55 protein-coding genes and 3 pseudogenes (2 of these 58 only partly in view) are annotated in these 57029 nt (G+C 70.5%); 32 read left to right on the top strand and 26 right to left on the bottom strand.

Features of this window, described 5'->3' with window-relative positions; genetic code table 11:
* The 10 genes from OG252_RS04755 to OG252_RS04710 form a co-directional block, all read left to right on the top strand.
* Nucleotides 1-1315: the 3' portion of an NAD(P)/FAD-dependent oxidoreductase gene (locus OG252_RS04755; protein WP_329333951.1), read on the top strand. 20 nt of this gene lie to the left of the window's left edge; only the last 1315 of its 1335 coding nucleotides appear in the window; the start codon falls outside the window, past its left edge; it ends in the stop codon at nt 1313-1315.
* Nucleotides 1316-1396: 81 nt separating this feature from the next.
* On the top strand, nt 1397-1756 hold the full coding sequence (locus tag OG252_RS04750) for a cupin domain-containing protein (protein ID WP_266451729.1): 360 nt from the start codon (nt 1397-1399) through the stop codon (nt 1754-1756).
* Between the two features lie 4 nt (nt 1757-1760).
* Nucleotides 1761-2276 (top strand): dimethylamine monooxygenase subunit DmmA family protein, encoded by a 516-nt coding sequence (locus OG252_RS04745; protein WP_329333947.1) that lies wholly within the window; start codon nt 1761-1763, stop codon nt 2274-2276.
* A 34-nt stretch (nt 2277-2310) separates the two neighbouring features.
* The gene (locus tag OG252_RS04740) at nt 2311-3243 is read left to right on the top strand and encodes a PDR/VanB family oxidoreductase (RefSeq protein WP_329333945.1); all 933 of its coding nucleotides are present in this window, start codon (nt 2311-2313) and stop codon (nt 3241-3243) included.
* Nucleotides 3240-4229 (top strand): heme-dependent oxidative N-demethylase family protein, encoded by a 990-nt coding sequence (locus OG252_RS04735; RefSeq protein WP_329333943.1) that lies wholly within the window; start codon nt 3240-3242, stop codon nt 4227-4229. The genes OG252_RS04740 and OG252_RS04735 overlap by 4 nt, the downstream gene beginning before the upstream one ends.
* Before the next feature lie 45 nt (nt 4230-4274).
* A complete protein-coding gene (gene glnT, locus OG252_RS04730) occupies nt 4275-5633 on the top strand; it encodes a type III glutamate--ammonia ligase (RefSeq protein ID WP_329333941.1) in 1359 nt (452 codons plus the stop codon).
* A gap of 83 nt (nt 5634-5716) precedes the next feature.
* A complete protein-coding gene (locus OG252_RS04725; protein WP_329333939.1) occupies nt 5717-6610 on the top strand; it encodes a glutamine amidotransferase in 894 nt (297 codons plus the stop codon).
* On the top strand, nt 6598-7299 hold the full coding sequence (locus OG252_RS04720) for a glutamate synthase (RefSeq protein WP_266451735.1): 702 nt from the start codon (nt 6598-6600) through the stop codon (nt 7297-7299). Before OG252_RS04725 ends, OG252_RS04720 begins: the two co-directional genes overlap by 13 nt.
* Nucleotides 7300-7311: 12 nt before the next feature.
* Nucleotides 7312-8625 (top strand): FMN-binding glutamate synthase family protein, encoded by a 1314-nt coding sequence (locus OG252_RS04715; RefSeq protein WP_266451736.1) that lies wholly within the window; start codon nt 7312-7314, stop codon nt 8623-8625.
* Nucleotides 8622-9845, top strand: a complete 1224-nt coding sequence (locus tag OG252_RS04710) for an NAD(P)/FAD-dependent oxidoreductase (protein ID WP_329333935.1) — start codon at nt 8622-8624, stop codon at nt 9843-9845. The genes OG252_RS04715 and OG252_RS04710 overlap by 4 nt, the downstream gene beginning before the upstream one ends.
* Nucleotides 9846-9875: 30 nt before the next feature.
* On the opposite strand, the gene OG252_RS04705 is transcribed toward OG252_RS04710, so the two are convergent.
* From OG252_RS04705 to OG252_RS04695, 3 genes are read right to left on the bottom strand one after another with little or no spacing between them, the layout of a single operon-like run.
* Nucleotides 9876-10922: an ABC transporter ATP-binding protein gene (locus tag OG252_RS04705; protein WP_329333933.1), complete on the bottom strand. Its 1047-nt coding sequence runs from the start codon at nt 10920-10922 to the stop codon at nt 9876-9878.
* Complete coding sequence (locus OG252_RS04700; protein WP_329333931.1) at nt 10919-12520, bottom strand: ABC transporter permease; 1602 nt, start codon at nt 12518-12520, stop codon at nt 10919-10921. The genes OG252_RS04705 and OG252_RS04700 overlap by 4 nt, the downstream gene beginning before the upstream one ends.
* A 32-nt stretch (nt 12521-12552) precedes the next feature.
* Nucleotides 12553-13599 (bottom strand): iron ABC transporter substrate-binding protein, encoded by a 1047-nt coding sequence (locus OG252_RS04695; protein WP_266451740.1) that lies wholly within the window; start codon nt 13597-13599, stop codon nt 12553-12555.
* 190 nt (nt 13600-13789) lie between these two features.
* Here OG252_RS04695 and OG252_RS04690 point away from each other — a divergent pair, with 190 nt between their 5' ends.
* From OG252_RS04690 to OG252_RS04665, 6 genes are all read left to right on the top strand, one after another.
* Nucleotides 13790-16375 carry an AMP-binding protein gene (locus OG252_RS04690; protein WP_329333929.1) on the top strand — a complete coding sequence of 862 codons (2586 nt, stop codon included), beginning with the start codon at nt 13790-13792 and terminating at the stop codon, nt 16373-16375.
* A gap of 72 nt (nt 16376-16447) precedes the next feature.
* On the top strand, nt 16448-16891 hold the full coding sequence (locus tag OG252_RS04685; RefSeq protein WP_329333927.1) for a hypothetical protein: 444 nt from the start codon (nt 16448-16450) through the stop codon (nt 16889-16891).
* A 429-nt stretch (nt 16892-17320) separates the two neighbouring features.
* The gene (locus tag OG252_RS04680; RefSeq protein ID WP_329333925.1) at nt 17321-18316 is read left to right on the top strand and encodes an NAD(P)H-dependent flavin oxidoreductase; all 996 of its coding nucleotides are present in this window, start codon (nt 17321-17323) and stop codon (nt 18314-18316) included.
* A gap of 93 nt (nt 18317-18409) precedes the next feature.
* The gene (locus OG252_RS04675) at nt 18410-20164 is read left to right on the top strand and encodes a tetratricopeptide repeat protein (protein WP_266451746.1); all 1755 of its coding nucleotides are present in this window, start codon (nt 18410-18412) and stop codon (nt 20162-20164) included.
* 248 nt (nt 20165-20412) lie between these two features.
* Nucleotides 20413-20802 (top strand): hypothetical protein, encoded by a 390-nt coding sequence (locus tag OG252_RS04670; RefSeq protein WP_329333922.1) that lies wholly within the window; start codon nt 20413-20415, stop codon nt 20800-20802.
* 382 nt (nt 20803-21184) lie between these two features.
* Nucleotides 21185-21451 carry a hypothetical protein gene (locus OG252_RS04665; RefSeq protein ID WP_266451749.1) on the top strand — a complete coding sequence of 89 codons (267 nt, stop codon included), beginning with the start codon at nt 21185-21187 and terminating at the stop codon, nt 21449-21451.
* Nucleotides 21452-21651: 200 nt separating this feature from the next.
* Here OG252_RS04665 and OG252_RS04660 read toward each other — a convergent pair whose 3' ends face one another.
* On the bottom strand, nt 21652-22587 hold the full coding sequence (locus OG252_RS04660; protein ID WP_329333920.1) for an alpha/beta fold hydrolase: 936 nt from the start codon (nt 22585-22587) through the stop codon (nt 21652-21654).
* A 122-nt stretch (nt 22588-22709) separates the two neighbouring features.
* On the opposite strand from OG252_RS04660, the gene OG252_RS04655 reads away from it, so the two are divergent.
* Together OG252_RS04655 and OG252_RS04650 are read left to right on the top strand one after the other, a co-directional pair.
* A complete protein-coding gene (locus OG252_RS04655) occupies nt 22710-23315 on the top strand; it encodes a TetR/AcrR family transcriptional regulator (protein ID WP_329333918.1) in 606 nt (201 codons plus the stop codon).
* 362 nt (nt 23316-23677) lie between these two features.
* Nucleotides 23678-24335: pseudogene (locus tag OG252_RS04650) on the top strand (hypothetical protein).
* On the opposite strand, the gene OG252_RS04645 reads toward OG252_RS04650, so the two are convergent.
* Nucleotides 24316-24483, bottom strand: coding sequence for a hypothetical protein (locus OG252_RS04645; RefSeq protein ID WP_329345441.1), 168 nt, complete (start codon nt 24481-24483; stop codon nt 24316-24318). The pseudogene OG252_RS04650 and the gene OG252_RS04645 overlap by 20 nt on opposite strands.
* Here OG252_RS04645 and OG252_RS04640 point away from each other — a divergent pair.
* Complete coding sequence (locus OG252_RS04640) at nt 24418-24633, top strand: hypothetical protein (RefSeq protein ID WP_266453164.1); 216 nt, start codon at nt 24418-24420, stop codon at nt 24631-24633. The two genes, OG252_RS04645 and OG252_RS04640, sit on opposite strands and share 66 nt — an antisense overlap.
* 90 nt (nt 24634-24723) lie before the next feature.
* On the opposite strand, the gene OG252_RS04635 is transcribed toward OG252_RS04640, so the two are convergent.
* Nucleotides 24724-25431 carry a DNA alkylation repair protein gene (locus OG252_RS04635; protein ID WP_329333917.1) on the bottom strand — a complete coding sequence of 236 codons (708 nt, stop codon included), beginning with the start codon at nt 25429-25431 and terminating at the stop codon, nt 24724-24726.
* Between the two features lie 201 nt (nt 25432-25632).
* Here OG252_RS04635 and OG252_RS04630 point away from each other — a divergent pair, with 201 nt between their 5' ends.
* A complete protein-coding gene (locus OG252_RS04630) occupies nt 25633-25935 on the top strand; it encodes an ArsR/SmtB family transcription factor (protein WP_266451753.1) in 303 nt (100 codons plus the stop codon).
* The gene (locus tag OG252_RS04625; RefSeq protein WP_266451754.1) at nt 25932-26324 is read left to right on the top strand and encodes a VOC family protein; all 393 of its coding nucleotides are present in this window, start codon (nt 25932-25934) and stop codon (nt 26322-26324) included. Before OG252_RS04630 ends, OG252_RS04625 begins: the two co-directional genes overlap by 4 nt.
* Nucleotides 26325-26402: 78 nt before the next feature.
* Here OG252_RS04625 and OG252_RS04620 read toward each other — a convergent pair whose 3' ends face one another.
* On the bottom strand, nt 26403-27011 hold the full coding sequence (locus OG252_RS04620) for a hypothetical protein (RefSeq protein ID WP_329333913.1): 609 nt from the start codon (nt 27009-27011) through the stop codon (nt 26403-26405).
* Between the two features lie 245 nt (nt 27012-27256).
* On the opposite strand from OG252_RS04620, the gene OG252_RS04615 reads away from it, so the two are divergent.
* Together OG252_RS04615 and OG252_RS04610 are read left to right on the top strand one after the other, a co-directional pair.
* A complete protein-coding gene (locus OG252_RS04615) occupies nt 27257-28417 on the top strand; it encodes a sensor histidine kinase (RefSeq protein ID WP_329333911.1) in 1161 nt (386 codons plus the stop codon).
* Nucleotide 28418: 1 nt separating this feature from the next.
* Nucleotides 28419-29108: a response regulator gene (locus OG252_RS04610; protein ID WP_266453166.1), complete on the top strand. Its 690-nt coding sequence runs from the start codon at nt 28419-28421 to the stop codon at nt 29106-29108.
* Between the two features lie 7 nt (nt 29109-29115).
* Here the strand turns inward: OG252_RS04610 and OG252_RS04605 are convergent.
* Nucleotides 29116-29307, bottom strand: a pseudogene (locus OG252_RS04605) (VOC family protein); the annotation flags it as partial.
* 218 nt (nt 29308-29525) lie between these two features.
* Nucleotides 29526-29651: a hypothetical protein gene (locus OG252_RS04595; RefSeq protein WP_329345074.1), complete on the bottom strand. Its 126-nt coding sequence runs from the start codon at nt 29649-29651 to the stop codon at nt 29526-29528.
* Nucleotides 29652-29822: 171 nt separating this feature from the next.
* Here OG252_RS04595 and OG252_RS04590 point away from each other — a divergent pair, with 171 nt between their 5' ends.
* The 6 genes from OG252_RS04590 (at nt 29823) to OG252_RS04565 (ending at nt 36364) form a co-directional block, all read left to right on the top strand.
* Entirely contained in the window at nt 29823-30482 is a 660-nt protein-coding gene (locus tag OG252_RS04590) for a dihydrofolate reductase family protein (RefSeq protein ID WP_329333908.1), read from the top strand.
* 456 nt (nt 30483-30938) lie between these two features.
* Nucleotides 30939-32624, top strand: a complete 1686-nt coding sequence (locus OG252_RS04585; RefSeq protein ID WP_266451758.1) for a ribonuclease J — start codon at nt 30939-30941, stop codon at nt 32622-32624.
* A 110-nt stretch (nt 32625-32734) separates the two neighbouring features.
* On the top strand, nt 32735-33463 hold the full coding sequence (locus OG252_RS04580; protein WP_266451759.1) for a spermidine synthase: 729 nt from the start codon (nt 32735-32737) through the stop codon (nt 33461-33463).
* Between the two features lie 204 nt (nt 33464-33667).
* Nucleotides 33668-34426 (top strand): hypothetical protein, encoded by a 759-nt coding sequence (locus OG252_RS04575; protein ID WP_329333906.1) that lies wholly within the window; start codon nt 33668-33670, stop codon nt 34424-34426.
* Nucleotides 34427-34804: 378 nt separating this feature from the next.
* Complete coding sequence (locus OG252_RS04570; protein WP_266453168.1) at nt 34805-35212, top strand: YciI family protein; 408 nt, start codon at nt 34805-34807, stop codon at nt 35210-35212.
* A 6-nt stretch (nt 35213-35218) separates the two neighbouring features.
* The gene (locus OG252_RS04565; RefSeq protein WP_266453170.1) at nt 35219-36364 is read left to right on the top strand and encodes an RNA polymerase sigma factor; all 1146 of its coding nucleotides are present in this window, start codon (nt 35219-35221) and stop codon (nt 36362-36364) included.
* A gap of 43 nt (nt 36365-36407) precedes the next feature.
* On the opposite strand, the gene OG252_RS04560 is transcribed toward OG252_RS04565, so the two are convergent.
* The 10 genes from OG252_RS04560 to OG252_RS04515 form a co-directional block, all read right to left on the bottom strand.
* Complete coding sequence (locus OG252_RS04560; protein WP_329333904.1) at nt 36408-36545, bottom strand: hypothetical protein; 138 nt, start codon at nt 36543-36545, stop codon at nt 36408-36410.
* Between the two features lie 11 nt (nt 36546-36556).
* Nucleotides 36557-37213, bottom strand: coding sequence for a DUF3105 domain-containing protein (locus tag OG252_RS04555; RefSeq protein WP_329333902.1), 657 nt, complete (start codon nt 37211-37213; stop codon nt 36557-36559).
* Nucleotides 37214-37327: 114 nt separating this feature from the next.
* Nucleotides 37328-37753 carry a hypothetical protein gene (locus tag OG252_RS04550; RefSeq protein ID WP_329333901.1) on the bottom strand — a complete coding sequence of 142 codons (426 nt, stop codon included), beginning with the start codon at nt 37751-37753 and terminating at the stop codon, nt 37328-37330.
* A gap of 112 nt (nt 37754-37865) precedes the next feature.
* Entirely contained in the window at nt 37866-38537 is a 672-nt protein-coding gene (locus OG252_RS04545; RefSeq protein ID WP_329333899.1) for a formylglycine-generating enzyme family protein, read from the bottom strand.
* Nucleotides 38538-38606: 69 nt separating this feature from the next.
* On the bottom strand, nt 38607-39158 hold the full coding sequence (locus OG252_RS04540; protein WP_329333897.1) for a hypothetical protein: 552 nt from the start codon (nt 39156-39158) through the stop codon (nt 38607-38609).
* Complete coding sequence (locus OG252_RS04535; protein WP_329333895.1) at nt 39143-39667, bottom strand: DUF6584 family protein; 525 nt, start codon at nt 39665-39667, stop codon at nt 39143-39145. The genes OG252_RS04540 and OG252_RS04535 overlap by 16 nt, the downstream gene beginning before the upstream one ends.
* Nucleotides 39668-40304: 637 nt before the next feature.
* Nucleotides 40305-41687: an alkaline phosphatase family protein gene (locus OG252_RS04530; RefSeq protein ID WP_329333893.1), complete on the bottom strand. Its 1383-nt coding sequence runs from the start codon at nt 41685-41687 to the stop codon at nt 40305-40307.
* A gap of 258 nt (nt 41688-41945) precedes the next feature.
* Nucleotides 41946-42227 (bottom strand): hypothetical protein, encoded by a 282-nt coding sequence (locus OG252_RS04525; protein WP_329333891.1) that lies wholly within the window; start codon nt 42225-42227, stop codon nt 41946-41948.
* 204 nt (nt 42228-42431) lie between these two features.
* On the bottom strand, nt 42432-42641 hold the full coding sequence (locus tag OG252_RS04520) for a DUF4177 domain-containing protein (RefSeq protein ID WP_329333890.1): 210 nt from the start codon (nt 42639-42641) through the stop codon (nt 42432-42434).
* A gap of 121 nt (nt 42642-42762) precedes the next feature.
* The gene (locus OG252_RS04515) at nt 42763-43953 is read right to left on the bottom strand and encodes an acyl-CoA dehydrogenase family protein (RefSeq protein ID WP_329333888.1); all 1191 of its coding nucleotides are present in this window, start codon (nt 43951-43953) and stop codon (nt 42763-42765) included.
* Nucleotides 43954-44296: 343 nt separating this feature from the next.
* Between OG252_RS04515 and OG252_RS04510 the strand changes: the two genes are divergently transcribed.
* Genes OG252_RS04510 through OG252_RS04500 form a run of 3 tightly spaced genes read left to right on the top strand, consistent with a single transcriptional unit; the run spans nt 44297 to nt 49839 of the window.
* A complete protein-coding gene (locus OG252_RS04510) occupies nt 44297-46615 on the top strand; it encodes a glycosyl hydrolase family 95 catalytic domain-containing protein (RefSeq protein ID WP_329333886.1) in 2319 nt (772 codons plus the stop codon).
* 53 nt (nt 46616-46668) lie between these two features.
* Nucleotides 46669-48570: a glycoside hydrolase family 97 protein gene (locus tag OG252_RS04505; RefSeq protein ID WP_329333883.1), complete on the top strand. Its 1902-nt coding sequence runs from the start codon at nt 46669-46671 to the stop codon at nt 48568-48570.
* Nucleotides 48571-48612: 42 nt separating this feature from the next.
* Nucleotides 48613-49839: a glycoside hydrolase family 88 protein gene (locus OG252_RS04500; RefSeq protein WP_329333881.1), complete on the top strand. Its 1227-nt coding sequence runs from the start codon at nt 48613-48615 to the stop codon at nt 49837-49839.
* 51 nt (nt 49840-49890) lie between these two features.
* Here the strand turns inward: OG252_RS04500 and OG252_RS04495 are convergent, their stop codons facing one another.
* The 7 genes and pseudogenes from OG252_RS04495 to OG252_RS04465 form a co-directional block, all read right to left on the bottom strand.
* On the bottom strand, nt 49891-51168 hold the full coding sequence (locus tag OG252_RS04495) for an alginate lyase family protein (RefSeq protein ID WP_329333879.1): 1278 nt from the start codon (nt 51166-51168) through the stop codon (nt 49891-49893).
* Nucleotides 51169-51278: 110 nt separating this feature from the next.
* Nucleotides 51279-51704: pseudogene (locus OG252_RS04490) on the bottom strand (hypothetical protein); the annotation flags it as partial.
* A 77-nt stretch (nt 51705-51781) separates the two neighbouring features.
* Complete coding sequence (locus tag OG252_RS04485) at nt 51782-52420, bottom strand: hypothetical protein (RefSeq protein WP_329333876.1); 639 nt, start codon at nt 52418-52420, stop codon at nt 51782-51784.
* A 102-nt stretch (nt 52421-52522) separates the two neighbouring features.
* The gene (locus OG252_RS04480) at nt 52523-53548 is read right to left on the bottom strand and encodes an ABC transporter ATP-binding protein (protein ID WP_329333874.1); all 1026 of its coding nucleotides are present in this window, start codon (nt 53546-53548) and stop codon (nt 52523-52525) included.
* Nucleotides 53541-55691: a dipeptide/oligopeptide/nickel ABC transporter permease/ATP-binding protein gene (locus OG252_RS04475; protein WP_329333872.1), complete on the bottom strand. Its 2151-nt coding sequence runs from the start codon at nt 55689-55691 to the stop codon at nt 53541-53543. The genes OG252_RS04480 and OG252_RS04475 overlap by 8 nt, the downstream gene beginning before the upstream one ends.
* Before the next feature lie 14 nt (nt 55692-55705).
* A complete protein-coding gene (locus tag OG252_RS04470; protein WP_266451776.1) occupies nt 55706-56632 on the bottom strand; it encodes an ABC transporter permease in 927 nt (308 codons plus the stop codon).
* Nucleotides 56633-56647: 15 nt separating this feature from the next.
* Nucleotides 56648-57029 carry the 3' end of an ABC transporter substrate-binding protein gene (locus OG252_RS04465; RefSeq protein WP_329333870.1) on the bottom strand. Its footprint extends 1172 nt past the window's final position, so the window shows 382 of its 1554 coding nt (coding positions 1173-1554); its start codon lies beyond the right edge, outside the window; the stop codon is at nt 56648-56650.

Here is a 57029-nt window from a genome sequence, read left to right as displayed (position 1 = left end):
CGGTGCCGGCCCCAGCGGGCTGGCCCAGCTCCACGCCTTCGAGGAAGCCCGGCGGGCCGGTGCCGACGTGCCCGAGGTCGTCTGCTTCGAGAAGCAGAGCGACTGGGGCGGCCTGTGGAACTACACGTGGCGCACCGGGCTCGACGCGTACGGCGAGCCCGTCCACGGCAGCATGTACCGGTATCTGTGGTCCAACGGGCCCAAGGAATGCCTGGAGTTCGCCGACTACACCTTCGACGAGCACTTCGGCGGGCCGATTCCGTCCTTCCCGCCGCGCGAGGTGCTCTACGACTACATCACCGGCCGGGCCAAGAAGAGCAACGTGCGGCAGTACGTCCAGTTCGACTCGGCCGTGCGCTGGATCGCGTACGACGCCTCCTCGGAAACCATCACGGTCACGGTGGAGAACCGCGCCGACTCCTCGACGCGCACCGAGGAGTTCGACTGGGTGATCGTGGGCACCGGGCACTTCTCGACCCCCAACTTCCCCGAGTATCCCGGCTTTTCGACCTTCCCGGGGCGGGTGCTGCACTCGCACGACTTCCGCGACGCCGGTGAGTTCGCGGGCAAGGACATGCTCATCGTGGGCAGCAGTTACTCCGCGGAGGACATCGCGCTGCAGTCGCTCAAGTACGGCGCCAGGTCGGTCACCATCTCCTACCGCACCAGCCCGATGGGCTTCGGATGGCCGGAGGGAATCCGCGAGGTGCCCGCGCTCGACCGGGTCGAGGGGCGCACCGCGCACTTCGCCGACGGCAGCACGCAGGACATCGACGCGATCGTGATGTGCACCGGCTACCAGCACCACTTCCCGTTCCTCGAAGAGGACCTGCGGCTGCGGACGAGCAACAACCTCTACCCGGCCGGTCTCTACAAGGGCGTCGTGTGGACGCCCGCTCCCCGGCTCATGTACCTGGCGATGCAGGACCAGTACTACACGTTCAGCATGTTCGACGCGCAGGCCTTCTTCGCCCGCGATGTGGTCCTCGGGCGGATTCCGCTGCCGGAGGCGGCCGCGATGGAGACCGACATCGCGGTGTGGCGTGCCCGCCTGGGCACCCTGGCAGGGCCGATGGACGACATCGACTTCCAGACCGACTACCTGCGCGACCTGCTCGACTCCACCGACTACGCCGACTTCGACCTCGACCTGGCGCGCGAGCACTTCGCGACCTGGGAGCACCACAAGGAGGAGTCGATCACCGGGTACCGGAACCGCTCCTTCGACTCGCCGTGCACCGGCACCGTGGCTCCGGTCCACCACACGCCGTGGTGGGACGAGCTCGACGACTCCCTGGCCACGTTTCTCCGGTGAGGGTTCACAGGGCCGTAACCCATCGGCGGTTTCACTGTATGACACTAGGTCTCATAGCAGGAGACGGACGGAGGCGTGACGATGACCACGACCGAGGGCGCGATCCTGAAAGTGGGGGACGGGGCGAAAGACCTCCCCAGCATGAACGTCGAGGGCTCGAAGGCCTTCATCGGCGACGCGTTCGCCAACCCCGGCGGCGCGGTGATCTGTTCGGGGTTCTTCGAGCTCTTCCACTCCGAGCCACTGATCTACGAGTACACGTACGACGAGACGAAGTTCGTCGTCCAGGGCGAGTTCGTGCTGACCGACATGGCGACCGGCCAGGTCGTCCACGCGGCTCAGGGCGACGTCCTCTTCTTTCCCAAGGGGACGACCGTCAAGTTCGAGACGCCGGACCATGCCATCGGCTTCTACGCCGGCCACCGCACCTTCGCTCCCTGACGTCATGGGAATCCAGCACACGAGTGTCCCGCGCTGGCCGACGGCCGACCCCGGCGTGGACCGGACCGGCCGGACGTACGCGGTGATGTCCTTCGGTACGGCGGCGGACACGCTGGCGGCGGACTGGCGGCGCGCGCTGGCCGGCCTGCGTCGGCCGGTGTGGACGTGGCACGGCGAGTCGGCCGACGGCGACGCCCTCGCCCTGCTGCGCGGGCAGATCGACGACGCCACCGTGGGGTGGCGGCTGATGCTCGCCGGCCCGCAGGCGGATGTGCTGCGGGCGCACGCCGAGGCGCTGCGCGGTGGCGTGCTGGAGTCCGAGATCACCGTCGTCGTCACCGAGGACGCGCGGCGCCGGGTGTGGTGCGCGCACTGCGGGGCGACGACCGTCGCCGAGGCCGACCTCGGCGATGTCGTCTCCTGTACCGGCTGCGGGTGTTCGCTGTTCGTGTACCACCACGTGTCCCGGCTGTCCGCCGCCCACCTCGGGTTCATGGCCGACGCGGAGGAGCGTCCATGACGGCGGAACTCACAGCGGCGGGAGGGGAGTGTCCATGACGATGAAACTGGTCGTCCGGCGCAGCTCCGAGATCGCCGACGGCATCCGTGAACTCGCCCTGGCCCGCCCCGACGACGGACCGCTGCCGGCCCACCCGCCGGGCAGCCATGTCGTGGTCGAGTGCGGGAGTCGGCGCAACGCCTACTCCCTGACCAACTGCGGCATCGAGCCGTACGCCTACACGGTTGCCGTCCTGCACCGCCCCGACGGCGACGGCGGCTCCGAGCAGATGCACCGGTTCCGGGTGGGCGACCGGGTCGCCGTCTCGACGCCGCGCAGCGCCTTCCCGCCCGTCAGCACCGCGCGTCGGCAGCTGCTCGTCGCGGGCGGCATCGGTATCACCCCGATGCTCGGCCACGCCCGGCACGCCGTGCGCTGGGGCAGCGACGTACGGCTGCTCTACGTACACCGTCCCGGGGCAGGGGCGTACGCGGGAGAACTGGCCGAGCTCCTGGGCGGGCGCATGCAACGCGCCACCGGCGCGGCCGAGTTCGGTGCCCTTCTGCACGAGGCGCTCACCACCCAGCCGATCGGCACCCACCTCTACGTCTGCGGGCCGCAGCCCCTGATGGACCGGGTGCTCGACGAGGCGACCGCGGCCGGCTGGCCGCCGCAGCGGCTGCACCTGGAGCGGTTCACGCCCGCCGAACTGGATCCCGGGCAGCCGTTCACCGCGCGGCTCGCCCGGTCGGGACGCAGGGTTCCCGTCCCGGCGGGGACAAGCCTGCTGGAGGCGCTCGAACAGGTCGGCGTCGCCGTCCCGAACATGTGCCGGCAGGGAGTCTGCGGGGAGTGCCGGGTCCCCGTGCTCGCCGGCCGCCCGCTGCACCGTGACGAGTTCCTCTCCGAGGACGAGAGGGCGGAGGCGGACAGCGTCATGTGCTGTGTGTCCCGCAGCGAGACCGAGACCCTGGAGGTGGACCTGTGACGAGCACCGTCCTGTCCCCGCTTTCCCCGAGGATCACGGGGTTCCCGTTCCCGTTCCGCACCGACACCTACCGCTACTCCACGAACGTCGAACCCGCCCGGGCCCCGGTCGTCACCGAGGCGGGCGGCTGGGGCGGCGCGATCCTCGACGTCGACGACGAGTACGCCGACGAACTGGCCCAGCGCGAGCGCGTCCTCACCGCCGACCCGAGCCGGCTCACCGTACTGCCGCACATGCGGCCGGCCTGCTGGGACGCGCTGCGCACGCTGCTGCGCGAGCTGGCCGACCTGCACCCGGACAGGATGGAACTGCGCCGGGACGGCGACCACTTCGTGTGGCGCAACGACCTGCTCGGCGTCGAGCAGCGGTTCAGGGACGGCGACGACGACAGCCTGCCCGGCGGCCCGCTCGGATTCCTCGGCAGCCAGATCCAGGACGACATCGTGCTGCTCGACCAGCGCGACGGCTCGCTCTGGGCCGACGCCGGTCTGGTCACCTTCGCCGCCGACTGGTCACTGCGCTTCGACGTCGGCATGCGCTTCCTGGAGGTGCACGGTCCCGTGCCGCGCGTCCACGAGGAGGGCGTCATCGCGCGCGCCGAGCGCTTCCTGATGCGTCTGGAGCCCGGTCAGGAGTACCGCCGTACGAACTGGACGATGTCGGTGGACCGGCGGCTGGACCAGTCCACCGAGACCTACCCGGAGTGGGGCAGGGACCGGCGGCTGGTGGCCGAAGCACCCGCGGACGAGCTCGCGAACCGGCTGCACCTGCGCGTCGAGGTGCAGCACCTGATCCGGCTCGGCGCCTCGGGCGCGGTGCTCTTCCTGATCCGCACGTACATGGTGTCGCTGGCGGAGCTGGCGCAGGTGCCGGCCTGGCGGACCCGGTTCGGCCGGGTGCTGGCCGAACTGCCCGACGACATGGCCGAGTACAAGGGCCTGACCCGGTTCCGCGGTGCCGCGGCGGACTGGCTGCTGACCTCCTGACCCCGCGCTTCCCCTCTTCTGCCACCGACCCGACCCGGAGCCCTCATGACGCTCGACGTCTCCCCTCTCCCGTCCGGCCCCGTTCAGGACCAACCGGCCGCGGACCTCGCCGCACGGGCCCGCGCCGACGGCGTGAAGTTCCTGCTGGCACTCTTCGTCGACCTCGCGGGCAAGCCGTGCGCCAAGCTCGTCCCGGTCGAGGCGGCGAGCGAACTCCAGTACGAGGGCGTCGGGTTCGCGGGGTACGCGGTCGGAGCCATCGGCCAGCGGCCCAGCGACCCCGACCTCATCGCCATCCCCGACCTCGCCTCGTACACCCCCCTGCCGTGGGTGCGCGAGGGGCTGGCCCTCGTGCACTGCGATCCGCACGTCGAGGGCAAGCCGTGGCCGTTCGCGCCGCGCGTGATCCTCAAGTCGCTGCTGGAGCGCGCCGCCGCCCAGCGACTGGAGCTCTTCGCCGGCGCCGAGGTCGAGTACTTCCTGGTCTCGCGGGACGACCAGGGCCGGATCTCACCCGCCGACACCAAGGACACCGGCGCCCAGCCCTGTTACGACGCCCGCGGGCTGACCCGGATGTACGACCACCTCACCGCCGTCTCCGTGGCGATGAACGAGCTCGGCTGGGGCAACTACGCCAACGACCACGAGGACGGCAACGGACAGTTCGAGCAGAACTTCCGCTACGCCGACGCGCTGACCACCGCCGACCGGGTCATCACCGCCCGGTACCTGATCTCGGTGCTCGCCGAGCGGCGCGGGATGACGGCCACGTTCATGCCCAAGCCGTTCACCGACCGCACCGGCAGCGGCATGCACCTGCATCTCTCGCTGTGGCGCGAGGACCTGGCCCTCTTCCCCGACGCGGCCGACGGGCGCACACTCGGCCTGTCGGAGCTGGCGTACTCCTTCCTGGCGGGGATCCTCGAACACGCCCCCGGCATGCAGGCCGTGCTCGCGCCGACGGTCAACTCCTACAAGCGCACCGGCGCGGTCTCCACCCGCTCGGGCGCCACCTGGTCGCCCCGGCACGCCAGTTACGGCGGCAACGACCGTACCCACTTCGTCCGCGTCCCCGACGGCCACCGGATCGAGCTGCGCGGCGGCGACGGATCCGCGAACCCGTACCTGGCCCTGGCGGCGGCGCTGGCCGCCGGTCTCGACGGCATCGGGCGCGGCCTGGACCCGGGCGCGCCGGGAGCGGACGGCAAGGCCCGCCCCGAGCTGCCGCTGACCCTGCTGCACGCCGTCGACGCGCTGACCGCCGACCCGGTGGTGAGCGGGGCGCTGGACGCGGCGGGCGCGGGCGTCTGCGACTACTTCGCCGGGCTGAAGCGCGAGGAGTTCTTCGCCTGGCACAACACGGTCGGCTCCTGGGAGATCGACCGCTACCTCACCGCGTTCTGAAGCATCGCGTTGTGACGGCAGCGTGTTCTGAAGCCGTCGCGTTGTGAACGGACCACCTCGAAAGCACGAGAAAGGATGCGCCCGTGTGCGGGATCGTCGGGCTTCATCTGCGTGACCCCGAACTGCATGTCCGGCTCGGCGAGTTGCTGGAGGCCATGCTCGGGCAGGTCGTCGAGCGCGGCCCGGACTCGGCCGGGGTCGCCGTCTACGGCGACCGGCGGCGCTGTCCGGAAGGCCACGCCGCGGTGTCGGTGCTCGACGCGCCGCCCGGGCTCGCCCACGCACTGCGGGAGCAACTGCCCGGCAGGCCGGACGTGCTGGTCACCGTGGCCGGAGACACCGCGGTCGTCGCCGCGCCGGTCGCGCCGGAGGTGCTGGCCCGGGCGGTACGGGCCGCCGCGCCGGACGCGATCGTCGTCGGCACCGGCACCGACCTGACCGTCTACAAGGGCACCGGGAACCCTCGCGAGCTGGCCGACACCTACGGCCTCGCCGGCGCCCAGGGCTGGCAGGGCCTGGCGCACACCCGGATGGCCACCGAGTCGGCGGTCACCCCGGAGGGGTGTCACCCGTTCTCGGTCGGCGAGGACCAGTGCCTGGTGCACAACGGCTCGTTCGCCAACCACGCCACCATCCGCCGGGAGTTGAGGGCCGAGGGTGTGGTCTTCGACAGCGAGAACGACTCGGAGGTCGGCGCCCGCTTCGTCGCCTCGCGGCTGGCGCAGGGCGAGGACCTGGAGAAGGCACTGCGCGCGCTCTGCGAGCGTTTCGACGGCTTCTACACCCTGCTGGTGACGACCGGCGACGGGTTCGCCGTCGTCCGCGACGCCATCGCCTGCAAGCCCGCCATCATCGCCGAGACCGACGCCTGGGTGGCGATGGCCTCGGAGTTCCGCGCCCTGGCCGTGCTGCCGGGCATCGACACCGCCCGTATCTACGAGCCCGAGCCGGAGAGGGTCTACGCATGGCGCCGCTGACGACAGGCCCCGACACCACCGAGACCATCGACCTGGCCACCGTCCCGGTCCGGGAGCTCAACGCCAAACTGCACACGGGGTCGGTGGAGGCCTGCGAGGTGCTGAGCCCGCAGGGCAGGCACGCGATCGCCGTGGGCCTGCGTCACCCGGTCACCGTGGACGTGCGCGGGCACGCCGGCTACTACTGCGCCGGAATGAACGACGGCGGCACGGTCACCGTGCACGGCAGCGTCGGCGTGGGCGTCGCGGAGAACATGATGTCCGGCTCCGTGCGCGTACGGGGCGACGCCTCGCAGTCGGCCGGTGCCACCGGACGCGGCGGGCTGCTGGTGATCGAGGGCAGCGCCGCCATGCGCTGCGGGATCTCGATGAAGGGCGTCGACATCGTCGTGGGTGGCGACATCGGCGCGATGAGCGCGTTCATGGCGCAGGCCGGCCGACTGGTGGTCTGCGGCGACGCGGGCGAGGCGCTCGGCGACTCGGTCTACGAGGCGCGGATCTACGTACGCGGCACGGTGGCCTCGCTCGGCGCCGACTGCGTCGAGAAGGAGATGCGGCCGGAGCACCTGGCGGAACTCGGGGAACTGCTCACCGCGGCGGGCCTCGACCACGACCCGGCCTCCTTCCGCCGCTACGGCTCCGCCCGCACCCTCTACCACTTCGCCGCCGGCAACTCCGCCGCGTACTGAGCAGGAGCACCCGTGACCACCTCTCACCTGCGCGAGTCCGCCACCTTCGACCGCGCCACCATCGCCGCCATCCAGCGGGCCGCCGACACCGGGGTCTACGACATCCGCGGCTGGGGAGCCAAGCGGCCCCTCCCGCACTTCGACGACCTGCTCTTCCTCGGGGCGAGCATGTCCCGCTACCCGTTGGAGGGTTACCGGGAGAGCTGCGGCACCGACGTCGTACTCGGCGACCGCAACGCGGCCTTCCCGCTGCACCTCGACATCCCCGTCACCATCGCCGGCATGAGCTTCGGCGCCCTGTCGGCCCAGGCCAAGGAGGCACTGGGCCGCGGCGCCAGCGAGGTCGGCACCTCCACGACCACCGGCGACGGCGGCATGACACCGGAGGAGCGCGGTCAGTCCAAGCACCTCGTCTACCAGTACCTGCCGTCGCGGTACGGCATGAACCTGGAGGACCTCCTCAAGGCCGACGCCATCGAGATCGTCCTCGGCCAGGGCGCCAAGCCGGGTGGCGGCGGCATGCTGCTCGGGCAGAAGATCAGCGACCGGGTGGCCCGGATGCGCACCCTGCCGCCCGGCATCGACCAGCGCAGCGCCTGCCGCCATCCGGACTGGACCGGCCCGGACGACCTGGCGATCAAGATCCTCGAACTGCGGGAGATCACCGACTGGGAGAAGCCGGTCTACGTCAAGGTCGGGGCCACCCGCACCTACTACGACGTGAAGCTCGCCGTCGCGTCCGGCGCCGACGTCGTGGTGGTGGACGGGATGCAGGGCGGAACGGCCGCCACGCAGGACGTGTTCATCGAACACGTCGGCATCCCGACGCTGGCCGCGATCCCGCAGGCCGTCCAGGCGCTCCAGGAACTGGGCCTGCACCGCAAGGTCCAGCTGATCGTCTCCGGGGGCATCCGCACCGGCGCCGACGTGGCCAAGGCCATGGCGCTGGGGGCGGACGCCGTGGCGATCGGCACCGCGGCCCTGATCGCCCTGGGCGACAACCACCCACGCCACGCCGCCGCATACGAGCGACTCGGCTCCGCCGCCGGTTTCTACGACGACTACCAGGACGGCCGCGACCCGGCCGGCATCACCACCCAGGACCCCGAACTCGCCGCCCGCCTCGACCCGGTGGAGGGCGGCCGGCGCATCGCCAACTACCTTCGGGTGCTGACCATGGAGGCACAGACGCTGGCCAGGGCGTGTGGCAAGGCCCACCTGCGCCATCTGGAGCCGGAGGACCTCGTGGCCCTGACCATCGAGGCGTCCGCGATGGCCCGCGTGCCGCTGGCCGGCACCAACTGGATCCCGGGCAGCGGACTGTGACGGCGCCCGGCACGGCGCCCAGCACCGCGTCCACCACGGCGGATGTCGTGATCGTCGGCGGCGGCATCGAGGGCGCGGCCACCGCCTGGGCCCTCGCCCGGCGCGGCATCACCGACGTCGTCGTCTGCGAGCGCGCCACGGTCGGCTCCGGCGGCACGGGCAAGTCCAGCGGGGTGGTGCGCTGCCACTACGGCGTGTCCTCCCTCGCGGCGATGGCGTGGAAGGGCTTGCACCTCTTCGAGAACGCCGAGGACATCCTCGGCGAGGACATCGGCTTCCGCCGCACCGGCTACGTCGTCGGTGTCGGCGAGCGGAACGTCGGCGCCCTGCACGCCAACCTCCGGGCACAGCGCGCCCTCGGCATCGAGACCGGCGAGATCTCCCGCGACGAGGTGGCCGGTCTCTGGCCCGCCGCCGAATTGGGCGACTTCGCGGCGTTCGGCTGGGAGCCGCGCGGCGGCTACGGCGACGCCCACCGCACGGCACAGGCCTTCGCCGCTGCGGCCCGTCGCGACGGGGTACGCATCCGGCAGGGCACCGAGGTGACCGCGCTGCTGACCGACCCGGCCGGCGTGTGCGGGGTCCGGCTGGCGTCCGGGGAGGAGATCGCGAGCCGCTCGGTGGTGGTCGCGGCCGGGCCGTGGTCGGTGGGGCTGCTCGCACCGCTGGGCGTCGCTCTGCCCGTCAGCGTGCACCGCGAGCAGATCGTGCTGATCTCCCCGGGCCCCGGCGCCGACGTCGGCAAGGTCCCCGTCTTCTCCGACCTCGTGTCGCTCCAGTACATCCGGGCCGAGTCCGGCGGCGAGCTGCTGTTCGGCAACAGCGACCTCAGCACCTTGGAGACCGCCGACCCCGACCGCTACGCCAACCACGCCGACCCCGGCTTCCTCGAGACCGCCGTGGAGAAGATCGCGCACCGGCTCCCCGGCCTGCCGGACGCCGCCGTGTCGAGCACCTACGCGGGGTGCTACGACGTGACCCCGGACTTCAACCCCGTGATCGGGCCGACCGGCGTCGACGGTCTGCTCGTCGCGGCCGGCTTCAGCGGACACGGCTTCAAGATCTCACCGGCGGTCGGCGACCTGGTCGCCGACCTCCTCCTCGACGGCCACTCCAACGACCCCGCGGTCCATGCCACGGACTTCCGTCTCACCCGCTTCGCCGAGGGCAGCCCGCTCACCAGCCCCCATCCCTACGCGGGAGCGGGCGAGATGCGCTAGCGGCCGGGAAGAGCCGGGCTCCCTCAAGAACTACGGGTGCAGCGTGACCTCGCCCGTCACGCGGATGCCGGTCTCCTGACCGGGGCCGACCGACAGCGGACCCGCGACACGGACGTCCACCGGGGAGTCGAGGCCCCGCACGGCGACGGTCACCTTGGCGTCGTGGCCGTAGAAACACACGTCGGTCACCGTGCCCCGCACCACCCCCGCGGCGTCCGCGTCGGTCAGTCGCAACTGCTCGGGACGGAGCACCACCGTGCCGGTGCGCCGGCCGTTCGGTGGTGAGGCCAACGCCACGGTCCCGAGCGGTGTGGTCGCCGTGGAGCCGCTGCTGGCGACCGTCCCCCGGAGGAGTACGGCGTCGCCCACGAAACCGGCGACCCATGGATCCGCGGGGCGCCGGTAGAGCTCCTGCGGGGTGTCGCACTGGACGATCCGGCCCTCCCGTACGACGGCCACGAGGTCGGCGGTGGAGAGCGCCTCCTGCTGGTCGTGGGTGACCAGCAGCGCCGTGGCCCCGGTGGCCCGTAGGGCGGCGCGTACGTCCGCCCGCACCCCGGTGCGCAGGGCGCTGTCGAGGGCGTTGAAGGGTTCGTCGAGCAGGACCAGTGCGGGCCTCGGGGCGAGTGCCCTGGCCAGGGCGATGCGCTGCTGCTGTCCTCCGGACAATTCGTGCGGCATGCGGTCGCCGTACCCGGCGAGCCCGACCAGGTCGAGCATCTCCTCCGTACGGCGGCGCCGCTCCCCGCGGTCGAGCCCGGTCAGACCGAAGGCCACATTGCGCGCCACGCTCAGATGCGGGAAGAGCGCACCCTCCTGCGGAACGATCCCGACGCGGCGCCGCTCCGGGGGCAGATGGACGCCGGGGCCGGCCAGGGTGCGCCCGCCGACGGCGACCGTGCCCGAGTCGGCGCGCAGGAACCCCGCGACGATGCGCAGCAGGGTGGTCTTGCCGCAGCCGGAGGGCCCGAGCACGGCGGCCAGCGAACCGCCCGGCACCGCGAGGTCCAGCCCTTGGAGGACGGGGGCCTCGGGGCCGTAGGACTTGGCCAGTTGCACGATGTGGACGTCGTTCATGAGCGGTGCCTGCCCAGGAGGTAGGAGGGGACGGCGGCGAGCAGGATCAGCGCGGCGGCATAGGGGGCGGCGGCCGCGAAGGATCCGGTTCCCGTCTCGGTCCACAGGCGGGTGGCGAGCGTGTCCATGCCCGTGGGGCGCAGCAGAAGAGTGGCGGGCAGTTCCTTCATGCAGACGACGAAGGTGAGGGCGGCACCGGCCGCCACCCCTGGTGCGGCCAGCGGCACGGTCACCTCGCGCAGGACCCGCAGCGGTGACCTGCCGAGCGAGCGGGCCACGTCCTCCAGCACGGGCGGTGCCTGCAGGACGGCGGCCCGGGTGGCGGCCACCGCGACCGGCAGGAAGAGGACGGCGTACGCGCAGACCAGCAGCGGGAGTTGCTGGTAGAGCGGATAGGCGTAGCGGACCGCGAAGAAGACCAGGGACAGCGCGACCGTGATGCCGGGCAGTGCGTGTCCCGCGTAGGCGGCCTGCTCCAGCAGCCGGGCGCCGTGCCCCCGGTGGCGTGCGGCGATGACTCCGACGGGCAGCGCGAGCAGTGTGGTGAGGGCGGCTCCGGCGGCGGCGACACCGAACGTGGCCCGGGCCGCCTGGCCGAGAGCGCCGAGGTCCCAGGTCGCGGAGGAGCCGACGGTCAGCCAGTAGCCGAGGGTGCCGAGCGGGAGGGCGACGGCGGCGGCCGCCACCGTCGCGCACCAGGCGAGGGCGGGGATCCGCCAGCGTCCCAGCGGTACCGGGGCGGCGGGGCGTGCCGTTCCGCCGCCGGTCCTCGCGTGTCCCGCGCGGCCCCGGGTGCGGGCCTCGGCGGCGACCAGCGCCACCGTCATCACCACCAGCACGACGCTGAGGGCGGCGGCCGGGGTGCGGTCGAAGGAGGCGCGGTAGGAGGTGTGGATGGCCCGGGTGAACGTGTCGTAGCGCATCAACGAGACGGCGCCGAAGTCGGAGAGCACGTACAGCGCGACGAGCAGGGCCCCGCCGGCGGCGGCCGGGCGGAGCTGGGGGAGGGTGACCCTGAGGAAGGTGCGCAGGTGGCCGTGGCCGAGGGAGTGGGCGGCCTCCTCCTGTGCCGGGTCGATGCCGCGCAGCGCGGCGGCGACCGGTAGGTGGACGTACGGAAAGCTCACCAGGGTGAGCGCGAGCGCGGCTCCGAGGAACCCCGAGGTCTCGGGTACGGCGGCGAGCCAGGTGAAGGCGGCGACATAGCTGGGCACGGCGAGCGGCAGGGTGGCCAGCACCGACCAGGCGCGGGCTCCCGGCAGGGCGGTGCGCACGGTCAGCCAGGCCAGCGAGATGCCCAGGACCAGACAGGCCACCACGACGACCGCCGTCAGGCCGAGGCTGCGGCCGACGAGTTGGAGGGTGCGTTCGTCGGCGACGACGTCCCAGGCGTAGCCCGGACCGCGTTCGAGGGCGCGGACGGCGAGGTAGCCGAGCGGCAGCAGGGCGAACAGGGCGGCGACGCAGGCGGGGACGAGCAGGACCAGCGGGGGCCGGCGGCCGGAGCCTGGGCCGTCCCCGCGGGTGGTGCGGAGGCGACGGCGCCCGGCCGGAGCGGATGCTCCGGCCGGGCGTGCCGCGGATCGGGCTGTGGTCACGTTGCACTCACGGTTTCCGTCGGGACCGCTGCTCAGACCAGCCCGACGTCCTGGAGCATGGCCAGGGTCTCCTGCAGTGACTCCAGCTTGCCGAGGTCGATGTCGGGGGCGTTGAGGGAGTCGAACGGCGGCAGGCCCTCGACGCTGCTGGTGACACCCGCGGCCAGCGGGTACTCCTTCGTCTTGTCGGCGAAGTAGGTCTGCGCCTCCTCGGACAGCAGGTAGTCGACGGCCTTCTGGGCGGTCGCGGTCTGGCCGCCGTCCTTCAGGATGCCGGCGCCGGCCACGTTGATCAGCGAGCCGGGGTCCTTGCCGGGCAGGAAGTTGAGCTTGGCGTTGACCTTGGCCTCGCCCTTCTCGGCGACCCGCTCGTACCAGTAGTAGTGGTTGACCAGACCGAGGGAGACCTCGCCGGACTCGACGGCGTCCAGGGTGGCGAGGTTGTTGGCGTACGTCTTGCCGCTGGCCTTCAGGTCCTTGAGCCACTCGCGGGTGGCGTCGTCGCCGTCCAGGACGCGCATGCCGGTGACGAAGGCCTGGAAGGAGGCGTTGGTGGGGGCGAAGCCGACCTTGCCCTTCCACTCGGGCTTCACCACGTCGTGGACGCTGTCCGGGACCTCGTCCTCGGCGACCTGGTCCGGGTTGTACGCGATGACGCGCACGCGCCCCGACAGCCCCACCCAGTCGCCGGCGCCGCCGCGGTAGGCCGGGTCCACCTCGTCGAGGCTCGACTGCGGCAGCTTCGCCAGCATGCCCTCCTTGGAGAGGGCGCCGAGCGCGCCCGCGTCCTGCGAGAAGAACAGCCCGGCCTTGGTGCGGTCGCCCTCCTCCAGTATCTGCGCGGCCAGTTCGGCGCTGTCGCCGTACCGCACCTCGACCTTGCTGCCGACGGCCTTCTCCAGCTTGTCCAGGATCGGCTTGACCAGCTTCTCGTTGCGCCCGGAGTAGATGACGAGGGTCGAGTCGCCGCCGTCCGCGGAGCCGCCCTTGTCGTTGTCGGAGCCGCAGGCGGCGAGGGCGGGGAGAAGCAGGCCGGCCGTGACGAGCGCGGTGATCCGGCGAGCCGAGGGGCGTCGCATGGGGTGTGCCTTCCTGCGTGGCCCGCCGATACGCCGCGGGTCGCGTCGTCGGTCAGCGAGCGGCGGAACGAATCTTTTCAGCCAACTGTGAACATGCTATGAATAAGGTAAAGCTTGCCTAACCGTCAAGGGACCTGTGCTAATTGCGGACGTGCCGCAGAAAGGTCGCGCGCCCGTGATAGACCCTTTCGTGGCCTTTTCGCCCCCGTCCGCCGTCCCGAAGACGCGCACCACGGTGCCCTTCCCACGACCTCCCGTACGGCGGCACGGTGTGCCGTTCGCACGGGACCTCGCGTCGTACGGCGCCCGCACCGCACTCATCACGCCACAGGGCGAGGTCAGTTACCGCGCACTCGCCGAACGGGTCGCCGCCACCGCCGAACGCCTCGGCCCCGCACGCCGCCTGGTCCTGCTGGCCGGGGCGAACCGCGCCGACGCCCTGGTCGTCCACCTCGCGGCCCTCTCGGCCGGCCACCCCGTTCTGCTCGTCCCCGGTGACAGCGCCGACACCATCGACGCCCTGAGCGCCGCGTACGACCCGGATGTGGTCGCACGGCCGGACGGTCACGGCACCTGGACGCTCGACGAACGGCGGCCCCGGAGCGCCCACACCCTGCACCCGGACCTGGCGCTGCTGCTCAGCACCTCCGGTTCGACGGGCTCGCCCAAGCTGGTCCGGCTCTCCGCCGAGAACCTCCAGGCCAACGCCGAGTCCATCGCCACCTACCTCGGCATCCGCGACACCGACCGCGCTGCCACGACCCTGCCCCCGCACTACTGCTACGGCCTGTCCGTCATCCACAGCCATCTGCTGCGCGGCGCCGGACTGATCCTCACCGAACGGTCGGTGTCCGACGCCGACTTCTGGGAGGAGTTCCGCGCCGCCCGCGGCACCTCGCTCGCCGGAGTGCCGTACACCTTCGACCTCCTCGACCGGGTCGGCTTCGCGCGCATGCGCCTGCCCCACCTGCGGTACGTCACCCAGGCCGGAGGCCGCCTGGCGCCCGAACGGGTAGCCCACTACGCCGAGTCGGGCCGCCGCGCCGGCTGGGAACTGTTCGTGATGTACGGGCAGACCGAGGCGACGGCCCGCATGGCCTATCTGCCTCCGGCCCTCGCCGCCGAGCGCCCGCAGGCCGTCGGAGTGCCCATCCCCGGAGGCTCCTTCCGGATCGGACCGGTGGACGGCATCGACGAGCCGGACACCGGAGAACTGGTCTACTCGGGCCCGAACGTCATGCTCGGCTACGCCGAGAGCGCGGCGGACCTCGCACGGGGACGCACCGTCGAGGAACTGCACACCGGAGACATCGCCCGCCGGGCCCCCGACGGGTTGTACGAGATCGTGGGGCGCCGCAGCCGGTTCGCCAAGATCCTGGGACTGCGGATAGACCCGCAGCGCGTCGAGGCGATCCTGGGGGAGCACGGCATACGCGCGTCCTGCGCGGGCGACGACGACGCGCTGGCCGTGCTCGCGATCCGCGCCGAGGGCGTCGACGCGGCACGCATCCGGCGTCTGGTGGCGGACAGTTGTGGCCTGCCGCCCCGCGCGATTCACGCACGGACGGTCCCCGAGCTCCCGCGGCTCGCCTCGGGCAAGCCCGACCACGAGGCCGTACGGCGACTGGCGCGCGAGTCGCAGGCGCCGCCCCGGCCCGGCACGGCCACCGACGACCTCCGCACCCTCTACGCCGAGATCCTCGACCGCACCGACGTCACCGAGGACAGCAGCTTCGTCAGCCTGGGCGGCGACTCACTCTCCTACGTCGAGATGTCCCTGCGCCTCGAGCAGGCGCTGGGCGTGCTCCCCACCGACTGGCACACCACACCGATCCGGGAGCTGCACGCCCTTGACGCGACGCGGCGCCCGGCCGGGAGCCCCGGCCGAAAGCGAGGGCTGCGACGCACCCTGGACACCGGAATAGCCCTGCGCGCGATCGGCATCGTCCTGATCGTGGGCTCCCACGTCCCCGTGTTCGCCGTCCAGGGCGGCGCCCACGTACTTCTCGGGGTCGCCGGCTTCAACTTCGCCCGCTTCCACCTCACCGCACACGAACGCCCAGACCGCCTGCGCAGGCTGGGGCGCAGCATCGCGCGCATCGCCGTACCGAGCATCGTGTGGATCACCCTCGTGCTGCTGCTGACCCGCGAATACGACCTGGCCAACATCGTGCTGGCCAACAGCCTGTTCCCACAGGACAACTCGGACCCCGAGTGGCGGTACTGGTTCGTCGAGGCGCTGGTCTACTTCCTGACCGGCCTCGCGGTGCTGCTGGCGGTCCCGCTGCTCGACCGCGCAGAGCGGCGCAGCCCCTTCGGCTTCGCCCTGGCGTTGGTCGCGGTGGGACTGGTCGGGCGCTACGACCCCTGGGGCCTGGCACACATCCGCCACCACCTGAGCCCCACCGTCGTCTTCTTCCTGTTCGCACTGGGCTGGGCGGCGGCGCGCGCCCGCACGACGGCGCACCGGCTGCTGCTGACCGCCGTCCTGCTGATCACCGTGCCGGGCCTGTTCCCCGGCGGCCAGCCCCTACGGACCTCGATCGTCGTGGGCGGCCTGATGTTGGTGCTGTGGATCCCTACCCTGCCCAGCATGGACCCGCTCAACCGGCTCGCGGGCATCCTGGCGGGCAGCTCGCTGTACATCTACCTGACGCACTTCCATGTCTATCCCTACCTGCGGGACGACTCCCCGGTTCTGGCTCTGCTGGTCTCCCTGGCGTTCGGCGTGACGTACGGGGCAGTGGCCACACGGCTGACCCGCAGACTGTCCTGACGGTGCGCCGGCTGCCCTGTGCGTGAGGACTGAACAAGGAACCGATCTTTCCCCCGCGGTGTCTGGGCAGGCATGGCCGGCTTTCTCTTCCTGACTCTGACCTTTGCGCCGTTCCTGGCGCCCTGTGTGTCCGTGATCGCCGCCGCGGCGCTCGCCCGGCGGGCCTACAAGCGGCCACCGGGCAGCGGGTGGCACCTGCCGAGCGCCACGACATGCGCGCTGGTCGCGGTCATGGCGGGCGCGGCGGCGTTCGGCGCGTACGCGTGGGGTCTGATGTCGGGGTTCTACATCCTGGACCCGGACCAACTGTGTGCGTCGCGGGGCCTGCAGGGCGATCACGTCGTGACGCGGGAGACGCTGCCGGTCAGTGCGCAGTGCGTCACGTCGGAGGGCGTGGGAAGCGAGCTCGTGCCGGGCTGGGTGAATCCCGTGATCTTCATCGGGCTCACGCTGTTCGTACTCGCCCTCGCGACGGGAAGCCTCGCGGCAGTGCGCCGGCGCCTTTCCGTGGGGTGAGGCAACATCTCGGATCCTTCAGCCCGCCTGTCGGCCGATGTCGATCACGAGTTGCCGGTGTGTGCGGGCCATGTCGGTCAGATCGTCACGCAGCTCGGACAGCCATCTCCGACGCCGCACTCGACCAGGTGCAACTGCCCGAAGGGGCTGCCCACATGGCTACGCCGAAGCGTGTCCGTCATGGGGTGACCTGCTTTCGTCGTTCGTCGTTCGTTTGTCGGGGCCGGGCGAGAAACAAGGCGGTGCGGTGCGCGCTACCCCCGGGCGCCCACTGTCGTGACTGTTGCCACGCGGCACCAGGCGACCGGTCCGCTGTCCGGACCGTGCGGCTTGGCGTGCGCCGCGCTCAGCGGACCACTGGCTCGCACCGGTGCGAAGCGCTGCCCCGGCCCAGGGCCCGTCTGTTGGCAGGGGAGCGACGATGGGGCCATGGCGTTGGCGACGGAGTTGACGGAGTTGTTGGGCGTGCGGCACCCGATCGTGTTGGCACCGATGGGCGGTTCAGCCGGGGGCGCGCTGGCCGCAGCCGTCTCGCGCGCAGGCGGCCTCGGGCTGCTGGGCGGTGGATACGGGGATCGGGCATGGCTGGAGCGGGAGCTGGCGATCGTCGCGCGGGGCACCGACGAACCATGGGGTGTCGGCTTCCTGACCTGGGCGATCGATGCCGACGCGGTGGAGATGGCGCTGGAGTCCAATCCGGCGGCGGTGATGTTGTCCTTCGGCGACCCGAGCCCGTTCGCCGATCGGGTCCACAGGTCGGACGCGGCTCTGATCGTTCAGGTCACTGATCTGGACGAGGCCCGGCGTGCCGTGGATGTGGGCGCCGACGTCATCGTGGCGCAAGGAACCGAGAGCGGTGGGCACGGTGCCCGGCGCGGGCGGTCCACGTTGCCGTTCGTGCCGCTCGTCGTGGATCTCGCGGCTCCGGTGCCGGTGCTGGCGGCCGGCGGGATCGCCGATGGCCGCGGGGTTGCCGCGGCGCTGGCCCTGGGTGCTGCCGGAGCGCTCATCGGCACCCGCTTCCAGGCCACCGCCGAGGCCCTGATCGACCCCGCGACAGCCCAGGCGCTCGTCGAAGGGCGCGGGCAGGACACCGAGCGCAACGGCGTGTTGGACATCGCCCGTGGCGCGAGCTGGCCGACCCACAAGTACACCGCCCGCTCTCTCGGCCACCCCTACCTCGACCGATGGCGCGGCCGGGAGGCCGAGCTGGCCGGCGATTCCCAGGCCCGTCAGGCATACCGGGACGACGTGGCACGAGCCGCGATTCCACCTCTGCCGATCTGGGCGGGCGAGGCCGTCGACCTCATCACCGACCTTCCTTCCGCAGCCGACCTCGTCACCACGCTGGCTGCCCAAGCCGAGGATGCGCTGACCTGGGCCGGAAGGCGCCGACCGGACAACCGGCCACGAGCTCACGGCTGATGCCGTCGAGCCGAGAGCGGTCGTACTGGCTTCGTGTGCAACCAAGGCGTGCTCCCGGTCGTCATCAACTCAACTCCGTGAAAGGGGGAGCGGATGGGGGCTGTACGGATCCTTCTGCCACTGCCGCGGATGCTGGCGCGGGCCGGCCTCGGGGTGGGTGGGCCGGTGCTCGGTGCCGCGTTGCTGCGGTGCCTCACTCCGGGGCTGTTCCTGGCATGGCAACGGTCGCCGGCGCGGCGGCTCGCATGGAGCGAGGAGGCTGTCACGGTCTACCGCGCTCTCGTCCTTCGTGGAGGCCCTCGCCGGCGCAACCGTGATGGCCTGGCGCGTGCCCTGGTGCAGTACGCCGACGCGCTGTATCTCAGCGACCGGAACGAGGACGCGCTCGCCGCGGCCGACGAGTCCCTGGCCGTCGTCGGCGCCCGGATGACCCAGACGCAGACCGCCTACGCCCTGCGCGTGCGTACGTTGGTCCTCGCGGAGTTGGGCCGACTCGACGAGGCTCTGGAGGCGGCCTGGCAGTGCGTGGAGGCCTACCGGGATGCAGTGCCCAGGGGCAGGGACAAGTCGCTGGGAAGTCACGTCGGCGCGCTGCGTATTCAAGCGTCGGTGCTGGGCAGCATGGGCCGCGTCGAGGAGTCCGTGGTCCTCTACATGGAATGCGCCATGCTGCTGCGCGCGATGCCCCTTTGGAAGGTGCTGCTGCGCACTCTGAAGGTGCAGATCCGGGTGCTGATCGAGCTGGCCGGCGGCCTGCGCTCTCTCGGCCGGTACGAGGAGGCCGTCGAGGCCGGCATCGACGCCCACTGGTGGACCGACCAGGTCACCCCGTGGTTCTACCCCGACATCCTGCAACTGCGCGCCCAGCTTCTGACCGACCTGGCCTGGTGCCACTGGAAGACCGGTGACCTGCCGCGTGCGCGGGAGAGCGCCGAGGGGGCCGTCACCGTGTGTCGCACGCTGGTCCAGCGCACCCCGGACACCGGCGAGCACCGGCTCGTCCTTGCCCTGGAAAGCCGTGCCTTCGTTGCCGGCGGGAGGGGAGTGGCCCCCTCAGGTTCCCTCGACCGGAACGAACAGGCTGATCCACAGAGGCTGGCTGATCTGCAGGAACTGTCGGATCTGTGCGTCCGGCTCGCCGTCACCGATCCCGCTGTCTACGAGCCACTGCTCGCCGGCACTCTGGACGAGCTGGCCTACTGCCACGGGCAGCGGGGCGCCCACCGCCAGGCCGTCGAGGCCGCCGAGCGCAGTGTCGCCGTCTATCGCCGAGCCGCCCGCCGCGATCCCCAGGAGTACGAACCGGAACTGGCCCGGACGCTGGCCAACCTCGTCATCGAGCGGCGCCATGTCGACGTCGTGGACGACACGGTGGCCCACGCACGGGAGGCGGTGGCCATCACCCGCCGACTCGCCGAGACCGACTGGGACGCGTACCAGTCCCTGACTGCCCAGCGTCTAGCACTCCTCGCCCGGTCCCTTCGCCGCATCGGGGACGACGAGCAGGCACTGGCCTGTTACGACGAGGCCGAGAGCATCCTGCGGGATCTGATGGAGGTGGACCCCGAGTTCCGGAAGGGGTTGCTCGCCGCCGTCCTCACCGACCTTGCCGACACCCTCGGTGCGACGGCCGAGTCCCACCTCACCGCAAGCCGCTTCGACGGTGCCGTCTCCGCCCTGCGCCACCTGCTCGCCCTGACCCGGCGCACCGACCTGACCGCCGTCCACGCAGCCTGCCTCACCGCCTTCGCCCATGCCCGCACCCTGGCCCCCGACGAGATCAGACGGGCCTGGCAGTCGGCGACGACGGACCCGTTCCCCTCGTTCGTCTACCGGGCGTCCTCTTGAACACCCCACGACACCGTCGAGCAGCCGGGGCCTCATCGGCGCATTCGGCGATCCGTTTGGACCCTCGTCTTGGCCCCGTGGAGTGTCTACGCTCTGGGAAACGGCTGTGCCGTTGCCAGCGTTCCTCGGACTCGCGGATGAGGTGACCGGTAGTGGAAAATCGATCAGGCAGCAGTGTCCCGAACCAGGATCCCATCGCGGAGTTGCGGGCTCGGGCAGATGCCGGAGACCGGAACGCGGCAGGACGGTTGGGACAGCTGCTGGCCAAGCACGGCGATGGGGAAGGCGCTCTGCGGCTGTGGGCCCGGACCTATGGCGACGACGCCCCTACGACGAGGCGGTTGGCTGAACTGCTGGCCGAGCGCGGTGATGTGGCAGGTGCGGTGAAGGTGTGGACGTTTTCGGACGCGGTGTGGCAGAACCCGGCCGGTCTCCACGCGGAGTACCTGGACACGCTGGATGCCTGCGAGCGTTTGGAATGCGAGGACGATCCCGAGGACTGGGCCTTCTTGGAGGCCGAGGAGGTGGCAAAGGCACTGGCCGAGCGGGGTGATGCGGCTGCGATCGCGGAGTTGCAGGATCGCGCCGATGCGGGCGATCCGGCCGCGGCGAAACGGCTGGCTCAACTGGGCGGGTGAGCCCGCGGGCCGCCAGGTCGGTCATCGCGAGCTGCATGGGCCCCTGATGCTGCGCTCGCTGGTCCAGCGTGTGGGGATCACGAGCTTTCGGTGCCCGGCGGGCGTGGGACGGGTTGGACGTCGCTGTCCGGGCCGGCGCCGTGGTCCACGGCGGTGGTGCGGTAGCCAACGTCCACCCACGTCTTGCATGCGCGCGGGTTGATCCGTTTGCCCGCGTCCGTGCCCTGGTCATTCAGGGGCAGGTTGGCAGAGGTCTTGATGGTGGGGAGTCCCGTACGCGGCCTCGCGAAGGACGGCGTAGCCGGAGGTTTTCAGCGTGGTCGCACCGTCGAAGGCCTGCGGCGGTCAGTGATTGTCAGTGGCGGGTGCGAGCCTGAAGAGCATGGATGAGCTGGAGTTCATGCGCGGCCGCGTCTATGGTGCCGACCATGACGATGCCGGGCCCCGGCCCGGCCACGTGTACGTGGAACTGGTTGGCGGGCCGCTGGACGGTCTGCTGCTGGACATCACGGGCAGGCCCGAGAGCGAGCTGCGCGGGGGCGTGGCGCTGGCGACGGAGATAGGTGCCTGCGGGCCGGGCGGCCGCGCCCTGTACGCCCCTCGTGCCGCGGACGGCCGACACTTCGACTGGCGCGGCGACATGCCTTGATCACGCGGGTTCAGCACATGCTGTACCAGCGCGCGCCCTCTGGCCAGGTCACGCGCCGACCTGGGACTGCTCTCGGTCGGTCGGCCGCCTCCTGCTATTGGGGGCAGCCGTCGGCGGCTGCCCCGCCGTGACCGGTCTGGACGTCGATCTCCCGTCGCACACCGGGAGTTCAGCCTGACACGACCGAACAGGCGTCAGCGTCACGCGGTCAGGTCGCGGGAGTCGACGTCCTCCATGAAGCTCAGCATCCGGGCGTTGAGCAGGTCGGGGTGGTCGATCGCAGGGCCGTGGCCGGTGTCGGCGAAGATCTCGGCGCGGGCGCCGGGGATCAGGCGCGGCACGCGCTCCTGTTGCCGCTTCGGGTGCACGAGCAGGCTTCGCCTGCCGAGGACGAGGTAGAGCGGGGTGCGGATGGCGCGCAGTTCGTCTTCCGCCAGAGGCAGCGGCGCGGGGCGGCGTATCCGGAAGGCCCGACGGCTCGCCTGGATCCATGCGCGCAACTCGGGAACGACGAGCACCGGCTGTTCCAGCCAGGATGCGAGACGCGGGCGCAGCGCCTTGGGGGCGAAGGTCGCGAAGAGGCTGGCGAAGATCCAGACGAAGAAGCGCAGGCCCACCTTCTCCAAGCCGCCGGGGTCGAGCAGGGTGACCGAGGCGAGCCTTTCGGGTTTGCGGTGTGACTGGTTGAGCGCCAGCCAGCCGCCGTAGGAGGAGCCGACGAGATGCACTCGGTCGAGGGCGAGGGCGTCGAGCGCCTCGTCGAGCCACTGAGCCGCGCGCTCCGGCTGCCACATCGGTTCGCGCTGGACGCTGCGGCCGGGGTCGCCCGGGGTGTCGAGCGCGTACACGGGGCGTCCGGCACTGAGGCCGGGAGTGTTGGGGTACCACTGGGCGGAGCAGCCGCCGGCGCCGTGGATCAGGACGATCGGCGTACGGGGCTCACCGGCGGGGTCCGCGGGGCCGTACCGGTAGACGTGTGTGGTGCCGAAGCTTGTCTCCACGTCCGTCTCGAAGCGGGCGGGCTCGCCCATTGCGTAAAGGACGTCGCAGGCGGCGAAGTAGCGGTCGCGGAACGTGTCGTTGACGTAGTGGCCGACGTCGCGTCGCGGGCGGCTTCGGGTCGTGTTCTCGGGCACGGAGGCACCTCCGGGGAGATCCGTTCTTCGTGATACGACCGTATCACGGTGTTGATACGGCGGTATCATGAAGGGGTTCGGTGGGCCGGACGCGCATCACCACCGACGGGCGGAGACATCCCATGCCGAAACGCGTGGACCACGAGGAACGGCGCACGCAGATCGCTGAGGCGCTCATCCGGGTCGCCGGACGGCGCGGACTGCACGCGGTCGGTATGCGTGACGTGGCGGTCGAGGCCGGAGTGTCACTCCGGCTCGTGCAGTACTACTTCCAGACGAAGGAGAAGCTGCTCTTCTATGGGCTGCAGCACCTGACCGACCGGTTCACCGCGCGGGTGGGTGCCCGCCTCGGCGCCGCCGGTCGGGACCCGGGCCCGCGCGCGACCATCGAGGCGGTGCTCCTGGCCTCTCTCCCGACCGACGAGGAGAGCCGCACCTTCCACCTCCTCTACAGCTCGTACGCGATCCTGTCCGTGACCGACGACGCGCTCGCCGCCCAACCCTTCATCGACAACCCCGACGCCGCCGAGGACACCATCACCAGCCTGCTCCAGCAAGCCCAGGACGCCGGTCTGGCGGGCCGCGACATCGACGCGCGCACGGAGGCGGTCAGCCTCCTCGCGATGACGGCAGCCATGGGGACCAGCATCCTCGTGGGCCAGCGCGGGCCGAAGTCGGCCGTCGCGGTCCTCCACCATCACCTGGACCGCATCTTCGCGACCACCTGACGCCCCCGGCCACCCCATGACGACCCGTTGGGCTCTCGCGCGAGGCAGGTATCCGGGGAGGGCTCCTGTGCCCTCCTACAAGTGCCACTGCAGCGCTTTGCCTCCGTATTCGGAGCAGTTGCTGTAGAAATTGACCTCGTACCAGGAACTGCTCCAGGTGTTGGTCGCATAGTCAAGATGACTGCAGTACCACCAGCTCGGGCTGCGCAGAAATCGCCCACTCTGGCCAGGTGTTATAGGTGCGGCTGCTTGCAGATCCTCGGGGACCAGCGGGGTTGAACCGCTCCCCCCGAGTTGGGCGGGCGAATTCCATTGCCGAGGAGACTCGCCCCCGCGATCCTGGGGCTCATGAGGCACTCCGTATGCGGCTGAGGCTGCGCCAGTTCAGGCCCCGGACCGGCCGCGCGAGCACCGTGTCGTCCAGCCCTGGCAGCCCCTTCGCCACACGCCCATCGGCCTGCTGCTCGGCGACCACGACGGGCTGAACCGGCTCGCGGGCCTGTTCTCCTTCGCCGCCTACTCCCGGCACACGATCGTCCACGTACCGCCGTGCGACGGCGTCCCGCCCGACGAGAGGGTCGGCGAGCCGGTCGACCTGGTCCGGGCCCATCGCACGCTCGGCTTGCGCCCCAGCAAATGGCCCGAGCGCGGAGCAAGTTGGTGCACGGCAATCCGCTGACCGTACGCACCGACGAGGTACGCACCGCTGGTGATGCCGCCTCCTGGCGAGAACGCGGGGAGCGGGCCGGTTTCCGGGGCGAGTCCGGGGGTGCGGCACGCCACCCACGCCCGAACGTTCTTCCTGTTCGGCAGCCGGGAGCTCTTCGCCGAGACTGCCACGTACTTCTTCTACGCGGCAGGCTGGGGCCCGCGCCAGAAGGGCGTCGCCCAAGGCCACTCGGCGCTGATGGCGTCGCTTCCGGCACTGGTCCAGCAGCCCGGCGGCGGGCACCCCTCGAGGTTCTGATCTGCTTCAAGCCGTATCCGCCCTACGCCCACTTCACGCGGCCGGGGCGCTGAGCCAGCCGTCGATTCGTGCGAGCAGTTCGGAACGCCTGAGCAGCACGGCCGTCCCGGCCTGCCCTACAGTACGTCCGTGGAGATCAAGTGCACCCATTGCCAGGCCGCCGACCTGCAGCCCGGGTTCATCGAAGACGGCGGTGACCACGCGAGCGGGTTCTCCCGTTGGATACCCGGGCCACTGGAACGGGGGATCTTCGGGGGAGCCAAGCGGTGGGGGCGTCCGCGGTACCAGATCGATGCCTATCGGTGCTCTTCCTGCGGCCACCTCGAACTCTTCGCCCCGCACGAGGTCTGACGGCACCCGCGTCGGAGCTGTTCCACCTCGCCGGGTCCCACACCGACGAGCATGCCGGTGACCGGGCGAGATCGGCAGAGCCAACGAACACTACTGACGCGTCTTCACGAACCGGGCCCGCCGGCCCGGCGCCAGACGCTCGGTCGCGTACCGCACAGTGATCCGCGGCAGCTCGGCGAGGTTCCGGTCGAGGAAGTCCACCATCAGCTGCTCGTCCCGGCGGCCGATCTCCCTCAGCATCCACCCCAACGCCTTGTGGATCAGCGGTTCCGGATCCCGGCGCAGCCGGAGCACGAGTCGGAAGGTCGGCTCGAAGCGGCCGGCTCGGATGAGTGCCAACGTGGCCAGCACGGCGATCCTGCGGTCCCACAGCCACGCCGACCCGGCCAGCTCGTCCAGTACGTCCAGCGCGTCCGACGGCCCGTCCAGGAGCCACGGCCCCAGCACGAGGTGCGCGGAACCATCCACCAGATCCCAGTTGTCCACGCAGTCGGTGCGTGCCAGATAGAAATCGGCGAGGGCCTTCCGGACGGCAGCCGGGGCGGTCCGCACCTGTTCGGCGAGGATCAGCAGACCGGCGAACCGCTCCTCGTGCACCCGGCTGTGCAGCAGAACGTCCACGTCCCCCAGAGGCAACTGCCGGTATTGCCGGGCCAGTTCGCGCATCACCGGAACGCGCACGCCGAGCAGCTCGTCGTCCTCCGCGGGACTGAGTACCCGCACCAGCTGCACCCGGACATTGGGCTCCGCATGATCCCTCAGCTCGGACCGCAGTTTCTTCAGGGCGCCAGTCGTCATGCTCACGGACGCTAGCGCCCGAGGTTCTCGGCCGCAGGGGTCTTGAGAGACGGAATGAGGCGGGAGCGGTCGCCGGATCTGACGAGGGTGCCCTCGACCAGCAGGTTCTGCCAGCCAGCCAGCCAGCCAGCCAGCCAGCCGGCTCGCGACACGGCGCACCTCGACTTGATAGGCAAGTGAATAGTTGCCTATCATGAGGCCGTGGCCGACGACCTTTTCAAAGCCCTGGCCGACCCCACGCGCCGCACCATCCTCGACGAGCTCACGGAGAAGTCCGGACAGACACTGTTCGAGATCTGCGCCCGACTGAGCATGAAGCACCAGCTCGGCATCTCGCGCCAGGCGGTCTCCCAGCACCTCGCCGTGCTGGAGGGCGCCGGGCTCGTCGAGACCAGGCGGGAGGGCCGCTACAAGTTCCACGACCTGAACACGGCCCCGCTGCGGCAGATAGCCGAGCGGTGGCTCGTGCCCGACACGTCCGGACCGAAGGAGAGCACTCCATGAAGATCCATCTGACCAGCGTCTTCGTTGACGACCAGGCCAAGGCCGAGCACTTCTACACCGAGATCCTCGGCTTCGTGAAGAAGTACGACGTCCCGGTGGGCGAGAAGGACCGGTGGCTGACCGTCGTCTCGTCCGACGAGCCCGACGGCACCGAACTCCTCCTCGAGCCCGCCGGTCACCCGGCCGTCAAGCCCTACCGCGACGCGCTCGTCAACGACGGCATCCCACTCGCCCAGTTCGCCGTCGACGACGTGAACGCGGAGTACCAGCGCCTGCGGGGCCTCGGCGTCCGCTTCACGCAGGAGCCCTTGGAGATGGGCCCCGTCACCACCGCCGTCTTCGACGACACCTGCGGCAACCTGATCCAGATCGCGACCAAGCCGCAGTAGGCGGTCGATCGGGTACGGAGTTCGGGCGCGCCGGCGACCGGACCGCGCCCGGGACTCACCTCCGGTCCGAGATCCGTGTCACGCATGCCGACCCGAACCGACGGGGCTCTCCGCCGCCTTCGCGGGTTCGCCGGTCGCCGTCCGCCACAGCGCCGCCGACAGCCACATCAGGATGACGCCGACCAGGACGTGCAGCGCGATGGTCAGCAGGGAGTCGGGCAGCGAGGTCAGGAACGCGAACAGCGGGAGGACGGTGGCGTATCCCCACGACGGGACCCTCGGCAGGATCCGGGCGCGGACCATGGCGGCCCCGAACAGGGCGCAACCCACGGCGAAGACGGTCGCGGAGCCGATCAGTGCGGGGATCGTGGGTCCGGTGAGGGTCTCCTCGATCAGGGCGTCGTCGAAGTAGAAGAGCACCAGGTTCGCGGCGAACGCGGCCCCGCCGAACAGACCGAGCCCGACGAGGTTCACGGCGTGACCGATCTCCCCGAGGCGCCCGGCGGCCGGCGCCTGCCGCAGGTGCAGAGCGGCGAGCAGCGGCAGGGCGAACGCGGGGGAGAGGGCGAACGGCACGCTGGTCGCGGAGGTCTCCCCGGTGAACGCCTCGACCAACGCGAGCAGGGAGATCAGAAGACCGGACAGCAGGCCGCACAGGGCACCGGCACGGAACGTGGACGAGGACATGAGCTGCTCCAGAGGGATGAGGCCGGCCACGGCAGTGGGCCAGGAGCGCCACCGTAGGGAGCGGCCGGCAAGCCTCGGGAGATGAAGGACGACGGGTTTCGAAGGCCGTAAGTCACGGTCCTGCGGCGCGTGTTGTGCCGTTCGGCAGGTGCCGTCCGTCCCGAACCGGCGGGAGTTTCCCCGCCGGTGTCCCTCCCCCCCTCGTGCCCGGCCTACGCTGACGGCGACGGGTGAGAGGGGGGCGCATGGCGGCGTATGTGCCCGTGCGGTGGGTGGCGCCGTTGCTGTACGGCGCGGTGCTCGTCGGCAGTCTGTACTACGCGGTGGCCGGTCTGGGCGACGGCCCGGGGCCCCAGGTCTGGCGGATACCGGCCTTCGTCGCCGTGATCGGAGCGCTGTTCGCCCTGGAAGCGGTCGGGCAGCGGCGGCCCGCGGCCCGCGTGCCGCTGCTGCTGGCGCGCTGCGGGCTGATCGGCGCGGTGGTGTTCCTCGACGTCTCGGGACTGTCCCAAGTGCTGTTCGTACTGCTGCCGTTCACCGCCTACTTCGCCTTCGGGCGCACGACCGCGCTCGCGCTGAGCGCGTTCTGCCTGGCCGGGCTGCTCGTCGCGTACCTGCTGACCGCGCCCGGCTGGTATCGCGATCCGGAGCACGTGTCCGACCTGCTGATGCTCTTCGTCGGCCTGGTGCTGGCGGTCTCGATGGCCGCGGTGGCCGTCGGCGAGCAGCGTGCCCGGCGCGAACTGGAGGCGTATGCCGCCCGAGTCGCCGAACTGTCCGCCGCCACCGAGCGCAACCGGCTGGCCCGGGACATCCACGACAGCCTCGGGCACCATCTCACGGCGATGTCCGTGCAGTTGGAGATGGCCGAGGACTTCCGGGCCCTGGACCCCGACGCCGCCCAGCGGGCCCTGGCCGAGGCGAGGCGTTCGGTGCGGCTCGCGCTGGGCGACGTACGACAGTCCGTCCGCACGCTGCGCGACGAGGTGGCGCGTCCCGACCTGCCGGACGCGCTGGCCGCGCTGGCCCGGGACGGCGGTCCCCGGCCGCGGGTCACGGTCCAGATCAGCGGCGACGAGGACGGTTACAGCACGTCCGAACTGACCGCGCTGCACCGGGCCGCACAGGAGGGCGTGACCAACGCGCGCCGTCACGCGGGGGCCTCATGGGTGAGGGTGGTGGTCCACCTGGCCGAGGACGCGGCACGGCTGGAGGTCACCGACGACGGATGCGGCTTCGCACCGGACTCGGCGGCCACCGGATTCGGGCTGCTCGGGATGCGGGAGCGGGTGCACCTGGTGGAAGGGAGCGTGGACGTCCACAGCAGCCCGGGCACCGGAACCCGCCTTACAGTGACCGTGCCACGCGGTAGGACGGGGCGGCCCGAGGAGAGGCGTGAGGCCTGACATGGACCAGCCGCCCGAATCGACCCCAGCCGTGCGCGTACTGGTCGTGGACGACCAGCGGCTCATCCGCGACGGCATCGCCTCCCTGCTCTCCATCCGCCCGGGCATCACGGTCGTCGGCACGGCCCCGGACGGCCGGGACGCCGTCGCGAAGACCCTGGAGCTGGGTCCGGACGTCGTCCTCATGGACGTACGGATGCCGGTGATGGACGGCGTCGAGGCGGTCGCCGTGCTGCGCGAGCGGGCGCCGGAGTGCCGGGTGGTGATGCTGACGACGTTCGACGACGAGGAGTACGTCGTCCAGGCACTGCGGGCCGGTGCGCACGGGTACCTGCTCAAGGACCTGCCGGCCGAGGACCTCGCGCACGCGGTGCGTCTGGCGCACGCGGGTGTCACCCAGCTCGACTCGTCCGTCGCCCGGCGCCTCACCGACTCCCTGCCGCCCACCGGAACCGTCGCCGGACCTGCTGCCGGATCCGTTCCCGTGCAGGCTCCCGCCGTCGCGCTGAGTCCGCGAGAGATCGACATCCTGCGGCTCCTGGCGCATGGGCACACCAACCGGGAGATCGCCGCGCGGCTGTATCTGAGCGAGGGCACGGTCAAGAACCACGTCTCCCGGATCCTCCAGCGCCTCGCCCTGCGCGACCGCACCCAGGCCGCCCTGCGCGCCCGGGACCTCGGCCTGCTGTGAAGGCGCTCTGCCGGACCTCCGCCCTGCGGGCGCCGAGTGCGAGGATGCGCTCGATCTCGGCCTGCCGGTCCTCCGCGGCGGACGTCCGATCGAGGTGCAGACGGTTCCTGACGACCTTGGGGTCCCGTCACCGGCATGAAGCAGATGCCCACTGGCGCGGTCTCGTCCGGCCGATCACGACCTCCCGCTCCCGCTCGGAATGACCACCCGGCCGGACCCGGTGCGATTCGTGGACATCTCCGACGGCGCGGCATACGGGCCGTCATCCCGCCGCCGGCCGACCAGCTCGGCCCCCGTCTGCGGCGAGGCCGCGCGGGAAGCCGCCCACCAGGCATGGACTCGACACGCCGATGGAACACGAGTGCGACGTCGATCTCGCCGTGCCGCAGCATCTGTAGCGCTTCGACCGGATCGTGCTCAGTACGGACGCGTTGGCGGCGAGGCGGAACCGCCCCGTCCGCAGACCGACCTGCGCGGCCAGCTCGTTGGTTGATGACTCACCGACGGCTGCGAGTAGTGCGGCTCCCTCGCCGCTTCGGTCACCGACCCGTGTCGGGCCACCGCGGCCAGCACCTTGAGATGGACCAGGTTCAGCACAGATCAAGGACATCTATGTGTTCTCCGGGGGATTGGCATTAGACGTCATCTACGGATCGGTCCATGCTCTTTTGGTGAGGGCGCCGGACGGGGTGCCCAGCCGACTGAGGAGGCACGATGAGCAAGCTCAGGTGTCACATCTCGATCTCGCTGGACGGTTTCGTCGCAGGTCCGAACCAGAGCGAGGAGGACCCGCTCGGCGAGGGTGGCGAGCGGCTCCACGACTGGGTGGTTCCGCTGGCCGGCTGGCGCCGATCCCACGGCGAGCAGGGGGGCGAGGTGAACCCGAGCACGCCGGTGTTCGAGGAGGCGCTCGCGAACATCGGCGCCGGGGTGATGGGCAGGAACATGTTCGGCCCCGTCGGCGGTGGTGCCTGGGGCGACGAGCAGTGGACGGGCTGGTGGGGTGACAACCCGCCCTACCACTACCCCGCGTTCATCCTCACCCATCACTCACGGGACCCGGTGGAGATGGCGGGAGGGACCTCGTTCCACTTCGTCACCGACGGAATCGAGTCCGCGCTCGAGCAGGCGAAGAAGGCCGCCGGCGGCAAGGACGTCATGCTGTGGGGCGGCGGCCAGGTCGCTCAGCAGTACCTCGCAGCGGGGCTGCTGGACGAGCTCGAACTGCACGTCGTTCCGGTGTTGCTCGGTGGCGGATCACGCCTCCTCGACAACCTCGGGAACGCGAACGTGCGACTCGAGCAGGTCCGGGCCGTCGAGGCGCCCGGCGTCACCCACCTCAAGTACCGGATCTTGCCGGGTTCTCCATCCTGACCAGATCGCGGGCCTCGGATTCGAGGTCGATGGGGCCGTCGGCCTCGGGCAGGCGTCCACAGAGGTACGCCGAAGTGGATGAAGACGGAAGAAGGCCGGGCCGCGCCGGTTGCCGTCGAAGGCGCGCTGCGGTTCGCCGATCAGGACGAAGCCGTCGGACTTCCGCCCGGAGGAGCTGCGGAACCTGCTGGAGATCACCGACCGAATCGCGGCCACCGGCGATCCGCCGGCCTGGCGGGGAGCCGGAGCGGCTGGGTGAGCGCCTTGACCCTCCACCCTGTGACGCCTGGACGGAGTGAGTGCTCACTCCATAGGCGACTAAGGTGCATCACGTCCACGGTGGCCGTGTGGGCCAGGTGATCCAGGGCACTCGTAGGGGCGTGAGAGCAGACGTCTAGACGAAGAGACCGCGCAGGCAATGGATCATCCTTTCTCACTCTCCGGTAACGTCACGGTATGAGCCATCCGCATCCAGAGCTGCAAGCCGCCCCGCCACTGCCCGACGGAGGTCTGCGGGTCGTCGCCCTCGGCGGCCTCGGTGAGATCGGCCGCAACATGACCGTCTTCGAGCACGCCGGCAAGCTGCTCATCGTCGACTGCGGCGTGCTGTTCCCCGAGGAGACCCAGCCCGGCGTGGATGTGATCCTGCCGGACTTCACCTCGATCCGGGATCGCCTCGACGACATCGTGGCCGTGGTGCTCACCCACGGCCACGAGGACCACATCGGAGGCGTGCCGTATCTGCTGCGCGAGCGTCGGGACATTCCCGTCGTCGGCTCGAAGCTGACGCTGGCGTTCCTGGAGGCCAAGCTCAAGGAGCACGGCATTCGGCCCCGCACGGTGCGGGTGCGTGAGGGCGACCGGCGCGCGTTCGGGCCCTTCGACTGCGAGTTCGTCGCGGTCAACCACTCCATCCCGGACGCTCTCGCGGTCGCGATCCGTACCCGTGCCGGCATGGTCCTGCACACCGGCGACTTCAAGATGGACCAGTTCCCGCTGGACGACCGCATCACCGACCTGCGCGCTTTCGCCCGCCTCGGCGAGGAGGGCGTCGACCTGTTCCTCACCGACTCCACCAACGCCGAAGTGCCCGGCTTCACCGTCTCCGAGCGCGAGTTGAACCCCGCGATCGAGCAGGTCCTGCGCACCGCGCCACGTCGGGTGATCGTCTCCAGCTTCGCCAGCCATGTGCACCGCATCCAGCAGGTTTTGGACGCCGCCCACCAGCACGGCCGAAAGGTCGCCTTCGTGGGCCGCTCCATGGTCCGCAACATGGGCATCGCCCGCGACCTGGGCTACCTGAAGGTTCCGCGCGGCCTCGTGGTCAGCATGAAGGAGCTGGAGAAGCTCCCCGACCACAAGATCACCCTGGTATGCACGGGATCCCAGGGCGAGCCGATGGCCGCTCTGTCGCGGATGGCCAACCGCGACCACGTGATCCGGATCGGCAAGGGCGACACCGTCCTGCTCGCCAGCTCCCTGATCCCCGGCAACGAGAACGCCATCTACCGGGTGATCAACGGGCTGACCCGGTGGGGCGCCCATGTCGTCCACAAGGGCAACGCCAAGGTGCACGTCTCCGGGCACGCCAGTGCCGGTGAGCTCGTCTACTGCTACAACATCGTCAAGCCCCGCAATGTCATGCCGGTACACGGCGAATGGCGTCACCTGCGGGCCAACGCCGACCTGGCCATCCGTACCGGCGTCGATCCCGAGAACGTGGTCATCGCCGAGGACGGCGTCGTCGTCGACCTCGTCGCCGGGCGCGCGTCGATCACCGGCAAGGTGCCCGCGGGCAACGTCTACGTGGACGGAATGGAAGTCGGCGGCGCCACCGAGGCCTCCCTCAAGGACCGTCTCACCCTCTCGGAGGAAGGCGTGGTCACGGTGGTGGCGATCGTCGACGCCGACACCGGCGCGCTCGCCGAGACCCCCGACTTCCTGGCCCGCGGATTCGTCCACGACGACACCACCTTCGAACCGGTCATTCCTGTGATCGAGAAGACGCTGGCCACCGCGGCCGAGGAGGGCGTCGGCGACGCGCACCAGCTCGAACAGCTCATCGCCCGCGCCGTGGCGAACTGGGCGTTCCGCACCTACCGCCGCAAGCCCCTCATCATCCCCGTCATCATCGACGCCTGACACGTCTCTGACTGCCACTTCCCTGTCCGGCCGACGGCAGGGAAGTGCACAGCGCTGAGCTCGCCGAGCAGGGCCCAGGCATACGCATCGTCGGCATCGGAAAGGTGAAGATGAGCGCGCGTTTCGAGGAGATCGACTGGCGCCCGACGGCGATGGGCGACATCAGTCTGCGGCGCCGACGGGACCCGGCATCGGGCGACGATGTGTACGAAGTGAAGCTCGGCGACGAGTTCTTGATGTCCAGCCTCTTCACGGCGGGCGAGATCGCCCTGACCCGGCTCGGCCTGGCGAAACTGCCGCACTCCGAACTCGACGTCGTGGTGGGCGGGCTCGGCCTCGGCTACACCGCCCAGGCCGCCCTGGACGACCCACGTGTCCGCTCCCTGGTCGTCATCGACGCACTCGGCGAGGTCATCGACTGGCATCAGCGGCGGCTGGTCCCACTGGGCGCCTCCCTGGCCTCGGATCCCCGCTGCCGCCTGGTCCAGGGTGACTTCTTCGCGATGGTCGAAGATGCCTGCGGTCTGGATCCCCAGGAGCCGGACCGCCGCTTCCACGCCATCCTGCTGGACGTGGACCATTCGCCACGCCATGTGCTGCACCCACGACACGCGACGCTCTACCAGCCCGCCGGCATGCGCGCCCTCGCCGCCCGCCTCCAGCCCGATGGCGTCTTCGCCCTCTGGTCGAACGATCCGCCGGACGAACAGTTCAACTCCGTCCTCGCAGACGTCTTCTCGGAGTCGGAAGCTCACGTCGTCGACTTCGACAACCCACTGCAAGGAGGAACCGCGGCCAACACCGTCTACGTGGCGCGGAAGGCCGCCGACGTGAACTGAGACATGCCTGACGCGGATCGTCGCACAGGCGCCTCGCGGACCGGGTCCGGGAGATCGCCGAGGCAGTCCTCCATCCCAAGCGCAGCAACGCCTGACCCGGCGTCGGGCGTGCCTGGTCCGAGCTCCTGATCCGAGTTCGTGATCCGGGTTCGGGAGTTACGTATGGCAGCCGGACGCCACTCCACGGCTTGTCATACTTTTCATATGGAGACGCAGGCCATGGAGGACGCGCGACGTTGGCTCGCCGAGCGGGGCGTTGTCGAGGTCGGTGCCGGGTGGGTCGGCGTCGAGGGGCCGGAGCGGCCCCTTACCGCGAATGAGATCGCGCACTCCTGGGCCGGCGAGGTGTTCACCGACGAGCGCATGGACGTGGCCGGGCAGGTGCGGCTGGCCTTCGGGATGCTTGATCTTCTCGACGACTACTGGGTGACGTGCGAGATCGGGTTCGCGGACCGGGGTCCGCAGGGGCCGCTGCCCGCCGACGTTCTGTGGGACGGCTATCGCCGACGGCTGGAGGCGGACCGGGATGCCGAGGCTGTCACCTACTCGCTCTGGGTCGACTGGTTCGAGGATCGCGGCACCGCCGCGACGGCCTTCGCCGAGGTACTCGGCAACGACATCGACCACGTCGTCGCAGGGGGATCGGACGCCCTGCTTCGCCGTGCCGGCCGGGTTCTGGCCTGCTCAGGCCCCGTGCCCTGGCTCGTGAAGCAGAAGGCGTACGACACGGTCGTGCGGCTCCCCGCGCTGCAGGTACCGCTGTTCAAGGGCTTGCTGGCCGGCTACCACGACGTCTACGGCGACCTGGAGCCGACAGCCGCACTGGCTCTCCTCGCTCGCCTGCAACTCCCCGCGGACACTCCGCATCTCCCGGAACTCCGGTCCGTGCTCGCCGCAGGACACAGGAACCACTACCGCAGTCCCCACGCCTGGGAGGAGGCGATGCGGGCCTCAACGGACTGAACGGGGCCACCGCCGGCGGAGGACGGAGCGCGAAGGACTCCCGCTCGCACAAGGCATCAAGCCTCTTCCTCGCCCTGGAACCAGCCCTGGAACCAGCCCTGGAAACCGCCGATCGCAGGCCCTGACGGCCCGGCCGGCTCAGATCCCCGCTTGGCTTACGTCGCCAAGGACGGCACACCCCGCAATGTCCCGATCGCGTTCACTGCTCATCCGCGGTCGGGCCGAGCTGCACGTCGTAGACGGCATCCCGGACGTGGGAGGCGTCACCGTGCAACTCCGCCGGAAAAAACTCGCGGCGAGATGTCGAGAACCCGAGTCCAGCTCCGTCCCCGCGGTGAACACGGCCACAATGGGTCGTAGAACATCAAGGAGAACATGATGGCCAAGTACCTGCTGCTCAAGCACTACCGGGGCGCGCCGGCAGCGGTCAACGACGTGCCGATGGACCAGTGGACGCCGGAGGAGATCTCGGCCCACGTGCAGTACATGCAGGATTTCGCCGCTCGGCTGGAAGGCACCGGCGAGTACGTCGACGGTCAGGCGCTCTCCCCGGAGGGCACGTTCGTCCGGTACGACGGCGAGGGACGTCCGCCGATCACCGACGGCCCGTTCGCGGAGACCAAGGATCTGATCGCCGGCTGGATGGTGATCGACGTCGACACCTACGAGCGGGCGCTCGAGCTGGCCGGCGAGCTGTCCGCGGCGCCGGGTGCGGGTGGCAAGCCGATCCACGAGTGGCTCGAGCTGCGCCCGTTCTACGCGGCGCCCCCGACCATCACGGAGTGACCCATGGTGGACGAGTCCCTGCTGCGGACCCTCACCCCCACGGTGATCGGGATCCTCGGCCGGCGCGGAGCAGACTTCGCGGCGGCCGAGGACGCCGTGCAGGACGCCCTGGTCGAGGCCGTGCGTGTGTGGCCGGACGACCCGCCCCGGGACCCCAAGGGGTGGCTGGTCACCGTGGCCTGGCGCAAGTTCCTCGACGCCGTCCGCGCCGATACCTCCCGGCGGCATCGTGAGGTTCGCGTCGAGGTCGAGCCCCTGCCCGGCCCGAGCGAGGTGGCGGACGACACCCTCCAGCTGTACTTCCTGTGCGCGCACCCGTCCCTGACACCGGCCTCGGCCGTCGCGCTCACGCTGCGTGCGGTCGGCGGCCTGACCACGCGGCAGATCGCGCAGGCCTACCTCGTGCCGGAGGCGACCATGGCCCAGCGCATCAGCCGGGCCAAGCGGACCGTCTCGGGCGTCCGGTTCAACCAGCCCGGTGACGTCGCCACGGTGCTGCGCGTGCTCTACCTGGTCTTCAACGAGGGCTACTCCGGCGACGTCGACCTCGCCGGCGAGGCGATCCGGCTCACTCGCCAGCTGGCGGCGAAGACCAACCATGAGGAGGTCGCGGGCCTGCTCGCGCTCATGCTGCTCCACCACGCACGGCACCCGGCACGGACCGGCCCCGACGGCAATCTCGTGCCTCTTGCCGAGCAGGACCGCAGCCTGTGGAACACCCGCATGATCGCCGAGGGCGTCGGCGTGCTCCAGGCAGCCCTCGCCCGCGACCGCCTGGGCGAGTTCCAGGCCCAGGCCGCCATCGCCGCGCTCCACGCCGACGCTCGGACGGCCGAGGAGACCGACTGGGTGCAGATCGTCGAGTGGTACGACGAACTGGTGCGCCTCACCGACAGCCCGGTCGCCCGCCTCAACCGGGCCGTCGCGGTCGGCGAGGCCGACGGCCCGCGGGCCGGACTGTCCGCCCTGGCGGAGCTCGACCCGGCCCTGCCCCGCCACACCGCCGTCGCGGCGTACCTGCACGAGCGCGACGGCGACCCAGCCACGGCAGCACGGCTCTACGCCGAAGCCGCCCGATCGGCGCTCAGCCTCCCCGAACACGTCCACCTCACGCGGCAGGCCGCACGGCTCAACGCGCAGCTGCGCGGTTGAGCGGCGGGCCGCAGTCGTTCCGGCGTGGCGGCGTGGCGGCGGGTCACGTCACCGGCGAAGCCCGCGACCGCGAAACCGCGACCGCGACCACGGCCGCCGCCACCGTGGCGACGGCCGGCCGGACGCGGGAGGGCCGACCGGTGTGCGGGGCGTCGGCTTCCGTGGCGTCCGGTGCGTTCACTGTCGTATCCCTTATGAGGCGGTCAGTCCGCCCGTGCAGGCGGCGCCCGGCTCGGGGGTCTGTGCGCCCTGGACGTACTTGGTGAGGAACTGCTCGACCCTCGGGTCGGACGCCTTGTTCACGCTGAGCTGCTTGCCCCAGGCCGACAGCACGATGGGGCCGGACTGGGCCTCGACCGGGCTCATCAGCGTGTACGGGGTCTTGGAGACCTTGTCGCTCAGTGTCTTGATGTCCGCGTCGGCGGCCTTGTCGTTGTACGTGACCCAGACCGCCCCGTGTTCAAGGGAGTGGACCGCGTTCTCGTTCGCTATGGCCTCGGTGTAGACGGTGCCGTCGCAGGTCATCCAGGCCTGGTTGTGGTCGCCTCCGACCGGCGGGTCCATCGGGTACTTCACGGTGCCCTGGACGTGGTTCTGGGTGAGCTTCTTCGCGTCCCAGGTCTTCTCGCCGCTCACGGGCTTCTTCGCCTCGGCGGCCTGCTGCTCGTCCTTCTCGTTGACGTCGTTGATGTAGTACGCGCCCCAGCCGACGAGGCCGACGACGATGACCGTGCTGATACCGATGGTGATGAACCGGTTGCGGCGCTCCCGGGCTCTCTCGACGCGGCGCAGCTCCTCTATCCGGGCCTTACGGGACGCGGAGGCCGCCTTCTTGCTGGTCTTGCTCATGACTGTGTGGTCCTCGTCTTCGCCGCGCGGTGTCGTCGGGCGGCGGTAGGTACAGGGTGATGGACGGATGTCGTCGTCGGCGGCACGCGCGAGCGTGCGGCGCCGTGAGATCCGTCAGGTCCGTTGCACCTGGAGGATGTGCAGGTCGGGAGCGCGTCCGGTCGGTATTGGCTCGGTGGAGCACGCCGAGGTGTCCGGCTGCCCGGGTACGTCCGGCGTGCGCGGCAGGATCGCGTGCACGGGCTGGGCCGGAGCGACGAGCACGGCTCGCATGCCGTTGACTGCTGCGCGGCAGCACATATCGCCGGCAGGGCAGTCCGCCGGGTGCGCGACCGCTGGCGTGTGGTGGTCGGCCGGTGCGGCCGTCGGGATCGCCGAGGCCGAGAGCGTCGTCGAGGCGGCCTGTGAGCTGTCGGCGTGCGCCGCAAAGCCCAGACATGCCACCAGGGCAGCGAGCAGGACCACCAGAGCAGGGCAGAGCGGCGCGATGCGCGTGGTCCACCACGCTCCGCGGGTCGTGTCCTGTCTCCGGCTCCCCATCACGCGTGATTGTAGGCGTTGCCCGTGGTCAGGGTGCGCTGTGTGGGAAGAGGTGCGCCGTCTGTCGGCGGAGGTGGCGGGCGGCGCGTTCGAGACGTGCGGGAACCAGTCCTCACACGGTGGAGCGGGCGATGCGGAAGCCCACGTCGTCGACTTGGAACGTCGGGTGGCTGCGGCGCCGAGCAGAGGCCCGGCAACTCCAGTGCTCATCGAACCAACCACCGCCACGGAGCACCCGGTAGCTGCCGTAGACCTCGGCGTCGTAGACGTCCCAGCACCAGTCCCAGACGTTGCCGAGCATGTCGTAGAGCCCCCACGGGTTGGGGTCTTTGCCGCCCACGGCATGGATGCGCTCGTGCGAGTTGCCGCGGTACCAGGCGATCTCGTCGAGCGGCGCGTACTGCGGCCCGGTCGTACCAGCACGGCAGGCGTGCTCCCACTCCGCTTCGGTCGGCAGCCGGTACCCGTCGGCGGACGTGTCCCACTCGATGACTTCGCTGTCGGCACCGAGGTGGTAGGCGGGCGTGAACCCGTCGCGCAGGGACAGGGCGTTGCAGAACCGTGCCGCGTCCCACCAGGAAACGCACTCAACGGGCAACTGGTCCCCACGGGCGGTGCTCGGCCGCCGGCCGGTGATCCGTGCGTACAGCGCCTGGGTGACCGGGAATGCCGCGAGTTGGTAGGGCGCGAGCTCTACCGACCAACTGCGCTGCGTCCGCCGGTCCGAGAGCGTTACCCGACCCGGTGGGACGGCGACCATCTCGTTTCCCGTGACTACGTCCATGATCAAGAGATCCTACCGAGATGCGTCGGTTCGCCGGGGCGGGCCGGACCAGATGGACGCCGCCATTCGTCATCCACCGGGGAAACCCGCGCGTCCCTCTGCCTCCCCCTGTGACCCGGCGACGTGCGGCCTGGCCCACGGTGTTGGCTCGGGCCGCTTGGCTGTGCGTCCGTCTCCCGACGAACGGCCCCGCAGTCGTCGCCAGGCCCACGGGCCCAGGAATGCCACGGCCCAGCGAGCATCGCCGCTCGCGGTGCGCAGGGCGGAGACCGGAGCGAGCCGGGGCAGGGGTGCCGCCCAGTCGTCGTGACCCGGCAAACCGAGAGTGCAGGCCATGCCTGACGCGATCCGGGCGTGGCCCAGCGGCCCCGCGTGCATCCGGTCCAGGCTCCACAGCCGCGGGTCGGCCGTCACCGGATGCGGGAAGGTGTCGAGGACCGCTACGCCATGGCGATCCGCAGCGGCGCACAGGCGGGCGTTGAGGTCGAGGACGCGCGGCAGCGCACGGCGCGCGAGCGGGGAGACCTTCCCCAGGTCGGGAAACGTCACGGTGGCCACCCGGGCACCCGACTCGGTGAGCCGCGCGAACATCTCCTCGTCCTCGGTTACTGCCAGACCCAACGGACGAAAGCGATGAAGCCAACTACCCAGATGGCGAAGAACCCCAGCATCATGAGCACCACGCCGGCGCTGACGAGACAATCGGTGAACGAGCTCCCCTCGTCTTCCGGTTCGTCGTCGAGGTCGAGGGGGACCGCGGCCCATTCGACGGGGCGTCCGATGTGGTCCGAGCCGGCTTTGCGTATCGCCGCCAGCTGCTGGACTGCGAATGCGGTACTCGCGAGGGATTCAGGCCCGTGCCAGGCCAGCGCCCGCATCCGCCGCAGCGGTGTGGAGTACCGCTCCTCGAAGGCGGAAGTCTCCGCAGGGTCTCGATCCGCTTCGAGATACGTCCACCGCCCGGCTTCCGCAGACTCTCCGTACAGCCGGTACACCTCGCCCAGACGGCGCCGCAACGCCAGGTCCTGAGGGAAGGAGGACACCAGACCCCGCAGACGCTGCCGCGCCATGGGGACCCGCCCAAGGGCAAGGTCCGCATCCACACGGGCGAGGGTATCGATGAGAGCCATAGCTACATGATCGCTGATGGAATGAGCTGGCCCACCGTCCGGTCCACACGACAGTGTCCCCGGGAGCAGTGCCGTCAGGCGTCGCTCGATCAAGTGACGGCCAGCTTCCACTGGATCGCTGAGCAAGATCACTCGACTTGACTTCACAACCTCCTGGTCGGAGGCGTGCCATGACGCACGTCGGTCAGCTCCTGGACTGGCAGCAGGGCGACGTCGCCTACATCCCGGCCCTGCCCACCCAGCTCGTGGCCTGCGGCACCGTGGCCGAAACGCTGGTCGATCTGGCCACGGACCCCGACGCGCCCGCCCAGCCGCGTCCCGGAAAACCGATCCCCGAGATCGCCGGGACCCCGCAAGGAGACCACGGCCATTCCTGCCCGGCCCGCACGCCAAGCTCGCCGGCCCCACCTTCCAGGAATGGCTCAACACCCAACCCTGAAACGGCAGGGCCCGGCCAACGGTCGGCAGGTGTCAGCGACCGAGCGCCCGGACCTCAAGAAGGTCTGGCACTGCCCTGCCCGCTGCGGAGACCGCACCACCTGCGCTGTGCGCGGCCCTCGGTGGATCCCACCAGTACCCGGAGATACGTCGGTGTCCCGTGGAGCCCCACGGGACACCGACCGGGCGCGCCGTCCCCTCACACGTGCGGGCGGCGGCCCTTCTCCTGGCGCGGGAACGTCTGGTCTGCGCCCGGCAGCGTCGGCTTCGGGAGCGTTGCCACCTCCTCCTTCGCCTTCTCCAACTGCTGCCCCGTGTCCTTTGGCAGACGAGGCGGGCGCGGGCGGGCGTGGGTGAAGCGGAAGGCGGAGGTGAGGTCGCCGAAGGCAGAACGCCGCCAGTCGGTGACGTTCGGCTCCTCGACGCCGGTGAAGCGTTCCAGGAACTGCAGCCCGGAGGTGTGGTCGAAGGCCTCGGAGGCCACCCAACCGCCCACCGTCCACGGCGAGATGATGATCGCCGGGACGCGGAATCCGCCGCCTATCGGCAGGCCCTGGACGAACTCGTTGGCCGCGCCCGCGGGCGGCGTGGGCGGGGCCACATGGTCGAACAGGCCGTCGTTCTCGTCGTAGTTGAGGATGAAGGCGGTCTTGCGCCACACCTTCGGGTTCGAGGCGATCGCCTCGATCTTGGAGGCGACGAAGTCGGCCCCGGCGGCCGGCAGGTAGTCCGGGTGCTCCGACTGGTAGCTCGTCGGCATGATCCACGACACCGCCGGCAGACGGTCGTTCCGGGCGTCGTCCTCGAAGGTTCCCTCCGGCTGGGGACGTACGCCCCGCTCGTACAGCTCCGAGCCCGGCTGCGCGCTCTTGAACGTCGCGAACTGTTCCAGCATGTTGCAGCCGTAGTCGTCGTCCTGCTGGTACACCTTCCAGCTGACGCCGGCCGCCTGAAGCCGCTCGGCGTACGTCGTCCAGCGGTACGGCGTGGGCGCGACGTTGCTGAGAATCGGGCCGCCCCGGGTGCCGCTGGGGTCGATCGTGCCGGTCATCCACATCAGGCGGTTCGGCCACGTCGGGCCGAACACCGAGCAGAAGTAGTTGTCGCAGATGGTGAAGGTCTCGGCGAGGGCGAACTGGAACGGGATGTCCTCGCGGGTGTAATAGCCCATCACGTAGGGGCCGTTGACGCCGTCGGCCTTGCGGTGGGCCGGCAGCCACTGGTCCATCTTGCCGCCGTTCCAGGCCTCGTGCTGCACGGACCAGGCATGCGACGTGGACGGGATGGCCTGGGCGCTCGAGGTGCGGGTGTCGAGGTGGAAGGGCAGGAGGTAGCCCTTCGGATTGACCGCATCCGGCTGGTAGAAGACGCTGCGGCCGTTGTCCAGCCTGAGGGCGTCGGGGTCGGCGAAGCCGCGGACGCCCGACAGGGTGCCGAAGTAGTGGTCGAACGACCGGTTCTCCTGCATCAGCATGACGACGTGCTCGATGTCGCGCAGCGAGCTGTGTTTCGGCGGCTCCGCGGCGCCGCCCAGTGCGCCGGCGGCCGAGCCCAGGAGTCTACGACGAGTCAACTCGGCCATGATTGCCCCTTCTTGAGGGAGAGAACCGCTCTTCGGAGTGACGATCGGTCCGGTCGCAAACCGGACCGCCGATCACTCTCCGCCCGGATCCGCCAGGGTCATCAGGGGCAAGGGGTGAACATGCGAACAACGGCCGGGAAGGGGTTGGCCAAGCCGTGACCTGCGTCAACGGGGCATTGCAGGGTCGTTGCCCCGGCTTGGGAAAAGGATGGCCGCTGCATTGGAATCCGGGCCCTGACCATGAGCCAGCTGGCCTTGTCAGGAGTGGCGTTGGCGGGCGCGGCAGGGGTGTACGTCGTACTGGCCGTACTGAGGTTCGTCCGTGACCGTGCCGACCGGGCCGTGGCGGCCGAGCTGCTGCTGGCCGGCTTGATACAGGTGGACGAGGCAGGGCGGTTGTCCGCGCACCACAGTCTGCGCGACGCGTTCCTGCGCGCCGAGGACGCGAAGGTGCCGCGCTGGTCCGCCCGCGCCAAGGACGCGCTCCACACCTGGGCCGTCCTGACCGCCGTACTGCTCGCTCTCTGGTTCGCCGTCCAACTCGCGTTCATCCGGGACTTCGCCGCGTCCGATGGCGGGAATGTCGTCATCGCCTTCTTCGGGTGCCTCCTGGCGTGGCTGATGCTCGCCGTGCCGCTCGGCTGGGCGGTGCCGGGACTGATGCCTACCGCCACCGCCCCCCAGTGCGTCCTCAGTGTCGAGTGCACGGGCCCTTCGCGGGCTGAGTGGTGTGGTGTCCCGGTGTTATGCCCGGGGGCGTTCGAAGGTGAGGAGCAGGCCCTCGACGGCACCGGGCCCTATGCGGCCCTTGACGCCGGCGGAGGTGATCGCCTTGAGTCCCCAGCCGTCCGCGGCGTGTTTGTTGAGGGCCTTCTCCAGCTTGTCGCTGTCCAGTGCGTCACCGATCAGTGATTCCCTGAAGGTGACGACCTTGGACTCGTAGGCGTGGCTCATGACTGCGGTGCCTCCTGCGTTTCGACTGCGGTAGCAGGGGTCAGCCAATCACGTCTTCGATGCGGGCAGACCTGGTGCCGACCACCGCCAAGCAAAGAGGCGCACGCCCTCCTCCTCCGCGTCAGAGGAAGGGCGTTCCGGCGTCGAGCCCCGACAGCACCCGTCCATAGAGCTCCAAGTTGGCGGCGGGGTTGACGAAGGAGTGGAGGCTCAGGGCGTTGAGGTCACGTACGGCACGCTGGACGGGCACCTCGCGGTGCAGCGACGAGGCGCCGGAGGCGGAGCCGATCAGGTCGACGGCCTCCTTGCACAGGCGGGTCGCATAGCCGCACTGAGCCCTGATCCGGGCCCGTTCCTGTGTCGAGTACGGCCCGCCGTCGGCGACCCTCGACTCGATCAGCGTCACGAAGTCCGCGGTGAGCAGTTCGGCACTGGAGATCTTCATCGCGGCCTCGGCGATCTGCAGATGCGTCACCGGTGCTTCGTGCTGGCGTTCGTAGAAGGTGTACGTGATGCCGCGCTGGTGGATGCGCTCGCTGAACTCCGCCAGGGCGGCCCGGGCCAGACCGAGGGCGCCCGCGGCCGTCCAGGCGCAGAACAGCAGCAGGACCGGCATCCCGTAGAAGGGGTCGGCGCTGTTGCGTCGCGAGGGGAAGCTGCCGGCGAGCAACGGCCCCAGGGGCAGGACACGGTGGGCGGGCACGTGCACCTCGTGAGCGACGACACTGTTGCTGCCGCTCCCGGCCAGACCGGTGACGTTCCAGTCGTCGAGGACTTCGAGGTCGGTCATGGGGATTGCCGTCCACAGCATGTCGGGCGGCCTGCCCTCCCCGGTGTCGGCCAGGGCGGTCAGGAGATGCCAGTCGGCGTCCTGGCAGCCGGTGGCGAAGGGGGAGGTTCCGTCGACCAGATAACCGCCGCCATCCGCCGGGAGGGCTTTCGCGTTCGGGATGAGGGTGCCGCTGACCCGTACGTCGGGCCTGGTGAAGATCTCCTCCTGCGCCTCGTCCGGGAAGAGCGCCGCGATGAACGCACACCCGGCCTGGATCAGCGCCATGAACCCGGTCGACCCACAGGCGGCTGAGACCTCGCTCAGCACGTCGACCTGGGTGCGCAGGGGGGTCTGGTAACCGCCGTAGTGGCGGGGGACGTTCATACGGTGGAGCCCGGCGCCCGTGAGAGCCGTCACGACCTCGCCCGTCACCCGCCGTTCCTGCTCCGTGCGCAGGGCGTGTGCGCGGAGCAGGGGCTGAAGTTCTCGTACGAGTTCGACCAGGTCGCTGTCCGAGTGAGGTGCGGAAGAACCAGCCAAGGGATGACCTCCAGGCCCGGTGCACGCGAGAACCCACACCGTGACGCCGATCCCCGAAACTGTCAACCGCCTTGCTCTACACGTGAGTTGAATCGACCACCCCATATCCAGCCAGCTGGCCGCCGTCCTCGATCCACTCTGCGCACTATGCCAAATACATCGGATGAGTGGAGGGGGTGGGTGAGGCTAGCCGACTATAGCGAAAGCAAGCATGTTGGCTCATTTGTCGCCTCTCCATAGCCCATCCCCCAGGTCGTCCGAGTTATTGACAGGTACACGGACGGTGCCTAGGTTCGCCGATACACCCGATGTATCGAGGATCCGTCAGGTCTGGAGGACGACGATGACCTCACAGCCGGAGAAACACTCGCAGGTGCCCCGCAGAGCCGTACTCGGCACCGCACTGGGCGGAGCGGCGGCCGCGGCCCTGCCGGGGACCGCCCACGCCGAACCGCATGAACAGCCGGTGCCGTCCGACGGCGAGGGCAGACGCCCCTGGAGACTCCGAGACACCATGAGCACCGACGGCGCCTGGGCCGGGTTCCTGCGCGGCCAGGACCTGCAGTGGGCCAGGCTGCCCACCCTCTGGTACGAAGGTCCGTTCCTCGGCGACGGACTGCTCGGCAGCATGATCTACCAGGAGCCGGACACCCACCGGATCCGCTTAACCGTCCAGCACGGCCGCGTCCAGGACCACCGGCCGCAGTTCGGCAGCGGCTGGGGCACCTGCCGGTTACCGGTCGGCCGCCTCACCCTGGAGCCGACCGGCACCATCACCGCCGTCGACTGGCGGCTGAGCCTGTGGAACGCCGAACTCACCGGCACCGTCACCACCACCGCCGGCACACTCACCCTCGCCGCCCTCATCCACGACGAGGTCCTGGCCGTCCGGGTCACGGCCGACGGCGGCGAACAGGTCACCTGGACCTTCCACCCCGAGGAGGCCATCAGCCCGCGGAAGATCAGCGAAGCTCCACCCTCCGGCTACACCGCCAACCCGCCCTGGACCACCCGCACCAGCGCCGACGGCACCGAGCAGGTCCTGCAGCCCCTCACCGGCGGCGGCCAGACCGCCACCGCCTACCGCCGCACCGGCGACGACCTGCTGCTCAGCGTCGGACACAGCCACCCCTCCGACACCGCCGCCGAGGCCGACTCGCTGCGCAACCTCCGGCGCGCGGCCTCGTACGACGCGCTCAGACGGCGGCACACCCGCTGGTGGCACGCGTTCTACCGGAAGAGCTTCGTCTCCTTCCCAGACCAGCGGCTGCAGAGCTTCCACTGGATCCAGCTCTACAAGGTCGCCTCCGCCAGCCGCGCCGGCGGCCCCGTCATGGCCACCTCCGGTCCGTGGCTGGAGCCCACGCCCTGGCCCGCGGTCTGGTGGAACCTCAACGTCCAGCTGGAGTACTGGCTCATCCACGGTTTCAACCACCTGGAGCTAGACGCGCTCGCCACCACGGTGCGGCAGAACCAGGAACAGCTCATCGCCAACGTGCCCGCCGCCTACCGCGCCGACAGCTCCGGCGTCGGCCGCAGCTCCGACATGTTCGCCAACCGGGCAGTGGGCCGGCCGGGCACCGGCGCCGAGACCGGCGACCTCACCTGGGCGCTGCACAACGTGTGGCTGTCCTACCGGCACTCCATGGACCCATCCCTGCTGCGCGACACGGTCTTCCCCGTGCTGCGCCGGGCGATCAACTACTACCTGCACTTCCTCAGCCCGGGCAGCGACGGCAAGCTCCACCTGCCGAGCACACTCTCTCCCGAATACCCCGTCGTGCCGCCCCAGGACACCAACTACGACCTGGCCCTGATCCGCTGGGGCTGCCAGACACTCATCGAGTCCGCCGAACGCCTCGGCATCGACGACGAGTTGGCCCCGCGCTGGCAGGAGGTGCTGGCCAGGCTCACGCCGTACCCGGTCGACGACAACGGCTTCATGATCGGCGCGGACACCCCGTACGCGCAGTCCCATCGGCACTACTCGCATCTGCTCATGGTCTACCCGCTGTACCTCGTCAACTGGGACCAGCCCGAGAGCCGCGACCTGATCATGAAGTCGATGGTCCGCTGGCACGCGCTGACCGGCGCCCACCGGGGATACAGCTACACCGGTGCCGCATCGATGTACGCGATGACCGGCGACGGCGACACCGCGATCACCTACCTGCGGAAGTTCTTCGACCCCGCCACCCGCTACCCCTGCCGGCCCAACACGCACTACACCGAGGCCGGTCCGGTCATCGAGACCCCGCTGTCCGCCTCGCAGTCCCTGCACGACATGTTCTGCCAGAGCTGGGGCGGCGTGATCCGCGTCTTCCCGGCCGTCCCGACCGCCTGGGCGGACCTCACCCTGCACAACTTCCGTACTCAGGGCGCCTTCCTGGTCAGCGCCGTCCGCAAGGCGGGGGAGACCCGCTTCATCCGGATCAGGAGCCTGGCGGGCGAACCGCTCGCACTCCGGCACGGTCTCGACGGGCCCCTCACCGTGCTGCTGGACGACGGCACCCAGGCCCGCACCCAGGACCTGGGCGACGGCACCCTCGCCATCGACCTGCCCCGCGGCCGCGAGGTGCTCGTCCACTCCGGCTCCCGCCCGGACCTCGTCATCGCGCCCGTCACCGTCACCGAACCGGGCCCCGCCTGGGGACTGCCGTAGCGACCGCTCGCACGGACACACACCACCCCACCTCATCAACAAGGAGGTCTCTCATGGCGGTTCCGATCAGGACCGCGGTCGCCGCGCTCTGCGCCGGGCTGGCGGCCACACTCCTCACCACCGCTCCCGCACGGGCGGAGCAGGACGTCAACTCCTCCGACCGCGTCTGGTCCCTGTCCGCGGCAGCCCACGCACCGCGCGCGCGGATATCCCTGGACGACACCACCGGCTCGCTGAGCCTCGCGGTGTCCCGCGGCGGCCGTACGGTCATCGAACCGTCCCCCGTCGGCATCGTCACCGAACAGGCCGACCTTTCCCAGGGCCTGCGCTTCCTGCACCGCAAGGACCGGCTGATCGACGAGCGGTACCGGACGAAGTCCGGCAAGCGGCTGGACCGCCGGGTCCGCATGAACGAAACCCGTCTGTCGTTCGCCACCTCGGCCGGTGCCCGGCTCGACCTCGTCGTCCGCGCCTCCGCCGACGGCGTCGCCTACCGGTACGTCCTGCCCACCGGGTACGGCGACGTGCTCGGCGAGACCTCCGCGTTCAACCTGCCGCCGGACGCGAGCGCCTGGCTCGGCACCTACCGGGCCGACAACGAGGGCCAGTTCGTCCAGTACACGGCCGCGACCGCGCCGACCGGCGAGTACTCGGACCAGGCACTGTTCGCGACCGACGGCGGCTACACCCTGCTCGCCGAGTCCGACCTCACCGGCGCGTACTCCGGTGCCAGACTCGCCCACGACCAGGGCACCGGCACCTACCGGATCGAGCTCGCGGACGACCGGGTCCGCACCGACGGCCGCCTCGCCACCCCGTGGCGGGCCATGGTCACCGGTGACCTCGCCACCGTCACCCGGTCCACCTTCACCGACGACCTCGCCCCCGCCTCCAAGGTCGCCGACGCTTCCTGGATCCGGCCCGGCACGGTGCTGTGGACCTGGCTCGCCGGTGGCCGCCCAGCCGGCCAGAGCCTCGCCGCCCAGAAGGCCTACGTCGACTACGCCGCCGAGCGGCACTGGCCCTACGAGGCCGTCGACGCCGGCTGGTACTTCAAGGCCGACGAATGGGACACCACCGACCCCGACTGGCAGACCAACAGCTGGATGCCCGAGCTCGTCGACTACGCGCGCGCCAAAGGCGTCGGCATCATCGTCTGGATCCACCAGCGCGACCTCGACACAGCCGAGGAACGCGCCCAGTGGCTGCCCACCCTGGAACGCTGGGGCGTGAAGGGCGTCAAGATCGACTTCATGGACTCCGAGGCGCAGCCCATGCTGCAGTGGTACGACACCATCCTCAGGGAGACCGCCGCCCACCACCTCATGGTCAACTTCCACGGCTCGACGATCCCCAAGGGCATCCAGCGCACCTGGCCGCAGGTCATGACCCTGGAGGGCGTGGCCGGCGAGGAGAAGCGCACCAACACCGCCGCTCACCTCACCACCCTGCCCTTCACCCGCAACGTCATCGGCTCCATGGACTTCACCCCCGGCGCCTTCCAGCGCGTCGGCCTGCGCCCCAACTCCGACGCGGCCGAGACCGGACTCGCCGTCGCCTACGAGTCGGGCCTGCAGATGTTCGCGGGCAGCCCCGAGTCGTACGACGCCCGCCCGCTCGCCCGGGATTTCTACGACCAGCTCCCCGCGGCCTGGGACGACACCCGGCTGCTGGCCGGACAACCCGGCCAGGAGGCCGTACTGGCCCGTCGCAGCGGCGACCGCTGGTTCCTGGGCGGGGTGTACGCCGGCGCTGCCCACGCGGCCGACGTACCGCTGTCCATCGGCCCCGGACTGTGGCTGGTCGAGACGATCCGGGACGGCACCGACGGCCTCGTCCAGGACCGGCAGGTCGTGCGCGGCGGCGACAGGCTGAGCGTCGATGTCGTCACCAACGGCGGCTTCGCCGGGATCGCGTGTCCCTGGTCCCCGGGTGTCACCACCTGCTACCGCTGAGGCCCAACTCCGTTTTTCCACCGACCAGTTGGAGGGACCCGCATGAGTGTTTCCCGGCGTACTGTGCTGGCCACGGCGGCCGGTGCCGCAGCGGTATGTGCTTCCCCGACACCGGCTGTGGGCGCCGTCGACGCTCGGACACCGGCACCGACCCTGCGCACGTTCCGTGCGGCGGCCGACTATGCCGTCGAGAAGATCCGCGCCGTCGCGCCGGGCGTCAACGGTTTCCCCGTCGGGACGAGATTCGAGAAGTGGGTCTACTCGCAGGGCGGCGACTGGGTCGGCGGATTCTGGCCCGGAACACTGTGGATGGCCTGGCTCTACAGCAAGGACGAAGCCTTTCGCGCGTGGGCGCCGACGTCGGCGCAGAAACTGGCTCCGCGTCAGTACGACACCGGCACCCACGACCTCGGTTTCCTCTTCTACCCGTCGTGGGTCACCGCCTGGCGGCTGACGGGCGAGGACGCCTGGCGGACAGGCGCCCTGCAAGCCGCCGACTCCCTCATCCAGCGCTACAACCCGCGCGGACGCTTCATCCGGGCGTGGGGCCCACTGACCGATCAGAAGAACGCGGGCCGGGTCATCATCGACACGATGATGAATCTCGACCTGCTGGCGTTCGCGAGCCGGCAGACCGGCGACGCGAAGTACCTGGACATAGCCGTCGAGCACACCAGGACCACCCAGCGGGTGTTCCCGCGCCCGGACGGATCGACCCCGCACGTGTTCGACTTCGACCCCGACAGTGGTGCGCCGATCGGCCCGAACACCGTGCAGGGCTACAGCCCCACATCGTGCTGGTCGCGCGGGCAGGCCTGGGGAATCTACGGGTTCACCACCATGTACCGGCGGACCGGGAACCCGGAGTTCCTGGCCACAGCGCGCAAGCTCGCCGACTTCGCGGTGCGGGCCCTGACTCCGGACCACGTTCCGGTGTGGGACTACCGTGCACCGCAGCAGCCCCACGACATCAAGGACGCCTCGGCCGGAGCGATCATGGCATGCGGTCTGCTCGACCTGTCCACGGCCACCGGCAGACACTCCTATCGTGAGGTGGCGCTGCGGCTGCTCACCGCGTTGTCGCAGACCTGCCTCACGAGGAACTCCGCCCGCGCGGAGGCGGTCGTGGCCCGCTGTACCCGGAACCGGCCGGCCGAGGACGGCATCGAGATCTCCCTTCCGTACGCCGACTACTACCTGCTCGAAGGCATCCTGCGCGTGCTTCAGCCGGAGGATGTGGACCGGGCGATCGACCTGTCCACGCTCTGATCGCCGTTCCTGGCTGAGCGTCGGCCGCCGGCATGGGAGCGCTGGGCCTGATCAGCCCGCGATGGAGTCCAGTTGCTCCGCTGCCGGGCGCAGGGCCCACAGGTCGCCGCCGGGCGGCGCCTCCAGCGCCGGAACTGCCCTTCGCGCTCGCGTGTCTCCGGCGTCGGCGGCCGCGTGTACGACGTCGGTCGCCGCGTAGCGGTGGAAGGCGAGCTCCGGATGCGGCCAGGCCGCGGCCGCCGTGGCGGCGGGCAGCAGGTAGTCCACCGCCTTGAACAGGCTTTGCCCGTCCGGGCCCCGGTACGCCCACAGATTCACGCCGACGTGCCGGCCGATGGCCGCGAGCCGGGTGTGGGCGACCAGGGTGAAGGTCGAGTAGTGCCAGCTGCGGGTCCGGGACAATTCCTGCGGCTGGCTGCCGTCGGACGCGATCTGCGGCGCGATGCGCTTGCTCGCGGCGTCCAGGACCGTTCGGCGGGCGAGGCGCCGGTCGCCGGTCGCGTGGGCGAGGGCGGCGAGCTGCATGTCGTAGAAGGGGCCGTGGTTGTTGGTGGCGGCGGCCTCCTGTTTGCCGAAGTCGCTGTTCTTGAGCCAGCTGAGGAAGTCGGTGTTCCACTTCGTCATGCCGGTGCGGTCCTTCTCGGTCCAGGACGGGGCACCGGTGTCCAGAAGGGCGAGTGCGTCCAGGACGCTGGTGTACGACTGTGAGAAGTCGATGATGCCGATGGCGCGACCGTCGTACTTGCACGGAATGAACTGCGCGTGGTTCAGGTTCGGGTTCATCCGCGTGGCCGGATCGAGGAACCAGGTGCGCAGTACCTGTCCGGCCTTCCTGGCGTACCGCTGCTCGCCGGTGTAGTACCAGGCGAGAGAGAGGTCGTAGGCGGAGTCGAAGGTCTTCTCCACGTCCTGGCGGTCGGTACCGGAGTCGACCTCGGGGTTCCGCTCGCCGTCGCGCTGCACGTACGGGCAGCCCCACGGGTTCTCCGGGGTCGGGCGCTGGGTGGGCCACCAGTACGGAGCCTGGCTGAGGTAGTCGTGGATGTCGCCGCCGGGTGCGGGTCTGGGTTTGTCGACGACCGTCCAGGGGCCCTGGTCGAGCCACCTGTCGGCGCGAGCCGTCAACGCCGTGACCGCTCGTCGTAGGTGCGGGTCACCGCGATCGAGGCGCATCTTGGTCTGCCGCAGACGCTTGCCGTCCAGGACTGACGTGTCCGGGGCCTTGGGCGCGGGCTGTGTCGTCACTCGCGCCGAGGCGGTGGGGACGGCGACGGCGGTGAACGCGGTCAGCGCCGCCAAGAGGACGCCCAGGCATGGTCTTGCGCGCATCAATCCACTCCGTTCAGGCAGGCGAACGCACGGCTCGGTGACCTCCGTGCTCAGGGGCGGGTCGAGGAGACGGGCAGCTGAACGGCGGGCTCATCGTCCACCGCCGCGCGCTACAGCTCGCGCTGCGCCTCGTACAGGTTCTGCGGCCTGACCGCATGAGGGCTGCCGTACAGTTCCAGGCGCGTGTGCAGGTCGCCCGTGAAATCGGGGACGTCGATCTGGTCGAACTCCCTGACCTCGTCGATGCCGACGGTGGCGGAGTACGGCGCCAGGCCGTCGATCCTGACCAGGCCGGCGCGGCTGTTGGTCACGCGGATGTTCCAGTGCGTGAAACGGGCGCCGAACAACGGACCGGCGCTCGCGTCACCGCCGTGGCGGCCGTTGTTGTTCACGGTGATGTCGGTGCGGACATTGGCGAAGGGCAGGCCGCGGTGGCTGTCGAAGGTGCCCATCCGCATGTCGCCGCGCGACCACACGTTGTACGAGGACAGTCCCTCGACATTGATGCCGTGCAGTTGGGTGTTCGGTGGTACGGGGCTAGGGTCGGGATGGACCCGCCCGGGTCAGATGAGTGAACAGGTGCGGCCACATCCCGCCAGCCTTGCCGGGCAGGCTACAGGCCGTCACGCACCATGGCCGCGACGATCTGGACGTGGCGGTCGGCCGCCGTGTTCGAGAACTCGTTGTCGTAGTTCAGGCCGTAGGGCCAGAAGTGCCCACCGCCGGTGGAGAGCGTGGCGCCCGATCCGTCGAACTGCTTGACGAGCGCGGTGGCCTGGGCGCCGCGCCAGGTGCCTCCGGCGGCGAGAGTGGACCAGCCCGCGCTCGTGCCGACCCCGATGGTGTGGGCGATCTCGTGCAGCGCGGTCCGCTCGGTCATATAGCTCCGGTTGCCGAAGCGGATGGTTCCGTTGATGTTGCCGTCGGCGGTGGGCACGCCCGGGTCGTAGCGGACGGTGATGCTCTTGCCCAGGTCGCTCAGGTTGTTGTAGCGGGCCACGGCGGCGTTCATGGCGGCTGTGATGAGGTCGTAGGCCGCTCGCTGGTCGGCGGTGGGGTTGGTGGCTCGTTCGAGGTTCCAGGTGATCGTGGCCGCGGCCACGCGTTCCTGGGATGCAGGTGCGGACGGCGGCGCGGCCTGGGCGATGCCAGGGCCGGCCAGTAGGGCGGCTGCCAGTGCGGCCACGATCGCCTTGCGGCGCCAGGTCGGAGTCGGCCCTTCAGTGGGGTGGGGAGATCGGCGTGGGCGCATGCGGGGTTCTCCTGTGGGGGGTGGGTCGTCGAACGTGGGGTTGACGGTGAAGACGCACCGGCCGACAAGTCGAACGTGTTCGGAATATTGAACGGATCTTCCTCATCGGCCCATAGTGGCACCGCTGTTGGACGCGGCGGTCTCCTCCAGTGGGAAGTGGCAGGCCGCCGTGTGAGAGCTCGTTGCGAGCGGAGACACAGTGCTGGGCACGGTTTCGGCGCAGATGTCCTCCGCCCGCCAACACCGGGTCCGGAACCGGCATCCGGACGGCGGGTCGGCCGGTGAGGGGATCTCGCCGGTGAGGACGATGCGCTCCCGCTTCGCCCTGCCGCCGCCCGCCAAGGAGGGTGCCGCCGACAGGAGGGCGGCCGTGTACGGGTGGTACGGGCGCTCGAAGACCTCCTCCGCCGGGCCCGACTCGACGATCCTGCCCAGGTACATCACGGCGACGCGGTCGGCCACGTGCCGCACCACGGACAGGTCGTGCGAGATGAACAGGTACGACAGTCCCAACTCGTCCCGCAGGTCGCCGAGCAGGTTGAGAACCTGTGCCTGCACCGACAGGTCCAGCGCGGAGACCGGCTCGTCGCAGACGATGACCTCGGGCTCCAGGGCGAGCGCGCGGGCGATGCCGATCCGCTGCCGCTGACCACCCGAGAACTCCTGCGGGTAACGGCGGGCGTCGGCCGCGCGCAGCCCGACCATCTCCAGCAACTCGCCCACGCGTGCGGCCCGTCGGGAAGCGGGCACGAGGTCCCGGTGGGTGAGCCAGGGCTCGCCGATCAGGTCCGCCGCACACAGCCGGGGGTTGAGCGAGCCGAACGGGTCCTGGAAGACCATCTGGACCTTGCGGCGCCAGGCGAGCAGGCGCGCGCCGGACAAGGTGAAGGGATCGACCCCGTCGAAACGAACGGTTCCTTCGTCGGGGCGCTCCAGCATCAGCAGGATCCTGGCCAGCGTGGACTTCCCGCAGCCGGACTCGCCGACCAGGCCGAGAGTCTCGCCGCGGCCCAGGCTCAGATCCACCCCGTCGACCGCGCGCATCCTCCTACTGCCCTTCGCGGTGCGCGGTACCGCGAAGCTCTTGACCAGGCCGGCGGCCTCCAGCAGCGTCCCGGGCTCAGGCATCGGCGAGTTCCTTCCCGAAATGACAGGCGGCGGCACGGTCGGGCCCGGTCGCGGACAGTGTGGGCCGATGCGTGGCGCACACCTCGCGGGCGATCGGACAGCGCGTGCGGAAGGCACAACCGGTGGGCACGGAACGGGGATCGGGCGGGCTCCCGGGAATCGAGCTCAGCCGGGTGCCCTTGTGCTGCTCGGCCGGCACCGACTCCAACAGCCCCCGGGTGTACGGGTGGTTGGGCTTGCCGAACACCGTGGCCACGGGGCCCGTCTCCACGACCGTACCCGCGTACATCACCGCCACCCGGTCCGCATGGTCGGAGACGAGCCCCAGGTCGTGGGTGATGAGCACCAGCGCCATCCGCTGCTCGCCGCGCAGTTCGCCGAGGAGATCCATGATCTGGGCCTGCACGGTGACATCGAGTGCCGTCGTGGGCTCGTCGGCCAGCAGAACCTTCGGGCGCAGCGCGACCGCCATGGCGATCAGCAGCCGTTGCCGCATACCTCCGGAGAACTGGTGCGGGTAGGCGCCTGCTCGCGAGCGGGCCTCCGGGATGCCGACCCGCTCCATCAGTTCCACCGCTTTGGCCCGTGCGGCGCGACGGGACATCCTCTCGTGGATGCGGAACGGTTCGGCGAGTTGCGCGCCCACCGTGTGGACGGGGTTGAGCGCGCTGAGGGCGTCCTGGAAGACGATGCCCAGGCCGGGGCCGGCGAGCCTGCGCCTGGACCTGCCCGAGAGGGCGAGCAGGTCGTCGTCGTCCAACCGGGCCTGTCCGCCCACGACTTCCGCGGCGGGATCGAGCAGACCGGCGACGGCGTGCGCGGTCATGCTCTTGCCGCATCCGGACTCGCCCAGCAGGGCCAGCGTTTCGCCGGAGCGCACGGAGAAGCTCACGCCGCGCACCACGGCGGCCGGGCCGGCCGGGGTGTGGATGTCGACGCAGAGGCCTTCCACGACCAGGGCGTCGGGCTGCGGCGATGCGCTCGCGGGAACCGGCACGGTGGTGCGGTGCCCGAGGGCCGGGCCGGGTCCGGTGGAGTCATGGCCGTCATGGCCGACGATGCGGCCGGGCGCAGTGGTGTCCTGCTCGACGGCACGCGTCGAGGCGGCTGCCTCGCGCTCGTCCACCGGGACCGATGCGTTCACGCCGCGACCGGCCGCGGGACGGCGACGCAGGAGGCGTCGGCGGCCGCGCAGACCGTGCCGCCACCGCTGCCCCGGATCCGTCGACAACCGGGCCCAGGCCGCGAGGACGGTCGCCGACACGGTGGTGACGACGATGGCGAGACCGGGAAAGACCGCGATCCACCAGGCGCTGCTCAACTCCTGCCGTCCTTGAGCCACCATCAGTCCCCAGCTCACGTCCGGCGGCTGGATGCCGATCCCCAGGAAGCTGAGCGACGACTCGGTCAGCATCACGAAGCAGAAGTCGAGGGCGGCGACGGTGAGCAGGGTGGGCAGGACCGTGGGAGCGACATGGCGTCGGATGGACGCCCAGCTGCCGGTGCCGAAGGTGCGGGCCGCGTCCATGAACAGCCGGCTGCGCAGCTCGGCGGACTCCGCTCGCGCGGTGCGCAGATAGACGGGGATCCGGGCGACGGACAGGACCAGCACGATGGCGGCGGCGCTCGGCGAGAAGACGTAGAGCACCACGACGGCCAGCAGCAGGGACGGGAAGCTGAGGATGACGTCGGCGATCCGCAGGGACACGTTCTCGCGCCAACCGCCGTGAAAGCCCGCCCACATGCCCCAGATCGAACCGACGACCAGTGAGCACAGCACCGCGGGCACGGCCACCGACATCGTCGTGCCGGCCGCCGCTATCAGGCGTGCGGCGACGGGCCGCCCCAGGGAGTCGCTGCCCAGTACGTAGGCCCAGCCGTGGTCGAGGCTGAAGGGCGGCCGGCCCGGATCACGCAGGTTCTGACGCGTCGCCAGATCTCCGACCAGGAGGGGGCCCAGTACGGCGCACACCGCGACCGCGACCAGCACCAGCGCCGCCGCGAAGGCGAACCGGTCCTGGAGGAGCAGAGCGGGCCACCTGGGACGTGACGCCTGCTTGTCCGGCTCCAGGTCCGACGCCTGCTTGTCCGCCTTCAGGCCGGGCTCGTTGTCCTGGCCGCTGTTCGGCTCCGTCCGGAGCATGTCGCCTCCTTGACTCACGCCGCCGCCCGCAGTCGCACACGTGGGTCGAGGAGCGCGTGGCAGATGTCCACCAGGATGTTGAGCGCGAAGATCACCAGAGCGGTCACCAGCACAGCCGCCTGCAGGACCGCGAAGTCGCGCTGCAGCACCGAGTCGATCATGAGCTTGCCGATGCCCGGCCAGCCGAAGATCGTCTCGACGACGACCGCGCCGTTGACGAGACCTACGGCGAGGTCACCGGCAACCGTGAGCACCGGCGCCGCGGCGTTGCGCAGGGCGTGTCCGAAGACCACTCTCCCCTCGCCGGCGCCCTTGCTGCGCGCCACCTTGACGTAGGGGGCCGACAGCGCGGACACCATGGCGCCGCGCACCACCTGGACCAGCACCCCGAACGGCCGGATGAGCAGCGTGGCCACGGGCAGGACCCAGGCCGTCGCGCCGTTCGTGCCGGAGGTGGGCAGCCAGCCCAGCGTCACCGCGAAGACGAGCACCCCCATGATGGCGAACCAGAAGTCGGGGACGCTGGCGGCCGTCGAGGACAGGAAGCTCGCGATCCGGTCGGTCGCCGAGTTGGGACGGTAGGCCGCCAGACTGCCGATCACCACGGCACCCATGATGGCGAGCAGCATCGTCCACCCGGCCAGTTGGAGGGTGGCGGGGAAGGCCCGCAGCGCCGCCTCGCCGGCCGGCTGGGCGGTGCGCAGCGACTCACCGAAGTCGAGACGGGCGACCTGTGCCACGTAGTCGCCGAACTGGCTGACCAGCGGCTGGTCGAAGCCGTTGCGGGCGGCGAACTCGGCCCTCATCTCGGGTGTCGCACTGAGCGGGAGATACAGGTTGGCGGGGTCTCCGGTGAGGCGGGCCAGGAAGAACACCCCGAGGACCACGACCAGCAGGGGGATGACGCTGGAGACCGCGCGGCGGCGCAGCATGATGAACATCGGTCCGCTCCTTCCTCAGTCCGCGCGGCGCATGTCGGCGAGCCGCATCTCGTCGTTGGTCGCCGAGTCCGGCCGGTAGCGGATGTCGGGGGAGAGGGCCAGGATGCCGGTCATGTTGGCCATCACGGCATCGCGTACGACCTCGTCGTTCTGCTGGGCGAAGGCCTCCGCGAACGCCTTCTGCCGCTGGTCGCCGGAGGCCAGTTGGGCCTTCTCGATCGCCGCGTCGAGCGCGGGGGTGCCGTAGCTGCTCTGCGCGCCCTCACTGCCGTAGATCTGTCCCATCGTGAAGGCGGCGTCTCCCGCCTGGTTGCCGTGCTGGGCCTGGAGGAGGGTGGGGCCCTTGCCGTTGGGGAAGGGGCGCAGCAGGTACTCCAGCCAGGCGTTGACGTCGAGC

The sequence above is a fragment of the Streptomyces sp. NBC_01352 genome (assembly GCF_036237295.1).
Lineage (GTDB): Bacteria > Actinomycetota > Actinomycetes > Streptomycetales > Streptomycetaceae > Streptomyces > Streptomyces plumbiresistens.
The sequence above is the reverse complement of the archived record's forward strand: the minus strand, read 5'-3'. Positions and strand labels throughout refer to the sequence as shown.

Excerpts from the sequence above, each read along its gene's own strand:
- OG252_RS04750 (WP_266451729.1), top strand. The coding sequence starts at position 1,397 with ATGACCACGACCGAGGGCGCGATCCTGAAAGTGGGGGACGGGGCGAAA.
- OG252_RS04745 (WP_329333947.1), top strand. The coding sequence starts at position 1,761 with ATGGGAATCCAGCACACGAGTGTCCCGCGCTGGCCGACGGCCGACCCC.
- OG252_RS04740 (WP_329333945.1), top strand. The coding sequence starts at position 2,311 with ATGACGATGAAACTGGTCGTCCGGCGCAGCTCCGAGATCGCCGACGGC.
- glnT (WP_329333941.1), top strand. The coding sequence starts at position 4,275 with ATGACGCTCGACGTCTCCCCTCTCCCGTCCGGCCCCGTTCAGGACCAA.
- OG252_RS04720 (WP_266451735.1), top strand. The coding sequence starts at position 6,598 with ATGGCGCCGCTGACGACAGGCCCCGACACCACCGAGACCATCGACCTG.
- OG252_RS04705 (WP_329333933.1), bottom strand. The coding sequence starts at position 10,922 with ATGAACGACGTCCACATCGTGCAACTGGCCAAGTCCTACGGCCCCGAG.
- OG252_RS04695 (WP_266451740.1), bottom strand. The coding sequence starts at position 13,599 with ATGCGACGCCCCTCGGCTCGCCGGATCACCGCGCTCGTCACGGCCGGC.
- OG252_RS04685 (WP_329333927.1), top strand. The coding sequence starts at position 16,448 with ATGGCCGGCTTTCTCTTCCTGACTCTGACCTTTGCGCCGTTCCTGGCG.
- OG252_RS04680 (WP_329333925.1), top strand. The coding sequence starts at position 17,321 with ATGGCGTTGGCGACGGAGTTGACGGAGTTGTTGGGCGTGCGGCACCCG.
- OG252_RS04675 (WP_266451746.1), top strand. The coding sequence starts at position 18,410 with ATGGGGGCTGTACGGATCCTTCTGCCACTGCCGCGGATGCTGGCGCGG.
- OG252_RS04665 (WP_266451749.1), top strand. The coding sequence starts at position 21,185 with ATGGATGAGCTGGAGTTCATGCGCGGCCGCGTCTATGGTGCCGACCAT.
- OG252_RS04655 (WP_329333918.1), top strand. The coding sequence starts at position 22,710 with ATGCCGAAACGCGTGGACCACGAGGAACGGCGCACGCAGATCGCTGAG.
- OG252_RS04635 (WP_329333917.1), bottom strand. The coding sequence starts at position 25,431 with ATGACGACTGGCGCCCTGAAGAAACTGCGGTCCGAGCTGAGGGATCAT.
- OG252_RS04625 (WP_266451754.1), top strand. The coding sequence starts at position 25,932 with ATGAAGATCCATCTGACCAGCGTCTTCGTTGACGACCAGGCCAAGGCC.
- OG252_RS04620 (WP_329333913.1), bottom strand. The coding sequence starts at position 27,011 with ATGTCCTCGTCCACGTTCCGTGCCGGTGCCCTGTGCGGCCTGCTGTCC.
- OG252_RS04615 (WP_329333911.1), top strand. The coding sequence starts at position 27,257 with ATGGCGGCGTATGTGCCCGTGCGGTGGGTGGCGCCGTTGCTGTACGGC.
- OG252_RS04610 (WP_266453166.1), top strand. The coding sequence starts at position 28,419 with ATGGACCAGCCGCCCGAATCGACCCCAGCCGTGCGCGTACTGGTCGTG.
- OG252_RS04590 (WP_329333908.1), top strand. The coding sequence starts at position 29,823 with ATGAGCAAGCTCAGGTGTCACATCTCGATCTCGCTGGACGGTTTCGTC.
- OG252_RS04585 (WP_266451758.1), top strand. The coding sequence starts at position 30,939 with ATGAGCCATCCGCATCCAGAGCTGCAAGCCGCCCCGCCACTGCCCGAC.
- OG252_RS04580 (WP_266451759.1), top strand. The coding sequence starts at position 32,735 with ATGAGCGCGCGTTTCGAGGAGATCGACTGGCGCCCGACGGCGATGGGC.
- OG252_RS04575 (WP_329333906.1), top strand. The coding sequence starts at position 33,668 with ATGGAGACGCAGGCCATGGAGGACGCGCGACGTTGGCTCGCCGAGCGG.
- OG252_RS04570 (WP_266453168.1), top strand. The coding sequence starts at position 34,805 with ATGGCCAAGTACCTGCTGCTCAAGCACTACCGGGGCGCGCCGGCAGCG.
- OG252_RS04555 (WP_329333902.1), bottom strand. The coding sequence starts at position 37,213 with ATGAGCAAGACCAGCAAGAAGGCGGCCTCCGCGTCCCGTAAGGCCCGG.
- OG252_RS04550 (WP_329333901.1), bottom strand. The coding sequence starts at position 37,753 with ATGGGGAGCCGGAGACAGGACACGACCCGCGGAGCGTGGTGGACCACG.
- OG252_RS04545 (WP_329333899.1), bottom strand. The coding sequence starts at position 38,537 with ATGGACGTAGTCACGGGAAACGAGATGGTCGCCGTCCCACCGGGTCGG.
- OG252_RS04535 (WP_329333895.1), bottom strand. The coding sequence starts at position 39,667 with ATGGCTCTCATCGATACCCTCGCCCGTGTGGATGCGGACCTTGCCCTT.
- OG252_RS04530 (WP_329333893.1), bottom strand. The coding sequence starts at position 41,687 with ATGGCCGAGTTGACTCGTCGTAGACTCCTGGGCTCGGCCGCCGGCGCA.
- OG252_RS04520 (WP_329333890.1), bottom strand. The coding sequence starts at position 42,641 with ATGAGCCACGCCTACGAGTCCAAGGTCGTCACCTTCAGGGAATCACTG.
- OG252_RS04510 (WP_329333886.1), top strand. The coding sequence starts at position 44,297 with ATGACCTCACAGCCGGAGAAACACTCGCAGGTGCCCCGCAGAGCCGTA.
- OG252_RS04505 (WP_329333883.1), top strand. The coding sequence starts at position 46,669 with ATGGCGGTTCCGATCAGGACCGCGGTCGCCGCGCTCTGCGCCGGGCTG.
- OG252_RS04500 (WP_329333881.1), top strand. The coding sequence starts at position 48,613 with ATGAGTGTTTCCCGGCGTACTGTGCTGGCCACGGCGGCCGGTGCCGCA.
- OG252_RS04495 (WP_329333879.1), bottom strand. The coding sequence starts at position 51,168 with ATGCGCGCAAGACCATGCCTGGGCGTCCTCTTGGCGGCGCTGACCGCG.
- OG252_RS04485 (WP_329333876.1), bottom strand. The coding sequence starts at position 52,420 with ATGCGCCCACGCCGATCTCCCCACCCCACTGAAGGGCCGACTCCGACC.
- OG252_RS04480 (WP_329333874.1), bottom strand. The coding sequence starts at position 53,548 with ATGCCTGAGCCCGGGACGCTGCTGGAGGCCGCCGGCCTGGTCAAGAGC.
- OG252_RS04475 (WP_329333872.1), bottom strand. The coding sequence starts at position 55,691 with ATGCTCCGGACGGAGCCGAACAGCGGCCAGGACAACGAGCCCGGCCTG.
- OG252_RS04470 (WP_266451776.1), bottom strand. The coding sequence starts at position 56,632 with ATGTTCATCATGCTGCGCCGCCGCGCGGTCTCCAGCGTCATCCCCCTG.